The 45,304-nt window shown below is 58.6% G+C and carries 36 protein-coding genes and 4 pseudogenes (1 of these 40 running past the window's edge); 24 read left to right on the top strand and 16 right to left on the bottom strand.

Annotation, left to right across the window (positions count from 1 at the left end; genetic code table 11):
• Positions 1–677 precede the first annotated feature (677 nt).
• From RHSP_RS35325 to RHSP_RS17550, 4 genes are all read left to right on the top strand, one after another.
• Complete coding sequence (locus RHSP_RS35325) at positions 678–863, top strand: hypothetical protein (RefSeq protein WP_172831088.1); 186 nt, start codon at positions 678–680, stop codon at positions 861–863.
• Positions 864–1,281: 418 nt separating this feature from the next.
• On the top strand, positions 1,282–2,394 hold the full coding sequence (locus RHSP_RS17560) for a pyridoxal phosphate-dependent aminotransferase (RefSeq protein ID WP_004120061.1): 1,113 nt from the start codon (positions 1,282–1,284) through the stop codon (positions 2,392–2,394).
• Between the two features lie 212 nt (positions 2,395–2,606).
• On the top strand, positions 2,607–3,635 hold the full coding sequence (locus RHSP_RS17555) for an LLM class flavin-dependent oxidoreductase (RefSeq protein WP_004120058.1): 1,029 nt from the start codon (positions 2,607–2,609) through the stop codon (positions 3,633–3,635).
• 292 nt (positions 3,636–3,927) lie between these two features.
• Positions 3,928–4,338, top strand: a complete 411-nt coding sequence (locus RHSP_RS17550; protein ID WP_028755370.1) for a DUF4168 domain-containing protein — start codon at positions 3,928–3,930, stop codon at positions 4,336–4,338.
• A gap of 547 nt (positions 4,339–4,885) precedes the next feature.
• On the opposite strand, the gene RHSP_RS17545 is transcribed toward RHSP_RS17550, so the two are convergent.
• The gene (locus RHSP_RS17545; protein ID WP_004120053.1) at positions 4,886–5,860 is read right to left on the bottom strand and encodes a LysR family transcriptional regulator; all 975 of its coding nucleotides are present in this window, start codon (positions 5,858–5,860) and stop codon (positions 4,886–4,888) included.
• A gap of 495 nt (positions 5,861–6,355) precedes the next feature.
• On the opposite strand from RHSP_RS17545, the pseudogene RHSP_RS35640 reads away from it, so the two are divergent.
• Positions 6,356–6,569 (top strand): annotated as a pseudogene (locus RHSP_RS35640) (hypothetical protein).
• Between the two features lie 133 nt (positions 6,570–6,702).
• Here the strand turns inward: RHSP_RS35640 and RHSP_RS33800 are convergent.
• On the bottom strand, positions 6,703–7,371 hold the full coding sequence (locus RHSP_RS33800; RefSeq protein ID WP_240535458.1) for a sterol desaturase family protein: 669 nt from the start codon (positions 7,369–7,371) through the stop codon (positions 6,703–6,705).
• Positions 7,372–7,509: 138 nt separating this feature from the next.
• On the opposite strand from RHSP_RS33800, the gene RHSP_RS17535 reads away from it, so the two are divergent.
• The gene (locus RHSP_RS17535; protein ID WP_004119987.1) at positions 7,510–8,547 is read left to right on the top strand and encodes an IS110 family RNA-guided transposase; all 1,038 of its coding nucleotides are present in this window, start codon (positions 7,510–7,512) and stop codon (positions 8,545–8,547) included.
• A 1,069-nt stretch (positions 8,548–9,616) separates the two neighbouring features.
• On the opposite strand, the gene RHSP_RS17525 is transcribed toward RHSP_RS17535, so the two are convergent.
• From RHSP_RS17525 to RHSP_RS17500, 8 genes and pseudogenes are all read right to left on the bottom strand, one after another.
• Positions 9,617–10,657, bottom strand: coding sequence for a helix-turn-helix transcriptional regulator (locus tag RHSP_RS17525; protein WP_004120045.1), 1,041 nt, complete (start codon positions 10,655–10,657; stop codon positions 9,617–9,619).
• Positions 10,658–11,240: 583 nt separating this feature from the next.
• Positions 11,241–11,645: a DoxX family protein gene (locus tag RHSP_RS17520; RefSeq protein ID WP_004120043.1), complete on the bottom strand. Its 405-nt coding sequence runs from the start codon at positions 11,643–11,645 to the stop codon at positions 11,241–11,243.
• Positions 11,646–11,954: 309 nt separating this feature from the next.
• Complete coding sequence (locus RHSP_RS17515) at positions 11,955–14,144, bottom strand: prolyl oligopeptidase family serine peptidase (RefSeq protein ID WP_004120041.1); 2,190 nt, start codon at positions 14,142–14,144, stop codon at positions 11,955–11,957.
• Between the two features lie 835 nt (positions 14,145–14,979).
• A complete protein-coding gene (locus tag RHSP_RS17510; protein ID WP_004120039.1) occupies positions 14,980–15,840 on the bottom strand; it encodes an alpha/beta fold hydrolase in 861 nt (286 codons plus the stop codon).
• A gap of 317 nt (positions 15,841–16,157) precedes the next feature.
• Positions 16,158–17,414 (bottom strand): glycosyltransferase, encoded by a 1,257-nt coding sequence (locus tag RHSP_RS17505; RefSeq protein WP_004120036.1) that lies wholly within the window; start codon positions 17,412–17,414, stop codon positions 16,158–16,160.
• Between the two features lie 531 nt (positions 17,415–17,945).
• A pseudogene (locus RHSP_RS36050) lies at positions 17,946–18,056 on the bottom strand (transposase); the annotation flags it as partial.
• Positions 18,057–18,122: 66 nt separating this feature from the next.
• Positions 18,123–18,321: pseudogene (locus RHSP_RS35635) on the bottom strand (aldehyde dehydrogenase family protein); the annotation flags it as partial.
• Positions 18,322–18,850: 529 nt separating this feature from the next.
• Positions 18,851–19,126: a hypothetical protein gene (locus RHSP_RS17500; protein WP_004120034.1), complete on the bottom strand. Its 276-nt coding sequence runs from the start codon at positions 19,124–19,126 to the stop codon at positions 18,851–18,853.
• A 1,328-nt stretch (positions 19,127–20,454) separates the two neighbouring features.
• Between RHSP_RS17500 and RHSP_RS17495 the strand changes: the two genes are divergently transcribed.
• From RHSP_RS17495 to RHSP_RS35630, 10 genes are all read left to right on the top strand, one after another.
• Positions 20,455–21,657 carry a cytochrome P450 gene (locus RHSP_RS17495; RefSeq protein WP_004120030.1) on the top strand — a complete coding sequence of 401 codons (1,203 nt, stop codon included), beginning with the start codon at positions 20,455–20,457 and terminating at the stop codon, positions 21,655–21,657.
• An 89-nt stretch (positions 21,658–21,746) separates the two neighbouring features.
• A complete protein-coding gene (locus tag RHSP_RS17490) occupies positions 21,747–23,039 on the top strand; it encodes a cytochrome P450 (RefSeq protein ID WP_004120028.1) in 1,293 nt (430 codons plus the stop codon).
• A 1-nt stretch (position 23,040) separates the two neighbouring features.
• Entirely contained in the window at positions 23,041–23,349 is a 309-nt protein-coding gene (locus RHSP_RS17485) for a ferredoxin (RefSeq protein ID WP_004120026.1), read from the top strand.
• Entirely contained in the window at positions 23,336–24,181 is an 846-nt protein-coding gene (locus RHSP_RS17480; protein WP_004120024.1) for an SDR family oxidoreductase, read from the top strand. Before RHSP_RS17485 ends, RHSP_RS17480 begins: the two co-directional genes overlap by 14 nt.
• On the top strand, positions 24,181–25,524 hold the full coding sequence (locus tag RHSP_RS17475; protein ID WP_028755176.1) for a cytochrome P450: 1,344 nt from the start codon (positions 24,181–24,183) through the stop codon (positions 25,522–25,524). Before RHSP_RS17480 ends, RHSP_RS17475 begins: the two co-directional genes overlap by 1 nt.
• 105 nt (positions 25,525–25,629) lie before the next feature.
• Positions 25,630–26,628: a polyprenyl synthetase family protein gene (locus RHSP_RS17470; protein ID WP_004120020.1), complete on the top strand. Its 999-nt coding sequence runs from the start codon at positions 25,630–25,632 to the stop codon at positions 26,626–26,628.
• A 181-nt stretch (positions 26,629–26,809) separates the two neighbouring features.
• On the top strand, positions 26,810–28,357 hold the full coding sequence (locus RHSP_RS17465; RefSeq protein ID WP_004120019.1) for a hypothetical protein: 1,548 nt from the start codon (positions 26,810–26,812) through the stop codon (positions 28,355–28,357).
• The gene (locus RHSP_RS17460; RefSeq protein WP_004120017.1) at positions 28,354–29,256 is read left to right on the top strand and encodes a terpene synthase family protein; all 903 of its coding nucleotides are present in this window, start codon (positions 28,354–28,356) and stop codon (positions 29,254–29,256) included. Before RHSP_RS17465 ends, RHSP_RS17460 begins: the two co-directional genes overlap by 4 nt.
• Positions 29,257–29,369: 113 nt before the next feature.
• The gene (locus tag RHSP_RS36045) at positions 29,370–29,720 is read left to right on the top strand and encodes a DUF3768 domain-containing protein (RefSeq protein WP_120764175.1); all 351 of its coding nucleotides are present in this window, start codon (positions 29,370–29,372) and stop codon (positions 29,718–29,720) included.
• Positions 29,686–29,844 carry a DUF3768 domain-containing protein gene (locus tag RHSP_RS35630; RefSeq protein ID WP_015341978.1) on the top strand — a complete coding sequence of 53 codons (159 nt, stop codon included), beginning with the start codon at positions 29,686–29,688 and terminating at the stop codon, positions 29,842–29,844. Before RHSP_RS36045 ends, RHSP_RS35630 begins: the two co-directional genes overlap by 35 nt.
• 85 nt (positions 29,845–29,929) lie before the next feature.
• Here RHSP_RS35630 and RHSP_RS17450 read toward each other — a convergent pair whose 3' ends face one another.
• Entirely contained in the window at positions 29,930–30,406 is a 477-nt protein-coding gene (locus RHSP_RS17450) for a helix-turn-helix domain-containing protein (RefSeq protein WP_028755177.1), read from the bottom strand.
• Between the two features lie 445 nt (positions 30,407–30,851).
• Here RHSP_RS17450 and RHSP_RS17445 point away from each other — a divergent pair.
• Positions 30,852–31,310: pseudogene (locus RHSP_RS17445) on the top strand (Ku protein); the annotation flags it as partial.
• Positions 31,307–32,371 (top strand): non-homologous end-joining DNA ligase, encoded by a 1,065-nt coding sequence (ligD, locus tag RHSP_RS17440; RefSeq protein ID WP_004120011.1) that lies wholly within the window; start codon positions 31,307–31,309, stop codon positions 32,369–32,371. The pseudogene RHSP_RS17445 and the gene ligD, both read left to right, overlap by 4 nt.
• 949 nt (positions 32,372–33,320) lie before the next feature.
• Here ligD and RHSP_RS17430 read toward each other — a convergent pair.
• Together RHSP_RS17430 and RHSP_RS36040 are read right to left on the bottom strand one after the other, a co-directional pair.
• Positions 33,321–34,316 carry a helix-turn-helix transcriptional regulator gene (locus RHSP_RS17430; RefSeq protein ID WP_004120008.1) on the bottom strand — a complete coding sequence of 332 codons (996 nt, stop codon included), beginning with the start codon at positions 34,314–34,316 and terminating at the stop codon, positions 33,321–33,323.
• Between the two features lie 1,010 nt (positions 34,317–35,326).
• Complete coding sequence (locus RHSP_RS36040) at positions 35,327–36,508, bottom strand: DUF418 domain-containing protein (protein WP_004120006.1); 1,182 nt, start codon at positions 36,506–36,508, stop codon at positions 35,327–35,329.
• Between the two features lie 332 nt (positions 36,509–36,840).
• On the opposite strand from RHSP_RS36040, the gene RHSP_RS17415 reads away from it, so the two are divergent.
• Positions 36,841–38,037, top strand: a complete 1,197-nt coding sequence (locus tag RHSP_RS17415) for an IS256 family transposase (protein WP_004110519.1) — start codon at positions 36,841–36,843, stop codon at positions 38,035–38,037.
• 546 nt (positions 38,038–38,583) lie between these two features.
• Positions 38,584–38,901: an integration host factor subunit beta gene (locus tag RHSP_RS17410; protein ID WP_004119995.1), complete on the top strand. Its 318-nt coding sequence runs from the start codon at positions 38,584–38,586 to the stop codon at positions 38,899–38,901.
• A gap of 743 nt (positions 38,902–39,644) precedes the next feature.
• Here the strand turns inward: RHSP_RS17410 and RHSP_RS17400 are convergent.
• Positions 39,645–39,896 (bottom strand): hypothetical protein, encoded by a 252-nt coding sequence (locus RHSP_RS17400; RefSeq protein WP_120764172.1) that lies wholly within the window; start codon positions 39,894–39,896, stop codon positions 39,645–39,647.
• A gap of 225 nt (positions 39,897–40,121) precedes the next feature.
• Here RHSP_RS17400 and RHSP_RS17395 point away from each other — a divergent pair.
• Positions 40,122–40,954 (top strand): IS5-like element ISRtr4 family transposase gene (locus RHSP_RS17395; RefSeq protein WP_240535457.1). Its coding sequence is split into 2 segments (ribosomal slippage): positions 40,122–40,434 and positions 40,434–40,954, totalling 834 coding nucleotides; the frame shifts between segments, so codons are not numbered across the junction.
• Positions 40,941–41,570, top strand: a complete 630-nt coding sequence (locus tag RHSP_RS34705; protein ID WP_135488308.1) for a hypothetical protein — start codon at positions 40,941–40,943, stop codon at positions 41,568–41,570. The genes RHSP_RS17395 and RHSP_RS34705 overlap by 14 nt, the downstream gene beginning before the upstream one ends.
• 226 nt (positions 41,571–41,796) lie before the next feature.
• On the opposite strand, the gene RHSP_RS17390 is transcribed toward RHSP_RS34705, so the two are convergent.
• Both RHSP_RS17390 and RHSP_RS36165 read right to left on the bottom strand, forming a co-directional pair.
• A complete protein-coding gene (locus RHSP_RS17390) occupies positions 41,797–42,834 on the bottom strand; it encodes an IS110 family RNA-guided transposase (protein WP_004119987.1) in 1,038 nt (345 codons plus the stop codon).
• Between the two features lie 274 nt (positions 42,835–43,108).
• On the bottom strand, positions 43,109–43,381 hold the full coding sequence (locus RHSP_RS36165) for a LexA family protein (protein WP_004119985.1): 273 nt from the start codon (positions 43,379–43,381) through the stop codon (positions 43,109–43,111).
• A 39-nt stretch (positions 43,382–43,420) separates the two neighbouring features.
• On the opposite strand from RHSP_RS36165, the gene RHSP_RS17375 reads away from it, so the two are divergent.
• Together RHSP_RS17375 and RHSP_RS17370 are read left to right on the top strand one after the other, a co-directional pair.
• The gene (locus RHSP_RS17375) at positions 43,421–44,536 is read left to right on the top strand and encodes an IS630 family transposase (RefSeq protein WP_004119981.1); all 1,116 of its coding nucleotides are present in this window, start codon (positions 43,421–43,423) and stop codon (positions 44,534–44,536) included.
• 17 nt (positions 44,537–44,553) lie between these two features.
• Positions 44,554–45,304: the 5' portion of a hypothetical protein gene (locus RHSP_RS17370; protein ID WP_240535456.1), read on the top strand. It continues 197 nt past the right edge of the window; 751 of the gene's 948 nt are visible here — the first part of the coding sequence; it begins with the start codon at positions 44,554–44,556; the stop codon falls past the right edge of the window.

Genomic DNA, 45,304 nt, shown 5'->3' with positions numbered 1-45,304 from the left:
AAGCATTTGCGGCTACGTCTCTATCCGAAGGAAAGGCGGATCAGGAGCTGCAGCTGGAGGCAACATGCTTCTCGACGCTGGGAGGTTGCTCGCAGCGGCGCTTGCATCAAAATATGTCATTTGCCCGCGAGCCAGGCTCGCATTAAGCCCGCGCTATAGTCCCGCAGCTTCCTCGAACACCCAGTCCCGCCGGTCGGTCTTCTCGCCAATGCCGGCGAGGGTGCCGACAGCACGAGCGGAGCCGGCGATCGCCGCCAAATTCGACGATAACCTAATCCTCCAATGAAAATCGCGAGATAGTGCCCGCATCAGACTCAAGGGAGAGCCTGTACTTCCGATCGCGTTGGAATGACGGCCTGAACATCGCCTGCAGCAAATCGTGCCGAGACGATGATTAGGACATTGCAATGTCGATGCGGCGGTGAGTCGAGGAGCCCGCGAGAGCCATGGCCGGCAGTCTATTGCGCTGCCACGAGCGACGCCGCCGCGGGCACGAACCGACGACACCTGCCCTGGTCGATTTTCACCGCTGTGATGCGAAGCTTGCCGCAACCATCCGACATTTGGATGAGTCCTATTAAATCAATCGATTATCCCGATGGGCCGATCAAGCGTAAATAGGCGGTGAAGTGCTCCACCGACGGTGGGGTCGGCGATGCTAATCAGTGGTGGTTCACATGACGATAAGCCTCCTCGGCAGGGATGTCGACGATGTCCCCATTGATCCCACTGGCGACGGCCGGCTCATCAGTGGCGAAGGTATTGGGCAGATCAGAATACCCAATCCGCCGACGGACGGTATCGATCTCGCTCGCATGGTCGTGTTTGAGGTCTCGATCCAGTCCGTAGCTCTCGGCTTGTAATTTCATGCTCCAGGAGGCCCTCATGAAGATTTCCGTGGTGATCGTCCAAGCGAGCTGCACGTTTCTGCCGGTCTCGACGCGGTCGGTCGCGATTGCGATCCCGTCAGCTGCCTTCGGAGTTTTGCCGAGACTACCACTTTAGGGGATGGGCCGGGTGAGAGCCGCATTCGAAAACGGCGGGGGCAAGCTGGCGGCATTGGCCGCCAAATCACATCGTGAGAGGCGGCTGGTCCAAAGGCGCCGCTCTAATTTCAAAGGCTTGAGCAAATTGCGGTTTTAGAGGGTTAGCGTTGCGTGGCGATCTGCGGACAGGATGATCGTTGCTGCCGTCGTCGAAGCGGAACGAAGATACATGGGCTTCAGCTAGGACTGCCGATCACATGCTAGCGGGTTCGACTAACTGATACGGAGAAAAGATATGTCTGATGCAAAACTGCAAAGTGTGCTTTCGGCTCTTTCGCAGACGGTGAGACAGCTCGACGCTATTCCGGCTAAACAGCCGGGTCCTGAAGCCAATTGCGTTAAGCTGGACACGAATGAGAATCCATTTCCGTTGCCAATGCTGGTGATGCGAAGCGCGATTGCCGCCCTCAAACGGCATTACCTTTATCCGGAGGATGATAATCGCTGCTTGCGGGAAGCGGCCGCCAATGCGTATGGCCTCTCCCGCGATCAGGTGATCGCCGGCAATGGATCGTCTGAACTGCTGGGGCTAATCTACAGGGCTTTCCTTGCTCCGGGTGATAGCGTGGCGATGATGTCGCCAGGTTTTTCGTTCAACCGCAAACTAGCCTTGTTGCAGGGTGCTCAATTTCTCGAAATCGAATGGAGCAAAGCTTATTCGTTGCCGATAGAGCAATTGCTTCTCGGTCCCGCAAAAGAGGCAAAGTTCATCCTGCTGGCCAATCCGAATAACCCGAGCGGAACCTTTGTTCCAATAGCCGAGATCGACAGGCTCGCTGCGCAATCCGACCGTTTGATAGTGTTGGATGAGGCGTATGTCGATTTTGCGCCCGACGATGCTCTACGACTTATCAATCGCCATTCGAACCTGCTGGTCTTAAGAACATTTTCTAAAAGCTACGCCGCCGCCGGTATTCGCATTGGTTTCGGCTTCGGTCATCCTGAACTTATCGGAAGGCTGCGTAACAGCCAAAATCTCTTCAATATGAATCTTATTGCCCACGCGGTCGGCACCAGCATCCTCTCGCACCGCGCCGCCTACGCCGAGAACCACAAACATATCAAAGATGAAAGACACCGAACCACGGCCGCACTCTCTAAACTCGGATTTTCGGTGACCCCGTCTCATGCAAATTTCTTGCTTGCTCGCGCACCACCTGGGCAAAACGGCACGTGGTGGCAAGCATCGTTGAGAAGACGAAAGATACTTGTTGCCGTCTTTCCCGATGACGGCCTGGAAAATCATATTCGCGTAAGCGTCGGTTCAAAAACCCAAATGGATGCATTCCTATCAGCCGCCGCTGACATTTCTAAAAGCCTGAAGATGCAGCCGGTCACGCACGGCTAATCTTTGTTTTTGCCGACACCACAGAAACAGCCAAGTCGATTTGGCCGGGATACCCAGATCTCCGCACCAAATGAGGTCGACACAACCGGTGTCGGCGATTGCACTGACCCTGGTGCCTTTTGATGCCTCGTCGTGGAGAACCACGGCCGGAGCATAGACCGCCTCTTCATCGCTTGAATCGACATCTTTCATCTAACATTGGAGACAATCGAATGGGAAATGCCATTCCTTCTAATCTGACCTTCGGCATCTTCGATCATCTGGACGACAACGGCTGCGACATAGCCCAGCAGTACTCAGATCGCCTGAGGTTAGCCGAGGCGTGCGACGGCCTTGGTTTTTACGCTTATCACCTTGCTGAGCACCACTGTACTCCACATGGGAGAGGGCCATCGCCAAATCTGTTTTTATCGAGCGTCGCGCAGCGTACGCGTTGGATTCGTATCGGGCCACTTGTCATGCTGCTGCCCCTTTATCACCCGCTGCGTGCTTTTGAAGAAATCTGTATGCTGGACCAATTGAGCGGCGGCAGAGTTGAGGTCGGGATTGGACGCGGTTCTCTCCCGATCGAATTAAGTTATTTCGGGATGTGTGCGGACGCGGCACCAGGCTGCTATGCGGAAGCCAGTGAAATTCTTCTTAATGCGATGAGAGGCGGCACGTTGTCCCATAAGGGCCAGCATTTTGAGCTGAGCAACATACCTTTGACACTAAAACCTCATCAAAGCCCGCATCCACCGATGTGGATTGCCACAGGTAGACCCGAATCGGCCCGCTGGGCCGCTGCGAACGGCGCAAACATCGCGTGCCTGGGACCGTCCTCTTCTGTCCGCAAAATTACTGACGCCTTCCGCGCCCATCGAAAAGAGAACACGGGCGAAGATGATCAATCCTCGTTTCGTGGCTTGCTTCGCATGATCGTGATTGGGCGTTCTGACCGCGAAGCCTGGGTGCTCGCAGCGCCGGCTTACGAACACTGGCTCGCCAGCTTTGAATTCCTTTACGAGCTAAATGACCTGCAGACTCCACCAAACCTGCCGCTGACTTTCGACGAGGCGGTTGAGAACGAGTTATGCATCGCAGGGTCGGCGGCGTCGGTGAGACAAACATTACTTAGCCAGGTAGAAGAGGCAGGCGCCAACTATCTTCTGTGTCAACTTGCATTTGGGACCCTGCCGCTGGATGCTTCCCTTTACACAGCAGCCACTATTCAATCCGAATTTATGGCTCGTCTTAACTGATGCGCCATAATTTGGAGCCCCAACAACTTTTCCTGCGCCGTGCTGGCCGTCCAGTTGGATGCTAAACGTCAAGCTCCTCGCCGTCGCATCCGGTTCATATGCTCCTGATGATGGCAAAGTTCTCGGCAGCGCCCCGTTCATGGTATCATGATCGCCTCGCTATCGTCCTATGGCAAGCATTGAAGGCCACATTGTCGCCGAATCCTCGTCGACCGAAGCCGGCTATATCACCGCTTTTGGCTTTACGCTGGGAAAGAAGCCTTGTCCCCCGCACTATATGAGAGGAATTAAAATGATCGATCGTTACATCTCTGCCGCATCGTTGACCGCTGCAGTTTTGGGCTTGATGTTTCTCAGCAATCCTGCAGCGGCGCAAGAGACGCAACCCGCCCAAGGGCAACCAGATGGCAATGGTGCGGCTGCGGCCATCAGTGACCAGAAGATCGAAGCTTTTGCCGTCGCCTATCTCCAGGTGGACAAGATTAGGCAGGAGTACGCGGCCAAGATCAAGGCGGCGCCGGATGAGACAGCGAAGCAAGAGCTACGGAGCGAGGCAAGAAAACAGATGATACAGGCCGTTCAGACCTCTCCCAATATTTCAGTGGACGAATACAACGAAATTCTGGCCGCTGCACAGAAGGATCCTGTTCTCGTGAAGAAACTTGACGACAAACTGCAGAAATCCGCGCCCGCAAAGCAGTGAGCAACCCCACGATCACCGATCAATTTGATCACCCGCCATCGCCGCGCCGAGTCCTACAATCTTGGCACGGCGTTGACCGGGGGTTCTTCATGACCATGTCCGCGACATTGATCCAACTGGGCAGTGAGCACGTCGACAAGATACCCTGCGGCAATTGTCCGGCAGCCCAGCAGTCACATACGAGCGATGGACGCAATCATCTACTCTTCGGCGGGGCGCGTGCATTATCCGGATCTGCCGATGGCTCAAAGTGCCACTTTCCAACAAGATCACCCAAGTGGCCCTCACGGCGTAGTCGCATCTCCGACATCGTTGAGCGGCAGACAGACCGGCAAAACGTGAGGTCATGGATGAGCGATGTTCGCGATCGGCTACCCTAAACTAGCGTCCCCGGTGTTAAGCTAATCCCACTATCGTCAAAGCGGTCGGCGAGCGGGCGCGGGAACGTATAAGCTTGCCGGCAGCATTAACGCGCGGCGTATAGCGCGGCGCCCGAAACGGCGCTATGGCAGCCATATAATAGTCATGGCCCGATGAAGTTTTCGGATCACATGTGCGCAGGACAACATTCGTGCTGGTTTGAGTTGCTGAGCGGCGCGGTCGTGGCAATCGGCGAAACCATGCGGGACGCCTCCTCAAACAGCATTTCGCGCATCCAGACGCTTCCCGGATCACTATTGTGAAGTTCATGCCATTGAACGGCTTCGGTGAACGGAAGGTGTCGTGGCAGCGGAAGCTCGACGATGCGCAGCGGCATTGTTCTTGCGAAGTGCTGCGCCAGCCGTAAGGGCATGGTTCCTATGCGCTCATTGCCCGAAACCATGGACGGAATCATACTGAAGCCATGTACGACGACGTCGATCCGTCTCTCGCGACCGTGCTCGAGGAGGCACGAATCCTCGAGTCCCGGCCTCCGCGTATAGAATTTGGCCACAACGTGCCCCATCGACATGTATCTCTCGAACGTAAACGGCTCTTCCAGTTGCTTGTTCGAGGTGCAGCCTACGCACACGTGGACATCATCGAACAGTCTCGCTTGGGGATGGGCGTTTGATAAGAATATTTCCGGCAGAATGAAAAAATCAACGTCGCCGCGCCGAAGAAGGTCTTCATTATCATCGCCGGGGGGAAGAAATTCGAAGCTGACGCCGGGAGCTTCTCGCGCGACACGCTCCGCAATCCTTTCGAAAAACACGAGTGTAACGTAATCGGAAAGCACAATTTTGAAGCGGCGATCCGACCTAGCCGGGTCAAACGGCTCCCTCGAAATAATGGAGAGCTGAATCTGCAGCAGAGCCTCGCGCACCGCCGGCGCGATACCTTCAGCCCGCCGGGTGGGGATAAATTCGCGGCCGGCCATCGTAAACAGCTCATCTTGGAAATAGGTGCGCAACCGTGCGACCGCCGCGCTCATGGCTGGCTGGCTCAGGTTGATACTGCGCGCCGCCGCCGTCAGATTGCGTTCGCTCATCAGGGCGTCGAGCGCGACTAGGAGATTTAGGTCAAGCCCATTGAACCGCATAACTTATCTATCCACAGCGTGTATGTACGCCCTACAAACCTATCAGTACTCCTCATTAGTAATACAAATTGACGTTTTCACAGCGCAAAGACGCTCTGTGAAAACTTTCTTCGCAAATCGCATAGTGGGCGGAAAATTGAATATCGCGCAGTCCGACAGCGGGCCCATTTGGTGGGAAAGAAAGAGCGATCCGCACAGCATCCTGGTGAACTTCAGCGAGTGAACGGCAGGCCTTTTGTCATCGCTATATCGGTAGTCGATCTGTTCGGAGGGCAATCCCCTTCGGCGCCCGGAAAGACCTTTCCATGCGTAACAATGGTTTCACGTCCTCTGCGAATTTCTATTGGCGTGATATTTGCCAGAGATCAATTCGGTTCATCCCAGCGGTCGAGCGCCTTCTGACCCGGATCCCGATTGAGCGGGAGTTTATGATGCGGCGAAGAGGCTCAATACTAATTTGAAGGAACGTTTCAAAACACGCAGACGGCACTTGCCGTGCTCTGGATTGTTGCCGCGCGGCTATTCACTGAACATGGCACTGTGAAACTATTTGGCTTCCCCTCAGGCGGCGAGGCACCGGCAGGACAGTTGGTTTTCGCCAATGCTGCCCGCAGGCGGCGGCGATGGCTTAATCCTGTTTTGCTTCGTCGTCCTGTATCTGGTCTTGGCCGGGCCGGGGAGCTTTGATGCTAAGATGAAACGGATCTGAGCCGACCCTCGTGCTCAACTTGCCGGATAGGATCATCACCAAACGGTGGGCCGCAGCCTTGCAGATCTTCTCGCTAAGCAGCCTCCTGATCAAGGCCGCCACCAAGTTTAGATCAGACCCAACTCTTTGAACTTCAAGCTGCGGAACTGATATCCGAACGAACAGGTCCATCTCTTTCCGCCGCGTTCAATCCGCCAGCCTCAACTCCCCGCATACCATTTCCGACCTTGGTTCTGATCCAACGTCGCTTATCAAACGGAAACATAAAATAGTCACGTACGGTGAGTGGTTCGGACTGATCTCGGAGACCAACTTGCGGCCACTCGTCCTTTTTCGGCCAATATGCCGTGCGGAAAATCGTGTCCCATACCGTCGTAAAGAACCCATAGTTTCGATGCCGATGATGCGGTTCCATCGAGTGGTGAATGCGGTGGAATTTGTTGTCGCCGATAATGTATCGGAGCGGCCCAAGGTTGACTCGTGTGCTAGAGTGAGAAAGGTGGGCCTGAAAGGTAATTAGGGTCATGGCAACGACGGGCACGACGCCTGATTCGAAGTTAACCAGCGTAAGTGGTAGCGTGACAAACAATGCGTATACAAATGGCTCGGTAAAATGATGATTGCAATTCCAGGCCGTCAGTTCACGAATTGAGTGATGAGTGGCATGCAGGCGCCAAAGGAACGGAACGGCGTGTTGGGCGCGATGCATCCAATAATAGAAGAAGTCACCGGCTATCGCGACGAGCACACCTGAAAGGACGGCGAGCCCCGTGTTGATGAGCGGATTGCTAGAGTGAAGCAAGGCACCAAAATTGACCGTTAGATGGTGTAACGGGCGGATCCCAGCCAGGCGAGTTTGAAGGCTTGGTGGTCGTCCCTCACAATGATGGTGTCGCGGAGTCAGGAGTGGCCTGCTCCATAGCATCACGGAGAGACGACCATGAAGCAGTATGCCGGAATCGATGTCTCGTTGGAATACTCGAGTGTGTGCGTGGTGGATGCGGATGGCCGCATCGTGCGCGAGGCAAAGGTCCACAGTGAACCCGATGCGCTGATCGCCTGGTTTGGCGAGCAGGGCGCGGCGATGGAACGAATTGGTCTTGAGGCTGGCCCCTTGTCGCAATGGCTTTACGCGGAAATGGCGAAGGCGGATCTGGCGGTCGAACTGATCGAGACGCGCCACGTGCGGGCGGCCTTCAAGACGATGCCCGTGAAGACCGACAAGAAGGACGCACGGGGTATTGCGCAGTTAATGCGGCTTGGCTGGTTCAGGCCGGTCCACTGCAAATCTCTTCCGGCCCAGGAGGTGCGAGCGCTGCTGACCGCACGCAAGCTCATCCAGGGAAAACTTCACGACATCGAGATGAGCCTCCGGGGCATTCTGCGCGGTTTCGGCCTCAAGGTAGGGCCGACCACGCGGCGCACCTATGCGGCACGGATCCGCGAGCTGATTGAAGGTCATCCGACCTTGGAGGCGATCACCGTTTCACTGTTGAAGGTGCGCGACGCGCTTATGGACGAATTTGCAGGTTTTGAACGAAAGCTGCGTGTCATGGCCCGTCAGGACGATAATGCACGTCGGCTGATGACGACGCCCGGCGTTGGCGTGCTGGTGGCGCTGACATTCGTGTCGGCTGTTGACGCGCCTGAGCGCTTCCGATCATCACGAGCGGTGGGGCCGCATTTCGGATTGACGCCCAAGAAGTATCAATCGGGCGAAACCGATTATAGCGGCCGCATCTCGAAGATCGGTGATGCGGGCGTACGAACCGCGCTCTACGAGGCGGCCAATGTCATCCTGACGCGCCCCGTGAAGGGTTCGGATCTCAAAAGCTGGGCGCTGGCGGTTGCAAGACGTGCGGGACCCAGAAAGGCGCGTGTTGCGCTGGCCCGTAAGCTGGCGGTGGTGTTGCACCACATGCTCAGGGATAAAACCAACTTCATTCCCCACAAGGCGGCGTCAGCCATGACCGCCTGAGCAGGAAGCGAGACAACAAGACAAGGTTTCGGGCGGGCACCACCATCAGCCCACCGGAGCAAGGTCCCTTCGCCGGGACGATGGAGCGGATAGGCCGATGAACCGCAAGCAGCACTGAGGTGACTGCGCGTCCTTAGATTGGCCAGCCGGTCCTCAGCAGACCCCATAAAGCAGCGACCCCGGCGTCGACTGCGGACAGAAGCAAGCACTCGGCGAGGGATTAAGCTCAAAAGGGATTGACTCGGGACAGCCCGTTACAGAAGGAGCGGTTTAATCCCTAACAATTGCAAACCCAGAGCATACAAGTGCCAGATTACAGCACCGCATCCAATGCGAATAACCCAATTCCGCGCGCCGCGAACGTACGAGGCAAAGCTATATCGATAAGCCGGAAAGATCACCTCGAGTACGACGCATGTCGTAGCAAATATCGCAACCAGCGTGAACGATTTCACGAAGAACTGGGCCATCTCCTCTAAATCGAGAACGTACATTAGAATTGCTCCGACGAATTGGAACGACGTAATTGCCGTATGCGATGTCGGCGGCGATTGAAAATCGATTGTTTGGATAAGACCAATTCGTTTCGCAAATGGCTATCGCCAATCCACGAGCCGCCGCAGTAATCGGCAAGCCGCCGGAGTCATGCTTCTTGACTGCTGCCACCCTGGCCGTCGCCTTACAGTAAGGGGATATCGGCCGGCACAAGCGGTTGGCGGGCAGAAACTGCGCCACAGGAGACCACGTCTTTTTGAAAGCGGCGGTATTCCAGTCCTCGTAGGGCACTGGTGCTCTTCAACCTGGCAGGTCTCACTCACTTTCTGTCGGCGGCCTGGTTATTTGACCGCTGGGTGCAGACCCAACCGAGCGTTTATCGAAACAACGTTCGGACACCGGACGTTCGTTTTGTGCCGATACAGTGTGTCCGCAATTCGCGGGTCTGCGGCTTAATTTTTTTATCGCGTACTGACGGGAGTTCCAACGCTGTGGAACCGATGGCAAGAATGACGAAGACAAGGTAGCGGTTGAAATCCAACATGATCGTTTCGCCTTGAAAACAATCGGTCCGTCATTTCCAGCCAATCTTTTTTCGTCCCGGGGCGCTAAAAGAATGCAACCCGCAAGCGCCTCTCCTTGTTTCAGACGGATTTTCTCCATAGTGCGCCCTATAAACTGCGGAAAACCTCCCGAACTGAAAGAACCCCCATTTCAGGCAGATGTCTTTCAAAAGCATGCGGTTCTCTGGATCTAGCAGGTCTTCCCGTGCTGCCCGCAACCGAAGCATTTGTAGATAGGCTGCGGGTGTCATGTCCTTAAAAGCACGAAAACCAGCTTCGAGCGCTCGGGTGGAAACCACCGCTGCGTCTGCCACCATCGGCATTGTAATCGGCTGGTCGATATTGGCCCGCATGAACTCGATCCCGCGTCGAACATGTCTGGGAGCGATCATGCTGGGTTTCTTATCCAGCAGATGCAATAGCCGATGAGGCACCATCCTTATCACCACATCGGCGAGCGCCTGCGAAATATGTGCCATGGCTATAGGAGACTGCAAAAGCGGACCATTAGCGCGCATTCCGTCGATGATTGTTTCGGCGAGATTGCCGATCGTGCGGCCAACTGGCGTTGACAGATCCAGCTCAGGCAGGAGGTCAAGGGAGCCATTGAAAGGCACGTCAAAAGTCTCGCAAATTGTCCGTTGGAATAAGGCCCAATCAAGCACCAACTCATCTATTAGATTGGCTTGCCCGTGCATCACGATGCCGTCAGGCTCGAAATTCCGGTAAAGCAGCAATTTCCCTTGTGCTGCCTCGGCGGTGCGCCGACCGTACGTAACCCCCATGCCACCGCTGCGCGGCACCACGATCGATAGATGCTCCGTTGCACCCGAGCACCATTCCGTGCGGAACTGAAACCCATCCTGATGGGAACCGGTAATCAACACGGCGCCTTCACAAGTCGAAAGATCGATCCCCCAATGGAACTCTTGGGAGCGACTTACGAGTTCAGCGTCGAATGTCCCGAAAACCTCGCTGAGAGTTTCGATCATGCTATCGAACGTTGAGCCGCAATATCGAAAAACGGCATCATCGGCGCTATTTTCCATCATGTGTTCTCCAGGTGCCAGCGACATCGATCTTGTCGGTTCATACAAGATCGTCTCTCGAGTTTCATAGAGCTTGCGACAACCATTTTTTAATTGAACATAGCTTGCCCGGCGCCCGAAACCTCCAGTGACGAGGCGGTTTATTTCCTCTCCACTCTTATCCGAGTGTTGGCAGGCATGACATCTGCCTCAGGATCTTCAGTCGCCTTCGCCTCTTAGGCGTGGACTGAAGGGTTGGCCGATTACGGCGCTCGGAGAGCGGTTGTTTTTGGTTTCGTCTACTAGCATTCGCCCGTGGCGGGTTCCACCTCGACGCCGCTTCTTGTCGACCTAATGTTGTTGTATACCTATGTCGACAGGCAATCGGCATTGTCAACCGCAAAGGTTGACGCTCGCGATCCCCAATAAGTTCGTGGTATATTCTGAATAAAGAAGGAGAGCTTCTCTAGGTCAGTCGTCACTTACTCTTCAGCATGTTTGCTGACCAGATGTCATACGGTGACTTCCCGATACGATCCAAAGCGGGGAATTCAACGATGGTGGTTCCGGACGTACGATTCTTCCCGCTGCAGTCACGAAGCCCCTCTCATATTCGCTTCATCTTTGCGTCAAAGCTCCAAGCCCCGGGCCCTGTAGAGGCCAGATAAAGAAAGATGAAGCAAAACAGGAGCGTACCATCGCCGCCGTTCGGCACGGGAAAGGCGCTCTTGCCTGAGAAATTGGTAGTCCAATAGCCGAGGCCCATCTGCCCGGATAAAAGGAATGCAACCGGTCTGGTCAGGAGGCCAGTCAGCACAGCCAGGCCGCCGAACACCTCCCGAAGGCTAAAAATCAGCATCAGAGTGGATAAATTGGCTTCGTCCCCTGCTCCGCCAACGCCGAACGCGGGGAATCCGGCTAGCTTCATGGCGCCATGTTCAATGAGCAGCAGGGCGGTAACGATTCGGAGCACGGCGAGTGCCGTCTGCGCGTGTTTTGAAGCATCCTCCAAAGCAGTCTCCAGTTTTTCCAGTTGTCTCGTCCTAATTCCGGTCGATCGGCATTCGGATCAGGACGCCGGATCGATAGGAACGAACCTGGGTTGATCAGTTCGCGCAAATACGGTGCCAAGAAATTATCGAGGGACGTAAGGCGATCTTGCGTAAGACCAGATAGGTCTTCTGAGCGCGGAAGAAGCATTGGGGCTTGATACAACCCGATTTTGTCGTGCGTGTCCGCCGCCAAAGAAACGCACGCGGCAACGGTCCGATCCTTTACTCGAACCGGATTGCAAATCCGTTCCAATCGCGAGGATCCATGCTCACTTATTGTCCATGAGTTTTTGAGACATGTAGGTGTATTCGAGCGCGTAGAGGCGCGCGCGTTCCTGCAGGTTGGCGGCAGCGGCGTGGCCGCCCTCGATGTTTTCGTAATAGTAGAAGGGCAGACTCATATCTTCGAACAGGGCGGCCATTTTGCGCGCGTGCGCCGGACCGACGCGGTCATCTTTGGTCGAGGTTTCGAAGAAAGGCTCCGGATAACCCACACCCGCCCTTACGTTATGATATGGCGAGATCGAGCGCAGAAAGGCGCCTTCGACAGGATCGTCCGGATTGCCATATTCGCCCTGCCACGAGGCTCCTGCCGACATGTGGGTGAAGTTGACCATGTCGAGAAGCGGCACCTGGATCACGGCCGCGTTCCATAGATCAGGGCGCTCGGTCAGTTGCACGCCCATCAGCAGGCCGCCGTTCGAACCACCCATGATCCCGAGATGCGGTGCCGAGGTAACCTTCTTCGCGATCAGGTCCTGCGCCACGGCCTGGAAGTCGTCATAGACACGCTGACGATGGGTTTTCAAACCGGCCTCGTGCCATTTTGGTCCGAATTCGCCACCCCCTCGTATATTGGCCAGCGCGTAGGCACCCCCCTTTTCCAACCACAACTTGCCAAGTGTTGCCAAATAGGTGGGACGCATTGAAATTTCAAAACCGCCATAAGCATAGAGGATGGTGGGGTTCGTGCCGTCGAGCTTAATATCTTTGCGCGCCACGAGGAAGTAGGGAACTTTCGTTCCATCCTCCGAGGTCGCCCAGAACTGCTGTACTTGCAGGTCTTCAGCATCGAAGCGTTCCGGGCTCGACTTGAGCTTCTCGACATTGCCGCTTGCAGCATCCGCGTAAAAAAGGGTGGAGGGTTCGAGGAAACCTTCCGAGAAGATGAACAGGTGATCGCTCTCATTGTCGCTCGACGTCACGGACAAAGTCGAATTTTCCGGCAGGGCCAATTTAAAGGACGACCAGCCATTCTTGCCGAAATCAAAGCTGCGTACCTCGCTGCTGACATTCGACTGGATCGACAGCACAAGATGATTTTTCGTCTGGGTAATCCCTTGGACAGACTGGTGGTCGTTCGGCATGAACAGCACAAGTGGTTCAACGTGCGCCGGATCGGCGAGCGCCGCGCGGAGATCGAAAGCGATTAGCGCGCCATTGTGGAAGACGGTGCCATTGGCCGAGGCCCAGTCCGACTTCAAATTGTAGATTGCCTGGCCCTTGTAGTAGCCACTTAAAGCAGCTGTGGTCGGGAATGGCAGAACGACCTTGCGGTTATCGGTGTGACCGTTCGGGTAGAAGGCTAGTTCTGTGTTGAACGAGTCGAGGTCGCGATAGGAGATGTCCATCACATACTTGCCATCAATGTCGCGCATCACGCTGCGGCGAGACGAGACGTCTTTCTTGTCGCCGCGAAAAATCTCGACCGCCTGATCGAGGCTCTGGCCCCGCTTCAGCACCTTGGTGACGTAGCCGTAGCCGGAATCCGTCACTTCGCCCGGCGTCCATTCCCGAGTCACGTAGATGGTGTTCTCGTCCACCCAAGTCGCCGACTGCTTGCCCTCAGGCAGGACGAAGCCTTCCTTAACGAACTGGCCCCTGGCGATGTCGAATTCGCGCACCACATCTGCATCCTTGCCGCCATCAGACAGGCTGAGCAGGCAGAGATTGTCGACGGGCGGCAGGCAGTTCTCGCTTCTGAGCACCCAGGTCTTATCCTCGAGTTTGGACAGCGCCTCGACATCGAGAATGACGCGCCATTGAGGGCTTCCAGACCTGTAGGCTTCCCAGCTCGTCCGCCGCCACAGACCCTGCACGTGCGTGCCGTCCTGCCAAAAGTTGTCGATCGTGCTGCCATGCGCGAAGCCGGGCCGAACAATGCGATCGGTGGCTTGCAAGATCTTCAGAATGTCAGCCTGATATTCGCCATAGCGTGGATCTTTCGACAGTTTGTTGACGGTTGATTGGTTATGCGCCTTCACCCAGACCATCGCCTTTTCGCCGTCAATCTCATTCAGATAGGCGCGAGGGTCGGCGGCGTCGTTGGGAGCGTTGTTAGGGTTGGAATCGATCGGCTTGGCAACAGTGGTCATCGGCGCCTTGGCAGAAGCCGCCATGGTGAATGCCATCGCCAAAACCATAGCCAACACCAATCTATTCAGAAATGTACCGCGCATAATTTACCTCGCCGAAATCCAACGTCCAAGCGGTTGAAACAAACCGCTCCGCCTCTCGTCTCGGCAAGAGCTGTGCCAATCAAGCGCATCTGAACTGACCCTCTGGAATCAAAGGCTTGGGAGCATGAAGGCCTTGTAGGATAAGTCGCACTGCAATGTCGCAACCGCTCCAGGTTTGTCACTTCCATATGGCTCTGAGACGATCCTCGTACTGATTTCCCCACAAGGGCGAAGGCGCGCATAGGTCACCAGGCCTGGTATTGAGTGCACGGGCGGGAAGGTGCGCCTCGCCGAGGCTCTCAGGAGTGCTTGGTCGGCCATCACGTGACGAATGGATTGCCCTGCCCGGTGATGGTGGCGAGCGACCACATATTTGGTCACGGAGCGGAGAGCGACCATTTTCGTCTCGCTAGCCTCCCAAGAAACATGCGTACGATTCACGCCTGCAAGGAGGCGCAAAGGTCAGGCGAATACGCAAATGCGGCCGTGATGGCGATGGTTAGCGGTCAAATGACAAGAAGATGGTGCGGCTGTGGGCGATGCGCGTGCGGCTGTTGTAACCGGCCGTTCGACCCGCGGTATAGAGCGCGTCATCGAAACACAGATCAGGTCTAATGCCCGCTTGGCGAGCAACGAGGCGAAACTTTCATGGCATGACAGGTCGTGCCGGGCAATCCGCACCACGGTTACATTAACGACGATCAAGCGCCGCTTGCCTTGAGAACGCCTTTACACTCCCCGCCAGATTTCATGTCGGTCGCGACAGCGGACCCTACACGAATTCGGCTGGCCTCGGTCGGCATAGCATCGCAAACCAGTCTATTAGGCACATCCGTTACATCCGGGTGGTGGGGCGCGGCCTAAGGCCGACTGCTAAGAAGCGGTCGAGCATCGCATTTACCTGGTCAGCCACCTCGATGGTATTGAAATGGCCAGCCAACAGCGTCTTGGCCAAAACGAGTTGGGAGCAGCGAACCTTTAGCCAGTCGAGATCACATGCAGCGCTCACCAGCGGCACATCGGCAGCGATGTAGGCCATCGGGACCTTGCAACGCGTTGCCGCAGGAGACGCATCATAGTTGAGGATGAAATTGCGCATTGCAGAATACGCCACATGCTGCGGTGTCTTCTCGCACGAGGCGCGGATATAGGTGTTGTGGATGCTCTCGCGCCTGGAAGGGTCGTCGTAGTCGAGGGCCATGGACCACGCGTTTTTTCGCAAAACCTCCCGATAGTTTGAGCTCGAAATTGCATCCAGGAACTGATCAATTTCGGGGCTGTCGCGAAGCGCCCACCGGGGCGTGACAATAGAATCGATCATCACCACACCAGAGGCCAGCTCAGGATGGCGGCCGCACAGCTCGAGTGCGACCGATCCACCCATGCTGTGGCCGATGATCAGCGGTTTCACCAGGTTCCGCTCGCTGCATTGCCACGCTACGTCGTCAGCAAAATCCTCGATCGTGTACTCCTGCTTCGGCGCGTCGCTGTCTCCGTGACCGCGGAGGTTTACCGCCATGACGTGCCGACTTTTAGCAAAATATTCGATCTGCGGCGTGAATATCCTGTGATCGCCGGTCCAGCCGTGAATCAGGACGAGCGGCGGACTTAGGGGCGAAGCCGATATTGCTTCGAAGTGCGCAAGGCACACCCCGGCGCGGTTCATCAGGACGGGGCTCGATTCGGCTACATTCATGGGGTTCGGCTCTTTTTTGGGCTCGCCAGCAAAGGGTAGAGTGTTTGTGTCATAGAGGGGAACGACCCGCGGCACTCAGACCGCGAGAGCAATGGCTTGCCGATTGCAAACTGATCCAGTTGAGAATGCCCGTGGCAAATGGGGCAGCACTTGAACATGATGAACTGTGAGCGGCACCAAGCCGGAGACGAAGATCGACTTGCCCGGTAGGCAAGCATCGAAGGAAAGATATCGGTGCCTAAATACCCATGGAGGAAATGCCTGAGCGCACCGACGATAAAATCGAACAATCCGAATGCACGATCAAGCCGCCCGCATCAGGTCGCCGATCCAACAATGGATTTATTTGCCACCATAGCCTCCAATTCGTCAATGAGACCGGAGGCGGCGATTTCAGCTTTGATGCCATCGCCCAAGCGGCGCGCCGCATCGCGATAGCGCGGCTCCTGTAACAGGCCACTGACGGCATGGGCGATCTCGGCTTCGCTAGCACTCGGGGGTAGTCGAAGACCAGCTCCCTTCGACACAACTCGTGCAGCATTATCCCCCTGGTCGCGCCCGTTGGGGAGCACCAGTTGCGGTAGACCGTTTATCAGCCCCCGGCTGACGGTGCCGTGGCCGCCCTGCGTTATCAAAAGGCAGACTTCCTTCATCACTGTGTCATGCGGAGCGCCGTGCAACAGATGCACGTTCGCGGGGGCGACCAGCTTCCCCGCGTCAACATGAGGTCCGATGGTCGCCACCGCGTGCACGTCCAGCGTACCCAATGCGCAAATGATCCGTTGAACCAAGTCGTCTTGACCCTGAGCGCCGGAGCTGCAGGCGACGAGCACACGAGGTCGATTGGCGTCCACAGGCCAAGGCGCCTTCCAGCTCCTTGACCAATTTGGCTGCTCCAGCAGTGGCCCAACATAACGAACGTTGTCCGGTAGAAGGTCGGCCTCAAAATCGAAGGTCCGGCTGATCGCCAGCAAGTACCGATCGGCACACTCAAATAAATCCACCGTCCTGGCCAAACCGGACAGGCCGAGGCCGGCACGCGCCTCGTTTAGAAGCGAAAGGAATTGGTCCAGGAAGCAAGCCCAATTTTCGTTCGCCGCCGCGATCGCGATCCGCTCTTCTGGCGTCTGCGGCTGCGCCAATCCGCTGGCGGCCGGCGGAATTCCTGGCAAAGGGCGAAGGCTCACATGGGGTGACAACATTGCGATCGGCACGCCAGCGGCTTCGGCGCCCAACACGGCACCAAACAACATATCGATGGCAATGACAGCATCCGTCGGTATGCGGCCGATCTCATCCTGGACGTCGGCTGCGTAGGCTGGCGCCGGGCCGAACACCGCCTTTTGGAACCAGTCCTGCATGTCTGAAAAGCAGGCAGGATCCGCGTCGATCCCCATCGGGGCACGCCGCCAGGAGACGAAGTCGAAACCCGCCGCAGCCACTTCACGCCGCATCTCTGGATCAGCCATAATGCGGGCGCTATGGCCAACCCGTTGCAGTTGTCGAGCTGCAGTCAGCAACGGGCCCAGATTACCCGACGTCCCCCAGGACGCAAGCAGGAAGTTATACAACATGCCTCACCTCAATCGTGTTTGAAGCCAAATTTCGTCGTAATCGGAGGCTGCAATAGGTGATCGATAATTGGTGCGTCGTGTCGAGTTCTGCCGCTGTCACAATCGGAGGCGGGGCGATGCAACACACTCCCCGGAAACTTCCCTCAGCGGGAACTTTCCGGTTAGAAAGATGATGCTCCCTTGCGGCCGTCACACACGTTCTAGCAGGTGCCGTAAACCCGAAAGGACTCCCCGATTGCACACAGCTCAACCTGGTCGGGAGTTGGCACAATCGGCCGGAAAGGTCTAGCTGCTTAGCCGACCTCGACAAAGGTGATATCGTCTTGCGAACTTACGTCCGTCGCACGCATCTGCGGATGGACTTGAAGACTCCCCGGTCGTCTTCAGCTCGCGGGCAGCGAACTCAATGACTTACCCGCTCAGGTTTCGTTCGACTCCATCTGTCCTGCAATTTTTAAGGCGTTCGGGGCGCTGCGTAAAATTGATTGTTTGAATGAATACAATTCGCGGCCGGCATGTCTCTGGCGTTCCTCAAACTCGCTGCTTGGCCCAATCGTCACCGGGCACTTCTGCCCTCTTCGCAAACTGCCGGCGCCAGGTGTAAATCCGCTGCGGCACCAAGTCATGTCGACGAGCAACGTCCGCGACGCTCGCAACGCCTGCCGAAGCGGGCGACGAAGCGGGCCGCGACCTTCAAGTCCGCGGAAGACTCTTGCCTCCGAGCTCGAGCGTCATCAGTTTGATTTGGGTGGATGCGATCGTTTCATGATCGCGCCGCCGGCGGCGGTCGATTCCGTAAATCTCACTTGGCGATGTCGGGATGTAGAGGTATGGAGAACGGCCGCAGTTCCGAAGGTGCAAGGACGATGGCGTTTCCCGCAGCAAGCGCAGAGACCATTTTCCATCCCGGCGGATTCCTTGACTCGCCTTTCCGAAAGCTCGCGAACTCGGATGGCCATTATTTTTCGGGTTGAGCCGCTAACGCTTCCCGCCAGCAATCAATCTCGCCTCCGGGTCCAGACGCAGTCCTCACATGGCGCCGCATCCGATCACTGGGCCGATAGCGAGGGCGAGACTGGGTATTCCGCGCAGCAGTCGAGGATACTGCCGGAAATATCACGTTCCGGCGGTTACTCCATACACCCGACGTTCCTATTCGTCGCCACCGCAAAATCCGGGCCGAAGCGAATCCGTTTGATCCGATGTGGGACCGCTACTTCGCCGCAGGCGTGGTCTGCCCTCGGAAACTACGGATCGGCCTGATGGAACCGCCCACTCTGCCGATAAACAGGAACTGGCGGCTCTGGTCAAACAGGGCCTAGTGGAGGCTTGAGCCGTATGCGGGGAAACTGCGCGTACGGTCTTAGGGAGGAGCGACCCGGCGAGGGGTCGTTCCTAACCCGACAGGACACGCCGCAGCATCGGCGCTTGCCAGATCATTCGGCTGATGGGGCGAGATGAATGATGTCTCCCCGGGACCAGCCTTCGGCAAGGCTCATCAGAAACTCCAGCTCCCGTCTCAGCGCGACGGTGCGACTTACATCCTTTGCATGCTGGTTGTCGGCGCGCACGTGATAAAATTCGCCGACCGCGATTCCCGCCGCTTTTCGCTTGTCCTCAAGCGCGGACTTCAAACCTGCCAGCTCGTCCCTAACAGCGAAGTAGCGCCGCATAACGGCGATCAAACGCAGGTCGTTTTCTGCTTCATCCATATTGGCGTCTTCCAAAATGCTTTGATTAGGAAGAAGCAGATTCGCTCTCTCCTGTCACGCCTCGAACGACAATCGGCAAGGATGATACTTTAGAAATATCTCAACTAGAGAGGATGTAAGATTCATGGCAAAGCGAGAAGAGTTCCATTCATCGCCTTCCGCGACGGCGCAAACAATCCAATTTCCTTCAACTTGAAGGGTGATACCCGGAACTCTGACCCGTGTGTCGGGTCTCCCTTTCTATTTCGTTCGCATGTAGCAGATAGCAACGCGCCCGCTGATAGTCCATTCACCGCATTATTTGAGGGAAGAACCTAACAAAGAAAAAACCGAACGCGCTTGCAGATCGTCCGGCTTTTCCCGCGACTACCTACTTCGACAGGGCAAAGTCGGGTAGCATGTCGCTAGTTGGAGCGTATGCACGATATGGAATATACCAGTCGCATTTCGCGTGCGCGAACTACCAAGGCAGGTAGGTTCCCAAGCTCGGCGACCCGACCCTGCGGCTTCCGCGTCGCATGCCCATCCGACCCGGCGAGATGTCGGAGAGCGGGTTTCATTTTCCTGATCGTTGCCGCCGACATCGGAGTGGTTTCCAGCAAACCACGCCTGTTGCAGGCAATCCGGATGCTTGAAATATCGCGCAAGGACAGCTCCTCACATTCAGCGCACGAACAGGGCTTTGTCGGGCACTTGCTCCGCCGGTTGTCGGCATTGAGACTCAATGTCAGTAACCTGACACTACGCGCCGCTAGGAAGTGCCCGCTGAGCCTGCGATTTCACTTCGGCACGCGATTTGCTCTGTTTGCGGCATCATCACCAATCGCAGTGCGATGGTCTTTGGGACGCACACGGCGCCGCGTCGCTGTTCGCGTCTGATCCGACGGTTCGCTGTGGGAATGACTTGGCGCGTGGTTGTGGACCCCGAGAAAATGCAGGGACGTGTTGGATGCGATCTAGTTTAACTGCCACCGGCGGTGTGGGACTGGTCCGGAGGTCGTGTTGGCGGAGACGTCGCTGGCGGGTAGGGTCGAACCTCATTCACCAAGCTCTACGACTAGGCAATCTATGCCGACTCCGACAGGCTCGACGTCATCTGGCACGACCCGCACCTGTCGCTCGGCGAAGCGTCGGAATTCCGCCTGGGCGCTGCGCCGGCGCGCCTAGAATTATGATGCACCTTCCCCGCGCCGTTCGTGCCGCTGGAGGACCTGGCGCTGACAATCGCGGTGGAGGACATCGCCTCCATGCCGTCTTCCGTCGTTCGCTGCCCGTCGCCTGCCAGTCACCTTCCGCCCTTTCCATCGCTTAGAGAGTGAACTGCCACCATGTCCGAACAACCCTTGCCGACGCTGCCGATGTGGCGCCTCAATCACATCGAGCCCTCGCCCGAGATGCTAACGCTAAGCGCCAACGGTCCGATCCATCGCGTGCGCTTCCCGTCCGGGCACGAAGGCTGGTGGGTGACAGGCTACGACGAGGCCAAGGCGGTGCTCTCCGACACTGCATTCCGGCCCGCGGGGATGCCGCCGGCGGCATTTACCCCGGATTCAGTGATTCTCGGTTCGCCGGGGTGGCTGGTCTCGCACGAGGGGGACGAGCATGCGCGGTTACGCACGATCGTGGGACGGGCCTTCAGCGACCGCAATATGGAGCTGCTCGCGCAGAAGGTCGAGGCGATCGCCGCGCAGTTGTTTGAGACGCTGGCGGCCCAGCCCCAGCCCGCCGACCTGCGGCTCCACCTCTCCTTTCCGCTTCCGGCCATTGTCATTAGCGCGCTGATGGGCGTGCTCTATGAGGATCACGCCTTTTTCGCCGGGCTGTCCGACGAGGTGATGACGCACCAGCATGAAAGCGGCCCGCGCAGCGCGTCGCGCCTGGCCTGGGAAGAGCTGCGCGCCTACATTCGCGGCAAGATGCGGGACAAGCGCGAGGACCCCGGCGACAACCTGCTGACGGATCTGCTCGCGGCGGTCGATCAGGGCAAAGCGACCGAGGAAGAGGCGATCGGCCTGGCGGCGGGCATGCTGGTGGCGGGGCACGAGAGCACCGTCGCGCAGATCGAATTCGGCCTGCTGGCGATGTTCCGTCATCCGCAACAGCGCGAACGCCTGGTCGGCGATCCATCCCTTGTGGACAAGACAGTGGAGGAAATCCTGCGTATGTACCCCCCGGGCGCGGGCTGGGACGGCGTCATGCGCTACCCGAGAACCGACGTGACCATAGCGGGCGTGCGTATTCCCGCGGAGAGCAAGGTGCTGGTCGGCCTGCCGGCGACGGCGTTCGATCCGCGCCATTTCGAGGACCCGGAAATCTTCGACATCGGACGCGAAGGAAAGCCCCACTTGGCGTTCTCCTACGGGCCGCACTATTGCATCGGCGTTGCGCTAGCCAGGCTGGAACTCAAGGCGGTGTTCGGTTCGATCTTTCAGCGCTTTCCCGCGCTGCGCCTCGCCGTGGCGCCCGAAAAACTGAAGTTGCGCAAGGAGATCATCACCGGCGGGTTCGAGGAGTTTCCGGTGTTCTGGTGATGCGTGGAAGCCGCTGGGGATCGTGATCTTCTCCGCATGGCCGGCGCGCCTGGCGCGCCGGCCAGATCAGCAACCAACAGGTAACCAAGATGGACGTGAAAGAAACAACCGCGGTATGCCGGGACGCCTTCGCCGAACTCGCGTCGCCGGCGTGCATCCACGACCCATATCCGTTCATGCGGTGGTTGCGCGAGCACGATCCGGTGCACCGGGCAGCGTCAGGCCTCTTTCTGTTGAGCCGCCACGCCGACATCTACTGGGCACTCAAGGCCACGGGCGATGCGTTTCGGGGACCGGCGCCGGGCGAACTGGCGCGCTATTTCCCGCGTGCGGCAACCAGCCTGTCGCTCAATCTGCTGGCGTCCACTTTAGCGATGAAGGATCCACCGACGCATACGCGTCTGCGCCGGCTGATCTCCCGCGATTTCACGATGCGCGAGATCGACAACCTGCGGCCGAGCATAGTGCACATCGTCGCAGCGCGCCTGGACGGCATGGCGCACGCGCTTGAGCGCGGGGAGGCAGTGGACCTGCATCGCGAATTCGCGCTTGCCTTGCCAATGCTGGTCTTTGCCGAACTGTTCGGCATACCCCAGGAGGACATGTTCGGGCTCGCCGCCAACATCGGCGCCATCCTGGAAGGCCTGAGCCCGCACGCCAGCGATCCCCAGCTCGCCGAGGCGGACGCAGCCAGCGCCAAAGTTAAGGCCTACTTCGGCGACCTCATACAGCGCAGGCGCACCGATCCCCGCCAGGACGTCGTGTCGATGCTGGTCGGCGCACACGGCGATGATGCCGATATGCTGTCGGATGTGGAGTTGATCAGCATGCTATGGGGCATGCTGCTGGGTGGCTTCGCCACCACTGCTGCGACCATTGACCATGCGGTCCTGGCGATGCTGGCGCATCCCGAACAGCGGCACTGGCTGCAGGGAGATGCCAAGGGGGTCGAGGCATTCGTCGAAGAAGTCTTGCGCTGCAACGCACCCGCCATGTTCAGCTCCATTCCGCGAATCGCACAGCGCGACATCGAACTGGGCGGCGTGGTAATCCCGAAGAACGCGGACGTGCGCGTGCTGATCGCCGCCGGCAATCGTGACCCGGACGCCTTTGCCGATCCCGACCGCTTCGACCCCGTACGGTTCTACGGCACCAGTCCTGGCATGTCGATTGACGGGAAGATCATGCTGAGCTTCGGCCACGGCATCCACTTCTGCCTCGGGGCGCAACTGGCCCGGGTGCAATTAGCCGAGAGCCTGCCGCGGATCGAGGCGCGCTTCCCTACGCTCGTACTCGCCGATCAGCCGACCCTGGAGCCATCCGCGTTCCTTAGGACATTCCGCGCCCTGCCCGTGCGGCTGCATGCGCAGGCGGGGCGCTGAGATGCGCGTCGTGGTCGACCAGGATCTTTGCGGAACCACTGGGCAGTGTGTGCTAACCCTGCCGGGCGTCTTTCGCCAGCGCGAACTGGACGGCGTGGCCGAAGTGTGCGTGGTGACGGTCCCCCAAGCGCTGCACGCCGCCGTGCGGCTCGCTGCCAGCCAGTGCCCAGTTGCCGCCATTTGGGTCGTCGAAAGCGCCGCTGGGGATGGCGAGCCAGCCCGGGCCGACCCTACGCCTTCTCTGGCAGAGGCCGAGCGACATGCCACGAAAGACCAATGCAATCCAGGAGGACACGATGGGACGGTTTGAGGGCAAGGTGGCCGTGGTGACCGGCGCCGGCGCCGGCATCGGGAAGTCATGCGCCCTCGCCATTGCGCGCGAGGGCGGCAGGGTGGTCGTGGCCGACATTGACGGCTCAGCGGCCACCGCGTGCACGGCGCAGATCGCGGCCGAAGCTGGCCACGCGCTGGCCTTGGCCATGGACATCGCCGATGCGCAGGCTGTGGCCGCGCTATTTGAGGCGGCGGAGCGGCACTTCGGTGGGGTCGATCTGCTGGTGAACAACGCGAGCGCCATGCATCTGACCCCATGCGACCGCGCGATCCTCGATCTGGACCTGGCGGTTTGGGATGAAACGATGGCGACTAATCTGCGCGGCACGCTGCTCTGCTGCCGCCAGGCCATTCCGCGCATGATCGCCCGTGGCGGTGGCGCGATCGTCAACATGTCCTCGTGCCAGGGGCTCAGCGGTGACACCGCGCTGACCTCCTACGCCGCGTCGAAGGCCGCGATGAATATGCTGTCGGCCTCGCTCGCCACCCAATATGGTCACGCGCAGATCCGCTGCAACGCGGTTGCGCCGGGTCTTATCATGACCGAACGTCTCCTCGACAAGTTGGACGAGTGCATGCAACGGCATCTGCGCCGGCACCAGCTCCTGCGGCACGTCGGCCGCCCCGAGGACGTGGCCGCGCTGGTGGCTTTCCTGCTCTCCGACGATGCTGCGTTCATCACCGGCCAAGTCGTGTGCATCGACGGCGGCATGCTGACGCATGTGCCGACATACGCCGATGGTGGCAACAGCCGTGCCGCGCGGCCGACCAGTGACACCGCCGAAGCGGCCGCGGCGCCAGAGAGGTAATAGACATGCTGCTCAACCCGCTGAACCGTCGGCACCGGCTGCGGGACGACATCCCGGTCATGCCCGGCGCTTTCCCCCTGGTCGGGCATCTTCCCGCCATCGTTTGTGACCTGCCGCGCCTGCTGCGGCGCGCGGAACGGACGCTGGGCAGCCATTTCTGGCTGGATTTTGGCCCTGCCGGACAACTGATGACGTGCCTGGATCCGGATGCGTTTGCGTTGCTCCGGCACAAGGACGTGTCCTCGGCACTGATTGAAGAGATTGCACCCGAAATCCTTGGCGGAACGTTGGTCACTCTGAACGGTAGCGCGCATCGGCAGGCGCGCGATGGGATCAAGTCGGCATTCCTGCCGAGGGGCCTGACCGAGGCCGGCATTGGCGAGCTATTCGAGCCCGTCATCCGGGCCCGGGTGCAGGCATGGCGCGAGCGCGGTGAAGTAACTATCCTGCCCGAGACCGGCGACTTGATGCTGAAGCTCACCTTTTATCTCATGGGCATCCCCGCCCAAGACCTGCCGGAGTGGCATCGCAAGTACCGGCAACTGCTGCAGTTGATGCTCGCGCCGCCGATCGACCTGCCCGGAACGCCCTTTCGGCGCGGCCGCGCCGCCCGCGACTGGATCGACGCGCAGTCGCGCCAGTTCATCCGCGGCGCGCGCGCGCATGCCGCGCGCACCGGGTTGATCAACGACATGGTGAGCGCGTTCGATCGCAGCGAAGGCGCGCTCTCCGATGACGTCCTGGTCGCCAACGTTCGCTTGCTGCTGCTTGCCGGTCACGAGACCACCGCCTCAACGATGGCCTGGATGGTGATCGAGCTGGCGCGGCAGCCTGAGCTGTGGGACTCCCTCGTCGAGGAGGCGCAACGCGTGGGCGCGGTGCCGACCCGGCACGCGGACCTGTCGCAGTGCCCGGTCGCCGAGGCGCTGTTTCGCGAGACGCTGCGCATGCATCCGGCGTCCTCGCTCTTACCGCGTCGCGCGACGCAGGAATTACAACTCGGCCAGCGGCGCATTCCTGCGGGCACCAGTCTGGGCATCCCGCTGCTGCATTTCTCGACCTCACCGCTGCTGCACGAGGCGCCTGATCAGTTCCGCCTGGCGCGGTGGCTACAACGCACGGGGCCGATCCGGCCGGTGGACATGCTGCAGTTCGGCAGCGGCCCACACGTCTGCATCGGCTACCACCTGGTATGGCTGGAACTGGTGCAGTTCGGCATCGCCTTGGCACTGACCATGCACAAGGCCGGGGTGCGGCCGCGGTTGCTGAGCGACGCTGAAAAAGGCCGGCGCTATTACCCGACAGCACAGCCCTCCATGAAAATCCGCATCGGATTCTCATGAGCTGGCGTCGCAAGCTCCGCGTGGCGTGGCAGCGACGCCGGCAACGCTAAGGCGGTTCGCCGCTCGCCGTGGCCCTCTCCTGTCAGGAACAAGGACATTGACAACATGCAGACCGGTTCCACGCTACACGATGACCAAACTGGCATTTCCGCGCTCGGCGGATTGGGCGCGCAGGCGCCCGGCGCATCCGGCAGGCTGCTGCCGGAGATCTGGATGCAGGACGGCGCAAAGCGGGTCGAACAGGCGCTGACGCGTCTTCTCTGCCCCGAGGACGACGGTGAGACCGAGCTGATGGCGGCGATGCGCTACGCTACCTTGCATGGCGGGAAGCGCACCCGCGCCTTGCTCTGTCTGGCTGCCGGCGAACTGGCCGACACCCCGGCGCACATGCTCGACGTCGTCGGCGCCGCCATCGAGATGATGCACGCCTGTACCCTGGTCCACGACGACCTGCCCGCAATGGACGACGACGTGCTTCGCCGCGGCCTTCCGACCGTGCACGTCAAGTTCGGCGAAGCAACTGCGATCCTGGTCGGGGATGCACTGCAGGCGCACGCCTTCCTGACCCTGGCGAGCCTTGATGCCCCGGGCGACAACCGTATCGCGCTCGTGCGCGAACTGGCGCAGGCAGTGTCCGCCGAGGGTGCCGCAGGCGGGCAGGCCATAGATCTGTCGCTGGTTGGAAAGCACGTTGAGCTGGGCAGGATCTTGGCGATGCACCGCATGAAGACCGGAGCGCTAGTGCGCGCGTCCGTTCGCATGGGCGCACTATGCGCCATCGCGGAGGATGCCGCGAACGCTGAGCTGTACTGTGCGCTCGATCGCTACAGCGCCTGTTTCGGCCTGGCGTTGCAGGTGGTCGACGACATTGTCGACGCGACAGCGGATAAAGCGACCCTTGGCAAGACGCCCGGCAAGGACGCGGCGGCGCAGAAGCCGACCTGCGCGTCGATCATGGGGCTAAAGGCAGCGCGCCAGTTCGTCGCGGATCTGTTGCGCGACGCGGAGGATGCCATCGCCCCGCTGGGGCCGCGTGCGGAACGGTTGGCGCAGATCCTGCAGCGGGCCAACGCATATCTGTTCACGCACGCGCCATGCGCATGAGCGCGCCCGCCCGCGTGGAACCGCCCCTGTGCCGCTGCGATCGGTGGCAGCAGCGGTGCATGCTGTGCGGTTTCCGAGTCCGCGTCGCCGATCGCAGCGGTTGCCTAGCACTGCCGCGGCGCGCACGCGGCGACTGCCCGATTCTGGTTTTTGTCAACCGTCTGCAGAAGGAACATCCCGCGTGAACGCGCTGTCCGAACAGATCCTTTCCGAATTGCGCCACCTGCTGAGCGAGATGAGCGATGGCGGCGGCGTCGGTCCGTCCGTCTACGACACGGCGCGAGCTCTGCAGTTCCGCGGCAACGTCGCCGGTTGGCAGGACGCATATGCGTGGCTCATCGCGCAGCAACAGCCTGATGGCGGATGGGGAAGCGCGGACTTCCCGCTGTTCCGCCATGCGCCCACGTGGGCGGCTTTGCTGGCATTGCAGCGTGCCAATCTTCTTCCCGGTGCTGCCGACGCAGTCCAGGCTGCAACCCGGTTCCTCCGGCGCCAGCCCGATCCCTATGCGCATGCGGTGCCGGAAGATGCGCCGATCGGTGCGGAGCTGATCCTGCCGCAGCTTTGCGGCGAGGCCCCATCCTTGCCGGGCGGCGTGGCGTTTCCGCGCTACTCGGCGCTGTTGCCGTTGCGGCAAGAGTGCCTGGTCAAGCTGGGGGCGATGGCAATGTTGCCGAGCGGCCATCCGTTGCTGCACACCTGGGAAGCCTGGGGGACGTCGCCAACCACCGCATGCCCGGATGAGTACGGCAGCATCGGCATCAGCCCGGCGGCCACCGCCGCGTGGCGTGCGCACGCCGTAGTACAGGGGAGTACGCCGCAGGTCGGGCGCGCGGACGCGTATCTGCAAGCGGCATCGCGGGCGACGCGCAGCGGCATCGAAGGTGTCGTTCCCAATGTCTGGCCGATCAATGTGTTTGAGCCATGCTGGTCGTTGTACACCCTGCATCTGGCGGGGCTGTTCGCGCATCCCGCGCTCGCAGACGCGGTGCGCGAAATCGTTGCGCAGCTTGAAGCCCACCTGGGCGTACGCGGTCTTGGGCCGGCCTTGCACTTCGCCGCCGACGCGGACGACACCGCCGTTGTGTTGTGCGTCCTGCGCCTTGCGGGCCGCGACCCGGCAGTCGACGCGTTGCGCCAGTTCGAAACTGGGGGGCTGTTCGTCACCTTCCCCGGCGAGCGCAATGCCTCGGTGTCGACCAACATCCATGCCCTGCATGCGTTGCGACTGTTGGGAAAGCGCGCCGCCGGCACCAGCGCCTACGTCGAGGCCACTCGCAACCCGCACGGACTGTGGGACAACGAAAAATGGCACGTTTCATGGCTGTATCCCACCGCACATGCGCTCGCTGCGCTGGCGCAAGGCAAGCAACAGTGGCGCGACGAGCGCGCGCTGGCGGCGCTGCTGCAGGCGCAGCGCGACGACGGCGGCTGGGGCGCCGGTCGTGCGTCCACATTCGAGGAAACCGCCTATGCGCTGTTTGCGTTACATGTGATGGATGGGAGGGAAGAACCCATAGGGCGCGCGCGCATCGCTCAGGTGGTGGCGCGTGCGCTGGAATGGATGCTCGCCCGCCATGCGGCGCATAGATTGCCGCAGACGCCGCTGTGGATCGGCAAGGAACTGTATTGCCCGACCCGGGTCGTGCGCGTGGCCGAACTCGCCGGATTATGGTTGGCGCTCAGTTGGGGGCGGCGCGCTGCCGAGGAAGCAGGAGCAGCGCCATGATCCAGACCGAAGGCGCGCTGCAGCAGGTGCTGGAGTGGGGTCGTTCCCTGACCGGGTTCGCCGACGAGCATGCCGTCGAAGCGGTCAGGGGCGGCAAGTACATCCTGCAGTGCATCGACCCGAGCCTGCGAGACATTAGCGTTCGCACGGGCCGCGATCCGCAGGACGAAACCCTGATTGTGGCGTTCTATCGCGAACTGGCGCTGCTGTTCTGGCTCGACGATTGTAACGACCTTGGCCTGATCACGCCAGAGCAGCTCGCCGCGGTGGAGCGGGCGCTGGGACAGGATGTGCCGTGCGCGCTCCCTGGATTCGAGGGCTGCGCTACGCTGCGGGGTTCGCTGGCCGCGCTCGCCTACGATTGTCGTGACTATGCTCAGCTTCTCGACGATACCCGGTACTACTGCGCGGCTCTGCGCGCCGGACGCGCGCAGGCGCAAGGGGCGGAACGCTGGTCCTACACCGAATACCTGCACAACGGCGTCGATTCGATCGCCTACGCGAACGTGTTCTGTTGCATGTCATTGCTCTGGGGGCTGGACATGGCGACGTTGCGCGCGCGTCCGGCGTTCCGCCAGGTCCTACGGCTCATTTCCGCGATAGGGCGCCTGCAGAACGATCTGCATGGACGCGAGAAGGACAGGTCGGGCGGCGAGGCCGACAACGCGGCGATCCTGCTGTCGCAGCGCTACCCGGCTATGCCTGTGGTAGAGTTCCTCAACGACGAGTTGGCCGGCCATACGCGCATGCTGCACCGGGTGATGGCGGAAGAATGCTTTCCGGCGCCGTGGGGACCGCTAATCGAGGCAATGGCGGCCCTCCGCGCCCAGTACTATCAGACCTCCACCAGCCGCTACCGCAATGACGCTGCGGGGGAATGCCAGTGTGCGCAGGCCTAAACGCGCGGCAAGCGGCGACATGCGCGCGCTGCCGTCGGTCAATGGCAAACAAGGATGGGCTTATAGCGATCTGGGAGGAGCTTCGGCATAGGCTTTCGGGTTGACCGGCTGCCATGAGTGGCGGCCTTCCTAAGCAAACCTCGTGTTGCCATCCATGCCGGGCCCGCTCCGATCCGTGTTGGGCAGGACAGGCCTCTCCATTCGCATTCGTGCGGAATGTACCATCGGCGCAATCAACCAACGAAAGCAAAAGCTATGACGATCAACCGCACGCCACGAATCCAGAGCCGGAACGACCTTCTCCGCTCGAGCTGGCTACCGGCAAGGTGCTCGTAACGCAAGGTATCCGCAGGCTTCCCGATCCCACCCGGTCCCGCATTGCCGACGCCGTGCAGGACTTTAACAGCTTCACGCCCGACAACGATCCCCATGACAAGTACGATTTTGGGGGCGATGCTGGCTGATGGACACGAGGTGTTCTGGAAAATCAACTACTACGTCAGCGATATGATGCATGGCTCCGAAGATCCGACCGACGCGATGCAAATCGTCCGTGTCCTCGCGATCATGCTGGCCGAGGAATACTAAGCCGGGGTGTCCTGCCGCGGGTAGAGAGATGCGGCAGCGGCGGGCAAAAGAGCTATACAGAGAAAATCTATCTTTGCTCACATTGTCACGCTTCGGCCGTCTGCTCGCCGGCCTGTTCCTGTTCCTCGGCGAGAATACCGACAATCGAAAGAACCCGGTTCCTGATTCGGGGCGACAGACGCAAAATGCCTTCAATCAGTCGGCGACCGTCAGCCGTCGACAGGTATGCGATACGTTCGTCAATCTCCGCGGCTTCTTGGTGGGGAACTCCGCTGCCCGGCTCCGGCAGGCCTTCGAAAAACCGCGCCACTGGCACATGCAGGCAACTTCCTATTTCATAGAGCATCGAAGCACTGACGCGGTTTTTGCCGCTTTCGTATTTTTGCATCTGTTGAAAGCTGACGCCGACGCCCTTGCCCAACTCGTTCTGCGATAAATTGGCTTGAATTCGGAGAATGCGGATCTGTTGTCCGACGTGGCGATCGACGGGATGGATCCTCGCATCCGATGGCGACGGCCTTTGCCGCGTGAAACTAGATTCGAAGTCTGTGATATCACTCATGCCGGCTCCCTTAAGGTCGCAAAAGGGCATGATAGGGGCAACCAGACGTCTCGACTTTCAAATTTGTGATGCGATTACATATTCTTGATGCGAAATTCACGAGTTTGGCGAGTTCTGCCGCAAAGCACGTCACCCGATTGCGCCCAGCTTTGGGAGCGATTCTGTCCGTCCGCTGCGCCGCGAACGGATCGCCATTGCGCGGTTGGCTGGAACACGTCGACCTTCAAACTGACCAACGGTCTGACAAGACGATACCGACTCGCGTCGAAACGCTTTTGTCGTCCCTTTATAGAACAAGTGTCGCGCCGAAAAATGTACACAATAGGGGATCAACGCTCCCGTTTCCCATCATGTTGGGGCCGATTTCGGCTCCGACAATTGCTGCCGCTGGTCGTCATTCAAGTATATCCGCAAAGGGCCAACGGTCGCACATTCACCCTCCCCTGGACCGGCAGCGTTCAAAGTCTTGCCAGACCCCATGGGCGCAGAGAACATGGTCGGCATATCGAGGCTGGTGCCTTCGCGGCGGGAACGCGCCGTCATGCCCGAGCCATGCGGCAAGGGTATCGTGCTCTGGACGCTGCGCTATGGTGATGAGGTGCGGGATGGGGAAAACTATTTTGCCGCAATCGATGATGAAGAGCCAGAAGCGGAACTGATGCCGCTCGTGCAACAGCTCATCAAGAAACAGACTCAGCGCTGGAGCCCGAAGATGGTCGCCGATCCGATGCAGGAGACGCTGCTTGACATTATCAACACAAAGAAGAAGCAATTGAAGAAACCGTCCAAAGCCATGCCGAAGAAGAAGGCTGAAGCTTTGACGGGCAATGTCATCAACATCATGGATGCGTTGCGCAAGTCCATCGAGAACGAACGGGGTTCAGGGAAGCAATCGACGAGATGACGACAAGACGCAAAGCCTCGATGCCGCTGCTCGACGAATCCGGCTCGACCCTTCAGTCACGCCAGGTGCGAAAGCGCGATCCCGCCCAGCCAAGCCTGCCCTTCGATCCGATGCCCGAGCGCATCGAGCCGTGCCTGGCGCTTTTGAAGCCGACACCACCGAAGGGAGCCGACTGGCTGTTCGAGGTGAAATGGGACGGCTACCGTCTGGCGCTCCACATCCATCGGAAGGATGTGAAGGTCATCACTCGCGGAGGCCACGACTGGACGCACCGCTTTCCGGCAATTGTCGATGCGGCGCGTGCACTCGGGGTCAACAGCGCCATTCTCGACGGCGAAGCCGTCGTGCTTGACAATCAAGGCCGCTCCGACTTCGGGGCATTGCAGCGCTCGCTTGGTGGCCGCGGCGGCAAAAAGGCGTCAGACGAAGCGATCCTATATGCGTTCGACCTTCTCTATCTTGACGGCCACGACTTGACTGGCACCGAGCTTTCGGTGCGGCGGCATCTGCTGGAGGATCTCATTTCACCGACGAGCGACGGCGCCGTTCGCCTGTCGCAGGAGATGGCCTTGGACGGCGAGGTCCTGCTGGAGCACGCATGCCGGGCAGGGCTTGAGGGCATTATCGCCAAGCACCGCGACCGGCCATATCGCTCCGGGCGCACCGGCGATTGGCAGAAGATCAAGTGCATCCAAAGCGAGAGCTTCATGGTCGTCGGCTATGAACAGTCGTCCTCGGCACGCGGCGGCATCGGTAGCCTGCTGCTCGCCGCGCGGAAAGGTTATGATTGGGCCTATGTCGGCTCGGTCGGAACCGGCTTCAACACGAAAGATGCCGAATACCTGCGCAAGACCCTCGATAAGCTGAAGACAGCCAGGCCGGTCGTGCCGCTGAAGGGCAAGAATCTCGTCTTTGCTCAGCCGACAATTATTGCCGAAATCGAGTTCCGCGGCTGGACACATGACGGCAGCCTTCGTCACGCCTCCTACAAGGGTCTAAGGGAAATCCAGGACAACGCCGCAGTCTTCGACATTGCCGAGCGGCCTGCGCCAAGCGAATAGAGCGCTCGAGGCTTTGGGGAGTACCGCATTACCTCCGGGGGAATAGTAGCCTGGCTCTCGGATGGATGGGAGGATTACTGCCAGCAGTTGACCGCCGTATGGAGACGCGGCGACCGTAAACAGGGGCTCGTCTTTCCATAACGCGTCTGACAACATTTCCCGCGTGCCAAGGTCGAAAATCGAACGCATATATGTTTCATTGAACGGATCGGACATATCGTAGTGAAGCTGGCAATCAATAGAGGCTACATGAAGCTTGGCTTCAGTCCGACGGGCATAGCCGTATAAGGCCATCAGAGAATCCCGTTCCTGCGCCTTGACCAACATCGAATATGCCCTTGCCATCACAGGCAACGTGCTGTCCGACATATTGGAGAATTCCGGGATCAGAGCGTTATTGACGATAACATTCAGGTTGATACATCGGCAATCAGGCTCCGTAACGAATCTCTTATATGTCAGAATTGACTAAAGCGATCTGAGAGCTGCCGCTCTGAAAGAGCCTCGATATCCTAGATTATTGCCGGCGGCCGGGGACGTCTGAATGTTTCCAGGCAATGACATTTGTGAGAAATTTTGTTTCTAGATCTGGTGATGTGCGCCAGGTGAATAACGGGTTCGGCCCGATGCGATGGCGCCGGGCAACTATGCTACCCGTTACATCTGGCTCACAACTTTCCTAAGCAATGACAAGCTCTCGGCCATCGACGAGCGACGATGGCGCTCTCGGCTTGACAGTGATCGCGTTATGTATGTTCGCCCCGACCATGGGGGGTCGGAAAGCGCTCTTGGAACGAAGGGTACCTGCGTGGGAATTCAGCCCGAGCGAAATAGCAGGTGCAATTGCCCAGAGAGCTCAGTTTCTCTAGCTGGCAGATCCATCGCCCTCGATCTGTCCATTATCAATCCGCGAACACGCGTCGACATGGAACGGGTGTCAACATGCGCTTTATAACGCCGTAGTCCGATTCTTATCATAGCTGCGCCCTAGATCGTATTTCGGCAGGACGCCGAAAGCCGCACGATACTCCTGAGAGAAGCGGCCCATCTGTATAAACCCCCAGCGACGCGCGATTTCACTGACCGTCGCAGATGGCGTGGCAGTTAAAAGATCGCGACGTGCGCCATCAAGGCGGAGCTGCCTCAGATAAGCCATTGGAGTGACGTTCAAAAAACGTCGAAAATTGATCTGAAGTGCCCGCACGCTGACGCCCGCTGCCGCTGCCATGTCCGCAATCGTGATAGGCATTGCGATATGTGCTCTGGCAAACTCCAGCGCTCTTCGAAGCTGGCGAGGCGCAATGGTCTGCACCGGCGATTTCGTCTGCGAAAACGTGTGAGGCAGATTCTGCACCATCAGCAGACAGAACATCTCTTGGAAGCTCGTCAGGGCAAGGGGAGAAACCTCTAGGTTTTGATCGGCGCAGATCTCATCTCGGAAGAAACGCATGAGTTTTAAAAGAGGTGGCGTCGGTCCCGCTGTCAGGTCCTGCAGGGGAGCGAATTCGAAATCGACAGGTGGCAGGCGTTCGAAGGTGCTGATCAGAGCGGCGTTTACTGCGCTCCTTGGGATGCAGAATCCCTCCGCAACAGAGCCTGCGTGAATGTTCACCGCGGAATAGCGGTCGGCCGTCGTCAGCAGTCCCGTGCAGGGCGTGATAGCATGACTTATGCCGCCTGTTGCCAGGTCATAGCAGGTTCCATGCTCGACAAAGAACATGAAGCCATCATTCTCGATCGTGACGGAAAAGGCGCGGTCCGTTGAAGTCGATCCCGTCCAGCCCACCATCTCGCCGGCGCCATGGACACCGAATGAGAAAAGACCGCGGCTATCGCTACTGAGAGGCCGATAGAAATTGTCATGCTTTTCACCGTTAAGCCATTCGGAGACCTCACTGGTTGTGAGCGACGTCGCCTCGAGCTTAAGCGTCAGAATTTCGGTCAACTTGCTCCACCAAATTCACTGTTTTGTCGCGCGCTTGGAGTGACGGCAAACAACTGGCCCCCTGTCAGCTTCTAATGAAAAATTGATTGACCTCAAATAGCCATTTCAGGCTATTTCGCGCATGTCTCTTCCTCGGACGAAGCTATTTGACCTTTGAGCAAGCGGGCCGCTCATGGCGCGAGCAAGACGCGTATCAGTGACGACAAACCAAGAAGCAATTCGCCAGTTTCGCTCGCCATGATCGACAGCCTCGGCGATCAGACCGTCTCGGCAACTTCGTCGCCCATCCACTGCTTGTCCTCGGCGATGATATGACAACCGACCACATATCGCCGGCAGGCCAGATATCCGCCGGCAGCGAAGCGGGCAGGCATTTGATCGTCGAGGGCAATCCTGCAGACGACCCTGAACGTCTATGCCACCCGACGCGGAAGCTGGAAAGCGATGGTCAAAGGACTTTCCCACAACGGAATGGCGGCCAACCTCCTCATCGACGGCCGATCCGCGCGCCACACGATCCATAGCGCTTAAGGCGAGGTAGGCCCGTTATGGGAGGTAGGCCAACGATATCAAAAGGCGGACTGGATACGGTGATCGTTGCAGGAGAACGCTAGGGCGCCGGCTCGTCGCGGGATTGGGCTGCAAAGGGCGCCGGTCTCTTGGGCGCCGGGGCGATCCTGATCGAGGCGAAGCTTTCTTGGCTTCCGGATCCGCAGAGCGCTGATGAGCCCCGCAAGGCCCACGCCGCCGCCTTCGCCCGCACTACCGCGGGGTCTCCGACAATTGGATTGGCCAGACGCTTCATTGTCGCGACAGCGTCGTCCTCATCCACCGTCATGAATGCGTCGGCAACACGCGCCAGTATCCGCCAGGCGACAGCGACGGCTCGTAGCATTCGGGCATCGCCACGACGTGTCGGAGACGATAATCCACTCATTGGCCTCGGCGACCCCTGCAGCCTCCTTAACGGAATCATCGTAGGTTCCGGCGACCCTGATCATCTCCGCTCCTCATCTGGCAATCAAACGCAATCCTTGGTCTGACAACATCGTCGCCAGTCGGTGGATGGAGGTTTGGACGCCGGAAACGGTCTTCGCCATCCGGCCGTCCTGCTGCGATGCTCTGTCGAAACAGAAGCTCAGCAACGTAATCGCCGCCATCAGGAGCACTGTGAGCAGAGCCGACTGGGTTATGGTGGTTGGTTCAAATGGCACGCAATAGAGCAGCATGTTGCCAAAGGCGAAGGTGAAGAGGCTCGTGCGACCGAAGAACGTTAGCGATCTCCACAGCGCGGTCGGCGCAATCGACTGGCGCAGGGTAAGCAGGACAGCGGCGGCCGTAACGGCAAAAGCACCGAGAATGCCGGCGGCGAAGTAAAGCGGATGGCTGTCCAGTCGCATGGCCATGTTCCCAAGGCCTCTCTTCGTTTCGCTATCGAGTATCCACGCGCCCGCGATGAGCGACAGTCCGGTGCCAAGGAGCACAAGCCAAGCGCGCCGAGTCATCCCTGCGGCCACACCCGAAGCCGAGCCCATCAGAATTTTCCCGAGGGCCATTCCGGATATGACAAGCGTCATGCCATGCAGGACGGAGGGGCCACCGAGCTTGGCTCCCCCTATTCCGAACAGGAACATCGCGAGACGGTCCACTTCCGTTGGCAAGCCAAATACTACGGGGCTTGGCAGCCCGCGCAAGACCGGATGAAGAATGTGAATGGCGACGGCCAGGATCAGAAGCGGAACTAGGCCCAGGCGATTGCGCGTCCATAAAAGGGCGGGAGCCACAGTCAGTGCGATTGCGTAAAACTTCAGAATGTCAGTGAATGGGGTCACCCCCAGCATGAAGATCGTCGATAGGGAAAAGAAGAACGAGTATTCCGACTTCGCGAAAAAAAGAACGACGACGGAAAGACTGTATAACAGCCAGCATTGAATGGCCCGCGACCACAGACGAGCGATCGATATACTGCGCTTGTCGGTATCAAATCGTGGTCTGTATACGACTTCAAGCATCGTTCCGAAAAGAACAATGAACGTTGGCGTTGCAAGCGCCATCATTAATTTAAGACCATCAACATAGGCTCCCTTAAAAACGTCTGCCAATTTGGACACCGCCAAGACGTGACTTCCCATAGCCAGGAAAATCGCACATGAACGAGCCACATCGATCCCAACTATCCGATTTATCTTCATATTTACTCTCATGCTCCGGCAATTCGGCGCCTTGATTTTCAGTTTCGACCTCTAATAAGCATCTCCGAAAGATCGGTAAAATTGATTGGTTGGATCGCAATGATCTAAGCAATGGATGGTGGAAGGCGTTTTGAGGGTCTTCGCGGGCAGTTTCACTCCTGTCCTTGGCGTAGCGCGACAAATCACGCCAACAGCCGGCGCGCCATTTTTCAAAACTCTCCTCTGCGAAGCGGTCCGATCGTGTCCCATGGAGTGGTGTAGCTTGATTTCATAGCCATCGGTGATTTCCGGTAGGGTCGGGTTGCTTAGAGCCAACCTGAGGGACACCACCGATGACCGACGACATGATGAACCTGCGCTCACTCGTTGAGAAGAGCGCTGATGCCGATTTGCTGCGGGAGATGATCGGCTTTGCTGCCGAGAAGCTGATGGCGCTGGAGGTCGGCACGAAGACCGGCGCGGCCTATGGCGAGAAGAATGGCTTCCGGCTGGCCCAGCGTAACGGCTATCGCGACCGGGATTGGGAGACACGGGCGGGCACCGTCGAGCTGCGCATTCCCAAGCTTCGCACCGGCAGCTACTTCCCGAGCTTCCTGGAGCCGCGCCGCATGGCCGAGAAGGCTCTGACGGCGGTCATCCAGGAGGCTTATATCCAGGGTGTTTCGACCCGCTCTGTTGATGACCTCGTCAAGGCCATGGGCATGTCGGGCATCTCCAAAAGTCAGGTGTCCCGGCTCTGCGAGGAGATCGATGAGAAGGTGAAGGCCTTCCTCGACAGGCCCATCGAAGGAGAATGGCCCTACCTGTGGATCGATGCGACCTACCTCAAGGTTCGGCGCGGTGGTCGTATTGTCTCCGTCGCCGTAATCATCGCCGTCGGCGTCAACACCGATGGCCGACGCGAAGTGCTCGGCATGGAGATCGGCACGTCCGAGGCCGAGGCGATCTGGACCGAGTTTCTTCGAAAGCTGATCAGGCGGGGGCTGCGCGGCGTCAAGCTCGTCGTCTCCGATGCCCATGAGGGCATCAAGGCCGCAGTATCGAAAGTGCTTTCCGCCACCTGGCAGCGCTGCAGGGTGCACTTTATGCGCAATGCCTTGGCCCATGCTGGAAAGAGCGGACGCCGGGTTGTCTCCGCGTTCATTGCAACGGCCTTCGCTCAGGACACGCCGGAGGCCGCAAGCACTCAGTGGCGCAACGTCGCCGACCAGATCAGGCCAAAGGTACCGAAGCTCGCCAGTCTCATGGACAGTGCCGAGCAAGACGTGCTCGCCTACATGACCTTTCCCAAGCAGCATTGGGCCAAACTTCACTCGACCAACCCCATTGAGCGATTGAACGGTGAGATCAAGCGGCGCACAGAGGTCGTCGGCATTTTCCCCAACGACGACGCCATCGTGCGCCTGGTCGGTGCGCTGCTGCTCGAACAGAACGATGAATGGGCCGTCCAGCGATCCCGCTACATGACACTTGAGACAATCGCCACAATGAGCGATGATCCGCTCATCAGCCTGCCAGCAGCAAGCTGATACTCATCCGACCCTCTGGGATGAGCCGTGGTCGTCTAAGCTACACCACGTCCTGGGACATGATCAGCGGTCCTCGCCGCACGAGCATGAAAACACTCCTTGCTATGGCTGCCGTCCCATCATGACGGAATGGAAAAGCACGGGCGATAAACTCCAGTACAACGGCACTCGCAGCCCACATGTTCAGCGCGATGACCGATGGCGCTTCTTCCGCCGCGCACTCGTCACGACAGTCAGGCTAATATGTTCACATCATTTCTGACTGCGTGCATATCGTGGGTCATCTGGAAGCTCTGGCGAGGACGGCTGGGCCTACGTGCAGGCTGATGTCTGCCCACACTCGCTCGATAGCCACAGTAGGGAAAATCCGCCTGCAAGGCTCGCAGCAAGTAAGCATATCTGCCCATGACGGTGCTTCGTCTCTTGCAAAATTCTCACGCAAGAGGGACTTTCGACAAAGTGCCGTGCCGCTTCGCAGTTCCGCCCGGTACCGGCTAGGTTGCCTGTTTTAACGAACGTCAAGTTTTCCGTACATGAGATTGGAACATGATCAAATCCGAACTTATCGAAATTGTCGCTCATCGCAGACCCTTTCTGCATTTGAAGGATGCGGAAAGGATCGTTGATGCGATCCTCGAGGAAATGGCTGAAGCGCTGATGCGTGGCGACAGGGTTGAGCTAAGAGGGTTCGGCGCGTTCAGTGTCCGCCATCGCTTGTCGAAATCAGGCAGAAACCCAAAGACGAACACATCGATATTCGTCGAGGAGAAGTGGGTTCCCTTTTTCAAGGCGGGAAAAGACATACAGTATCGCCTGAACGCCGCGAGCAACCTCGATGCCCGAAGAATTGCTTCAAGAGGTTAGCTGCGATAGCGCTCGCACTCCAACCAATAAAGCCAACATGGGGAAGGTTATGGCAAGGAAAGTCAAATGGTTTGACGCGAACAAGAAGTACGGCTTTATAAAACTGACGATGGTGGCCCGGATATTTTCGTGCATCTCAGTGAAGCTATAAAGGCGAAGCTGCCTCATCTGACTCCAGGCGTACCCATTTCCTATACTCTTGAGATTGAAGACGGCAAAAGGTCGGCAAAAGAGCTCTCGCCAGTGACTATCAGCGCTGATCCAAAGTCCCCCGCCCGAACGATGAAGGAGCCGCCGAACGATTTTACGGACGAATTCGAAAGGGAATGGGGATTACGGCAAGCCTGAAGCTGGCTCGGTTGTTTTCCGGCCTTTAAATTCGGGCGTTGCCTTGTCTTTTCGCTTGGCCTTACAACGAAAGGCCAAGTCGATTTCTCTTGGCCGGTCCCGCTTGCAACCATTATCTGTAGCCCAGACCTTTTTGTTTCGCGCGCGAGGTTCTACGTGGCATATGATTGGAACGGCGCCAGAACACGGCGTATCAAGATATTGAAGTTCGTTGTTTCGCTCTTGATTGGTCTGACGCTCTTGGCCGGCCCTGCTATAATGCTTGTCCGTGCTCATCCCTAGGACAAACACCATGGGCCTCGAATATACCGAGATCTGGCGATGGATATCCACGACTCGCCATTGTCTCGCCAATTGCGGTGGAAAACAAAGCCCGATCGGCCCTGCCCTGTGGATCACTTGGGCATTTCCCTGTGGCGATCCAGCGCCTCAAGCACCGGGATGATTCCTTCAGCTACTTGCGGAGACAGATGCTCAAGTATGATACCGGATCGCACAACTGTTTCGAAGGAACGAGCGTCGACGACGGCGTAGGTATGATCTTCATCTTCAACTAGCGAGTAACTTTGCATGGCATGGATCTCCATAAACCTGTGCCTGACGATCAAGATGCCGGACACCGTACCGAATGATGCACTGGCCGTCACGTCTCCCGAGCGACATTAATCGAACATCGTTATCAAAGAAGACGAATTGGCCGGTCTGCCGAATTTTCGCAATATGGTGAGACCTCAATGCAACGACGCCTGCTCAGACACGCGCAGTTCATTCACGGCTGCATCGGCGATCTCTCAGAGGCTGCCTCAAAAAGAGGTGGGTGATTTCAGCAGGTTATGATTCCTTCGGATTTGCGAGATTCGATGGAGAACACGATGGCCTGGACCAAAATCACCCGCCGGCAATATGCCCGGCGAACGGCACGCTACGCAAGCGATATGACGGATCGGGAATGGGGTCTGGTTCAGCCTTTCCTGCCAATGCCGCGCCGCTTGGGCCGCCCGCGGACCACGGATTTGCGAGAGGTGGTGAATGCCCTGCTTTACATCGCCACAACTGGTTGCCAATGGCGGATGCTGCCGAAGGATTTTCCACCCTGCTCGACCGTCCAGCGCTATTTCTATGAATGGAGAGCGTTGGGACTTTGGCCACGCATCAACCATCGTCTCGTGATGGAAACGCGCGAGTTGAGGGCAAGGAGGCAAGCCCGACGGCCGGTGTGATCGATAGCCAGAGCGTCAAAACCACCGAAAGCGGCGGCATCCGGGGCTATGACGCGGGCAAGAAGACCAAAGGCCGCAAGCGCCATATCATCGTCGATACGCTCGGCCTGATGGTCGGTCTCATGGTGCACAGCGCCGACATCCAGGATCGCGACGGTGCTCCCGATCTCCTGAAATCCATCCGCCACAGGTGGCCATGGTTACTGCATGTCTTCGCCGATGGTGGCTATGCGGGCGATAAGTTGAAGCGGCGACTGAAAAAGATCGGGCGCTGGACGATCGAGATCATCAAGCGCTCAGACAAGGCGAAAGGCTTCGAGGTTCTGCCGCGTCGATGGGTGGTCGAACGGACCTTCGCCTGGCTTGGCAGATGCCGCAGATTGGCCAAAGACGTCGAACGCTCGATCGCATCAGCCGAAGCGTGGATCATGATCGCCCACATTCGTCTCATCACCAGACGGCTAGCAAGGTATGGATATCGTTGAACGCTTTTCGAATCCGACTCTCAGAGCCTACGCCGACCGTAAAGATCGTAAAAAAATATCAGTGCAGCCAGACGGCTGCGCTCGGTTCAGACGGGAATGCGTGCACAATATGCAAAGCGTCAGCGCAAGCGACGGCAACCCCGATCCGGTGTATTTTGCTCGGGGCGTGCTGCCAAGGTATTGCAAACAAGCGCTGTTCAAAGCAGGGAAATTCTTTGGACCTTTGCGCCGAAATTGTACCATGGTCTATATTGGTTTCAGTATTTTGAGAGCACCCATGGACAATCAGGCGCAACAGCCAAACCGCGAACATCACTTTTGCGTCTCAACTGCCAAGTTTCTGTTCCACCACCCTCAGCATGGCATTGTGGCTGCGCGTGATCCCATTAAGCTCGCGGACGCTAAGCAATATGGACTGAGTCCGATTTTGCTTTATGGCGTTGCTGTCGCCCGCCTGCCAATCCGCTGGCTGACATTCTCTACCGTTACCCATCGCAGAACATTTCGCGAAGTGTTGCTGACGGCATGGGGAAGCGCGCAGGGATCGCGTGGCTTGCCAGACATTCTCCGTGTGAACCGCTTCTGTAACGGGCTGTCCCGAGTCAATCCCTTTTGAGCTTAATCCCTCGCCGAGTGCTTGCTTCTGTCCGCAGTCGACGCCGGGGTCGCTGCTTTATGGGGTCTGCTGAGGACCGGCTGGCCAATCTAAGGACGCGCAGTCACCTCAGTGCTGCTTGCGGTTCATCGGCCTATCCGCTCCATCGTCCCGGCGAAGGGACCTTGCTCCGGTGGGCTGATGGTGGTGCCCGCCCGAAACCTTGTCTTGTTGTCTCGCTTCCTGCTCAGGCGGTCATGGCTGACGCCGCCTTGTGGGGAATGAAGTTGGTTTTATCCCTGAGCATGTGGTGCAACACCACCGCCAGCTTACGGGCCAGCGCAACACGCGCCTTTCTGGGTCCCGCACGTCTTGCAACCGCCAGCGCCCAGCTTTTGAGATCCGAACCCTTCACGGGGCGCGTCAGGATGACATTGGCCGCCTCGTAGAGCGCGGTTCGTACGCCCGCATCACCGATCTTCGAGATGCGGCCGCTATAATCGGTTTCGCCCGATTGATACTTCTTGGGCGTCAATCCGAAATGCGGCCCCACCGCTCGTGATGATCGGAAGCGCTCAGGCGCGTCAACAGCCGACACGAATGTCAGCGCCACCAGCACGCCAACGCCGGGCGTCGTCATCAGCCGACGTGCATTATCGTCCTGACGGGCCATGACACGCAGCTTTCGTTCAAAACCTGCAAATTCGTCCATAAGCGCGTCGCGCACCTTCAACAGTGAAACGGTGATCGCCTCCAAGGTCGGATGACCTTCAATCAGCTCGCGGATCCGTGCCGCATAGGTGCGCCGCGTGGTCGGCCCTACCTTGAGGCCGAAACCGCGCAGAATGCCCCGGAGGCTCATCTCGATGTCGTGAAGTTTTCCCTGGATGAGCTTGCGTGCGGTCAGCAGCGCTCGCACCTCCTGGGCCGGAAGAGATTTGCAGTGGACCGGCCTGAACCAGCCAAGCCGCATTAACTGCGCAATACCCCGTGCGTCCTTCTTGTCGGTCTTCACGGGCATCGTCTTGAAGGCCGCCCGCACGTGGCGCGTCTCGATCAGTTCGACCGCCAGATCCGCCTTCGCCATTTCCGCGTAAAGCCATTGCGACAAGGGGCCAGCCTCAAGACCAATTCGTTCCATCGCCGCGCCCTGCTCGCCAAACCAGGCGATCAGCGCATCGGGTTCACTGTGGACCTTTGCCTCGCGCACGATGCGGCCATCCGCATCCACCACGCACACACTCGAGTATTCCAACGAGACATCGATTCCGGCATACTGCTTCATGGTCGTCTCTCCGTGATGCTATGGAGCAGGCCACTCCTGACTCCGCGACACCATCATTGTGAGGGACGACCACCAAGCCTTCAAACTCGCCTGGCTGGGATCCGCCCGTTACACCATCTATCTTATGCAGGCCGATCCATCGCTGGCGGCGGATCTCACTAAAATCGGAATCCGACTTGAGGTTGCCGACACCACGGACAAAACGGTACCCGCATCGTTGCGCTCGGCCCAGGATGCTTCTAGTACCGTTCCGCAGAGATTCTGACGGGTTGAGCTATCGCAAGATTGGCAGCGCTTCGGGTTGTACGAGCAATTGAATGCTTCGCGCTTCTCCAGGCTGGCGTTGAATGAGACCGGCCTTTTCCAGGGTTATCACCATCTGGTGTACAGACGGTGCGGTCACCTCAAAGTGGCGACGCATGTCCGCTTCTGCCGGGGAGCGTTTGAAGATCCTGGTATAGGCATAAATGAAGGCCAGGTATTGGCCCTGCAGCTGCGTGAACTGTGGCGCTCCGGCAGGAGGCTCTTTGCCAAACGTTTGATTCATTTGAGTTTAACCTGTGTTTCATCGCATCAGGAGGCTCAAATGAATATAAGATATCATGTGGAACTCAACCAGCTTGAACGTGAGCAACTGAACGCTCTTTTGAGCGGTGGCCGTCACTCGGCGCGCAGGCTCAAGCGTGCACAAATCCTGTTGGCGGCGAATGAGGGTGTGAGCGACGAGGTCATCGCTGCGACTTTGAATGTCAGCGGATCGACCATCTATCGCACCAAGCGCCGCCTGGTAGAGGCCAATCTCGAAGGCGCGTTGAGTGAGGAGCCACGGCCCGGCGTTGCCCGCAAACTATCAGCCAAGGAGGAAGCACTGCTGGTGGCGACGGCTTGCTCAACTCCGCCGCCCGGCCGGGCACGTTGGACGCTTGAGCTTCTGGCTGACGAGATGATCAAGCTGACCGATCACGCGCAGATCTCCTGCGAGACCGTGCGCCGAAGGCTTGGTGAAAATCATCTCAAGCCATGGCGAAAAGACATGTGGTGCATTCCCAAGGTCGACGGGGAATATGTCGCCCGAATGGAAGACGTCCTGGACCTGTATGCCGAAGCCCCAGACCCGCAAAGGCCGGTTGTCTGCTTTGACGAAAGCCCGGTCCAACTGATTGGCGAGGTGCGGGACCCCATTTCTGCAAAGCCGATGCAGCCCTTGCGCTACGATTGTGAATATCGCCGCAATGGCACCGTCAATCTTTTCGTTTTCTTGGACGCGCATCAGCCATGGCGGCGGGTGAAGGTCACCGATCGGCGCACCAACAAGGACTTCGCCGAGTGCATGCGCGAACTGGTCGACATTGACTATGCTGACGCAAAGACCATTCGTGTTGTTATGGACAATCTCTCTACCCATTCACCCGGCGCGCTATACGACGCGTTTCCTGCCGCCGAAGCCCGTCGTGTGCTCAAGCGGCTTGAATTCCACCACACGCCGAAACACGCAAGTTGGCTGAATATGGTCGAGATCGAGATTGGCGTTTTGAAAAGCCAATGCCTCGACCGCAGGATCGACGACAAACACAGGATGATTGCAGAGATCAATGCTTGGCAGCAGCAGAGAAACGCGCAAAGGGCACAAATCCAATGGATGTTCACCACCGAAAAAGCCCGTGAAAAACTCCACAAGGCCTATCCAGTCAAAGAGTCATAATCTCTGCGGAGGGGTACTTGAAGAAGCACGACCCGGTTGATCCGTCTCTGGCCGCGTCCGTCGAGGCCCTTTGCCGCGATGCACATAAGGATCACGACTGGAGGGCCGGCCGGGGTCCTCGCAGGCTCAGCAACCGAAAACTCGAGAACATCGAGCGGTGGCTGGAGTTGCCAATGCGCACCCCGCCATCCATTCCCCTCGAAGACGTCGATTGGGAAGTCGGTCCATGGCTGTCATCCTGGGAGATCTCGCTGCCGCCCGATCGGCCGCGTTATTTTCACCATGACAACTTATGCGGCAGAACCTGGCTGCTTTCGGGAGAGGAGCCATTAGGCGACATGGACGATGATGACGAGTTTCCAGCTTATGAAGAGCACGACAATACGGCGGAAATCGCCAAAAATCTGGTCGCCTGCTGGCCCAATCCGCCGAAAGAGATTGCGGCTACGGTCGGCGTTACCCTGCGACAACTCCAATGGTTTCTCTCGGAACGCTCCTCCCTGGACAGAACGGCCCGCTACGACCTTTCACGCCTGTTGGGCGTCGCGTATGACGAGCGGATGGGCGGCTACACTCCTTCGGGACCTTACGTCCTGATCGCCAGAAAAGCACAGGCGCTCGACGCGATCTATCAGGAGATTTCCGGCGCTGGTGATGCTTGTCCTTGTGAACTCGTTCCCGCGCAGGGAGAGGCAGATCCGAGCTGGCGATACGTCTTGATCAATGCATATGGAACGCCGCCGACCGTTGTCATGGCGCGCCGTGGCG

It is taken from the genome of Rhizobium freirei PRF 81 (genome assembly GCF_000359745.1).
Taxonomy (GTDB): Bacteria; Pseudomonadota; Alphaproteobacteria; order Rhizobiales; family Rhizobiaceae; genus Rhizobium; species Rhizobium freirei.
This window is presented reverse-complemented; position numbering and strand designations above follow the sequence as displayed.

What these genes read in the sequence shown, in the direction of transcription:
- RHSP_RS17550 (WP_028755370.1), top strand. Translation starts at nt 3,928, where the DNA reads ATGATCGATCGTTACATCTCTGCCGCATCGTTGACCGCTGCAGTTTTG.
- RHSP_RS17485 (WP_004120026.1), top strand. Translation starts at nt 23,041, where the DNA reads ATGCGCGTCGTGGTCGACCAGGATCTTTGCGGAACCACTGGGCAGTGT.
- RHSP_RS17470 (WP_004120020.1), top strand. Translation starts at nt 25,630, where the DNA reads ATGCAGACCGGTTCCACGCTACACGATGACCAAACTGGCATTTCCGCG.
- RHSP_RS36045 (WP_120764175.1), top strand. Translation starts at nt 29,370, where the DNA reads ATGAGTGGCGGCCTTCCTAAGCAAACCTCGTGTTGCCATCCATGCCGG.
- RHSP_RS36040 (WP_004120006.1), bottom strand. Translation starts at nt 36,508, where the DNA reads ATGAAGATAAATCGGATAGTTGGGATCGATGTGGCTCGTTCATGTGCG.
- RHSP_RS17510 (WP_004120039.1), bottom strand. Translation starts at nt 15,840, where the DNA reads ATGAATGTAGCCGAATCGAGCCCCGTCCTGATGAACCGCGCCGGGGTG.
- RHSP_RS17500 (WP_004120034.1), bottom strand. Translation starts at nt 19,126, where the DNA reads ATGGATGAAGCAGAAAACGACCTGCGTTTGATCGCCGTTATGCGGCGC.
- RHSP_RS17480 (WP_004120024.1), top strand. Translation starts at nt 23,336, where the DNA reads ATGGGACGGTTTGAGGGCAAGGTGGCCGTGGTGACCGGCGCCGGCGCC.
- RHSP_RS17490 (WP_004120028.1), top strand. Translation starts at nt 21,747, where the DNA reads ATGGACGTGAAAGAAACAACCGCGGTATGCCGGGACGCCTTCGCCGAA.
- RHSP_RS34705 (WP_135488308.1), top strand. Translation starts at nt 40,941, where the DNA reads ATGGATATCGTTGAACGCTTTTCGAATCCGACTCTCAGAGCCTACGCC.
- RHSP_RS17390 (WP_004119987.1), bottom strand. Translation starts at nt 42,834, where the DNA reads ATGAAGCAGTATGCCGGAATCGATGTCTCGTTGGAATACTCGAGTGTG.
- RHSP_RS17495 (WP_004120030.1), top strand. Translation starts at nt 20,455, where the DNA reads ATGTCCGAACAACCCTTGCCGACGCTGCCGATGTGGCGCCTCAATCAC.
- RHSP_RS17525 (WP_004120045.1), bottom strand. Translation starts at nt 10,657, where the DNA reads ATGATGGAAAATAGCGCCGATGATGCCGTTTTTCGATATTGCGGCTCA.
- RHSP_RS17375 (WP_004119981.1), top strand. Translation starts at nt 43,421, where the DNA reads ATGAATATAAGATATCATGTGGAACTCAACCAGCTTGAACGTGAGCAA.
- RHSP_RS17560 (WP_004120061.1), top strand. Translation starts at nt 1,282, where the DNA reads ATGTCTGATGCAAAACTGCAAAGTGTGCTTTCGGCTCTTTCGCAGACG.
- RHSP_RS17460 (WP_004120017.1), top strand. Translation starts at nt 28,354, where the DNA reads ATGATCCAGACCGAAGGCGCGCTGCAGCAGGTGCTGGAGTGGGGTCGT.
- RHSP_RS17555 (WP_004120058.1), top strand. Translation starts at nt 2,607, where the DNA reads ATGGGAAATGCCATTCCTTCTAATCTGACCTTCGGCATCTTCGATCAT.
- RHSP_RS17415 (WP_004110519.1), top strand. Translation starts at nt 36,841, where the DNA reads ATGACCGACGACATGATGAACCTGCGCTCACTCGTTGAGAAGAGCGCT.
- RHSP_RS17535 (WP_004119987.1), top strand. Translation starts at nt 7,510, where the DNA reads ATGAAGCAGTATGCCGGAATCGATGTCTCGTTGGAATACTCGAGTGTG.
- RHSP_RS17410 (WP_004119995.1), top strand. Translation starts at nt 38,584, where the DNA reads ATGATCAAATCCGAACTTATCGAAATTGTCGCTCATCGCAGACCCTTT.
- RHSP_RS35630 (WP_015341978.1), top strand. Translation starts at nt 29,686, where the DNA reads ATGACAAGTACGATTTTGGGGGCGATGCTGGCTGATGGACACGAGGTG.
- ligD (WP_004120011.1), top strand. Translation starts at nt 31,307, where the DNA reads ATGACGACAAGACGCAAAGCCTCGATGCCGCTGCTCGACGAATCCGGC.
- RHSP_RS35325 (WP_172831088.1), top strand. Translation starts at nt 678, where the DNA reads ATGACGATAAGCCTCCTCGGCAGGGATGTCGACGATGTCCCCATTGAT.
- RHSP_RS17515 (WP_004120041.1), bottom strand. Translation starts at nt 14,144, where the DNA reads ATGCGCGGTACATTTCTGAATAGATTGGTGTTGGCTATGGTTTTGGCG.
- RHSP_RS36165 (WP_004119985.1), bottom strand. Translation starts at nt 43,381, where the DNA reads ATGAATCAAACGTTTGGCAAAGAGCCTCCTGCCGGAGCGCCACAGTTC.
- RHSP_RS17545 (WP_004120053.1), bottom strand. Translation starts at nt 5,860, where the DNA reads ATGCGGTTCAATGGGCTTGACCTAAATCTCCTAGTCGCGCTCGACGCC.
- RHSP_RS17450 (WP_028755177.1), bottom strand. Translation starts at nt 30,406, where the DNA reads ATGAGTGATATCACAGACTTCGAATCTAGTTTCACGCGGCAAAGGCCG.
- RHSP_RS17505 (WP_004120036.1), bottom strand. Translation starts at nt 17,414, where the DNA reads ATGTTGTATAACTTCCTGCTTGCGTCCTGGGGGACGTCGGGTAATCTG.